General features: G+C 55.5%; 43 protein-coding genes (1 of these 43 running past the window's edge). 17 read left to right on the top strand and 26 right to left on the bottom strand.

The genetic code is table 11. The features are described 5' to 3' along the window. The 6 genes from VEH04_13405 to VEH04_13380 all read right to left on the bottom strand — a co-directional run. Positions 1-168, bottom strand: partial view of an autotransporter-associated beta strand repeat-containing protein gene (locus VEH04_13405; protein ID HYG23775.1) — the start only. The gene continues 5,301 nt to the left of window position 1, outside the view; 168 of the gene's 5,469 nt are visible here — the first part of the coding sequence; it begins with the start codon at positions 166-168; the stop codon falls past the left edge of the window. A 255-nt stretch (positions 169-423) separates the two neighbouring features. Then, positions 424-1,152 (bottom strand): GntR family transcriptional regulator, encoded by a 729-nt coding sequence (locus VEH04_13400; protein ID HYG23774.1) that lies wholly within the window; start codon positions 1,150-1,152, stop codon positions 424-426. 239 nt (positions 1,153-1,391) lie between these two features. Next, complete coding sequence (locus VEH04_13395; GenBank protein HYG23773.1) at positions 1,392-3,056, bottom strand: glycoside hydrolase family 32 protein; 1,665 nt, start codon at positions 3,054-3,056, stop codon at positions 1,392-1,394. A gap of 47 nt (positions 3,057-3,103) precedes the next feature. Next, positions 3,104-4,639, bottom strand: coding sequence for a glycoside hydrolase family 32 protein (locus tag VEH04_13390; GenBank protein HYG23772.1), 1,536 nt, complete (start codon positions 4,637-4,639; stop codon positions 3,104-3,106). Between the two features lie 184 nt (positions 4,640-4,823). Further along, positions 4,824-6,623: a glycosyl hydrolase family 32 gene (locus VEH04_13385; protein HYG23771.1), complete on the bottom strand. Its 1,800-nt coding sequence runs from the start codon at positions 6,621-6,623 to the stop codon at positions 4,824-4,826. A gap of 188 nt (positions 6,624-6,811) precedes the next feature. Next, positions 6,812-8,359 carry an alpha-L-fucosidase gene (locus tag VEH04_13380; protein HYG23770.1) on the bottom strand — a complete coding sequence of 516 codons (1,548 nt, stop codon included), beginning with the start codon at positions 8,357-8,359 and terminating at the stop codon, positions 6,812-6,814. Between the two features lie 565 nt (positions 8,360-8,924). Between VEH04_13380 and VEH04_13375 the strand changes: the two genes are divergently transcribed. The 12 genes from VEH04_13375 (at position 8,925) to VEH04_13320 (ending at position 23,166) form a co-directional block, all read left to right on the top strand. Further along, on the top strand, positions 8,925-10,229 hold the full coding sequence (locus VEH04_13375) for an MFS transporter (GenBank protein HYG23769.1): 1,305 nt from the start codon (positions 8,925-8,927) through the stop codon (positions 10,227-10,229). A 31-nt stretch (positions 10,230-10,260) separates the two neighbouring features. Beyond that, positions 10,261-12,405, top strand: coding sequence for a GH32 C-terminal domain-containing protein (locus VEH04_13370; GenBank protein ID HYG23768.1), 2,145 nt, complete (start codon positions 10,261-10,263; stop codon positions 12,403-12,405). A gap of 269 nt (positions 12,406-12,674) precedes the next feature. Further along, entirely contained in the window at positions 12,675-13,538 is an 864-nt protein-coding gene (locus tag VEH04_13365; protein ID HYG23767.1) for an aldolase/citrate lyase family protein, read from the top strand. Then, a complete protein-coding gene (locus tag VEH04_13360) occupies positions 13,510-15,090 on the top strand; it encodes an alpha-L-fucosidase (protein HYG23766.1) in 1,581 nt (526 codons plus the stop codon). The genes VEH04_13365 and VEH04_13360 overlap by 29 nt, the downstream gene beginning before the upstream one ends. A gap of 32 nt (positions 15,091-15,122) precedes the next feature. Beyond that, on the top strand, positions 15,123-15,578 hold the full coding sequence (locus VEH04_13355; GenBank protein HYG23765.1) for an RbsD/FucU family protein: 456 nt from the start codon (positions 15,123-15,125) through the stop codon (positions 15,576-15,578). Then, the gene (locus VEH04_13350; protein HYG23764.1) at positions 15,547-16,578 is read left to right on the top strand and encodes a galactitol-1-phosphate 5-dehydrogenase; all 1,032 of its coding nucleotides are present in this window, start codon (positions 15,547-15,549) and stop codon (positions 16,576-16,578) included. Before VEH04_13355 ends, VEH04_13350 begins: the two co-directional genes overlap by 32 nt. Continuing rightward, a complete protein-coding gene (locus tag VEH04_13345; GenBank protein ID HYG23763.1) occupies positions 16,575-17,558 on the top strand; it encodes a ThuA domain-containing protein in 984 nt (327 codons plus the stop codon). The genes VEH04_13350 and VEH04_13345 overlap by 4 nt, the downstream gene beginning before the upstream one ends. Continuing rightward, positions 17,555-18,469 (top strand): ThuA domain-containing protein, encoded by a 915-nt coding sequence (locus VEH04_13340; protein HYG23762.1) that lies wholly within the window; start codon positions 17,555-17,557, stop codon positions 18,467-18,469. Before VEH04_13345 ends, VEH04_13340 begins: the two co-directional genes overlap by 4 nt. Continuing rightward, positions 18,466-20,001, top strand: a complete 1,536-nt coding sequence (locus tag VEH04_13335) for an alpha-L-fucosidase (protein ID HYG23761.1) — start codon at positions 18,466-18,468, stop codon at positions 19,999-20,001. The genes VEH04_13340 and VEH04_13335 overlap by 4 nt, the downstream gene beginning before the upstream one ends. 19 nt (positions 20,002-20,020) lie before the next feature. Beyond that, positions 20,021-20,821 (top strand): glucose 1-dehydrogenase, encoded by an 801-nt coding sequence (locus VEH04_13330; protein HYG23760.1) that lies wholly within the window; start codon positions 20,021-20,023, stop codon positions 20,819-20,821. Positions 20,822-20,826: 5 nt separating this feature from the next. Beyond that, a complete protein-coding gene (locus VEH04_13325) occupies positions 20,827-21,870 on the top strand; it encodes an aldo/keto reductase (GenBank protein HYG23759.1) in 1,044 nt (347 codons plus the stop codon). 12 nt (positions 21,871-21,882) lie between these two features. After that, the gene (locus VEH04_13320; GenBank protein HYG23758.1) at positions 21,883-23,166 is read left to right on the top strand and encodes an MFS transporter; all 1,284 of its coding nucleotides are present in this window, start codon (positions 21,883-21,885) and stop codon (positions 23,164-23,166) included. 18 nt (positions 23,167-23,184) lie between these two features. Here the strand turns inward: VEH04_13320 and VEH04_13315 are convergent, their stop codons facing one another. The 17 genes from VEH04_13315 to VEH04_13235 form a co-directional block, all read right to left on the bottom strand. Further along, positions 23,185-24,078, bottom strand: a complete 894-nt coding sequence (locus tag VEH04_13315; GenBank protein HYG23757.1) for a carbohydrate kinase — start codon at positions 24,076-24,078, stop codon at positions 23,185-23,187. A 33-nt stretch (positions 24,079-24,111) separates the two neighbouring features. After that, entirely contained in the window at positions 24,112-25,020 is a 909-nt protein-coding gene (locus VEH04_13310) for an ABC transporter permease (GenBank protein HYG23756.1), read from the bottom strand. Between the two features lie 38 nt (positions 25,021-25,058). Further along, complete coding sequence (locus VEH04_13305; protein HYG23755.1) at positions 25,059-26,570, bottom strand: sugar ABC transporter ATP-binding protein; 1,512 nt, start codon at positions 26,568-26,570, stop codon at positions 25,059-25,061. Continuing rightward, positions 26,545-27,495 carry a sugar ABC transporter substrate-binding protein gene (locus VEH04_13300; protein ID HYG23754.1) on the bottom strand — a complete coding sequence of 317 codons (951 nt, stop codon included), beginning with the start codon at positions 27,493-27,495 and terminating at the stop codon, positions 26,545-26,547. Before VEH04_13300 ends, VEH04_13305 begins: the two co-directional genes overlap by 26 nt. Before the next feature lie 222 nt (positions 27,496-27,717). After that, positions 27,718-29,421 (bottom strand): glycosyl hydrolase family 32, encoded by a 1,704-nt coding sequence (locus VEH04_13295; protein HYG23753.1) that lies wholly within the window; start codon positions 29,419-29,421, stop codon positions 27,718-27,720. A 127-nt stretch (positions 29,422-29,548) separates the two neighbouring features. Next, positions 29,549-31,039: a hypothetical protein gene (locus VEH04_13290; GenBank protein HYG23752.1), complete on the bottom strand. Its 1,491-nt coding sequence runs from the start codon at positions 31,037-31,039 to the stop codon at positions 29,549-29,551. Between the two features lie 8 nt (positions 31,040-31,047). Then, positions 31,048-32,925: a LamG-like jellyroll fold domain-containing protein gene (locus VEH04_13285; protein HYG23751.1), complete on the bottom strand. Its 1,878-nt coding sequence runs from the start codon at positions 32,923-32,925 to the stop codon at positions 31,048-31,050. A gap of 51 nt (positions 32,926-32,976) precedes the next feature. Beyond that, positions 32,977-34,002, bottom strand: a complete 1,026-nt coding sequence (locus VEH04_13280) for an NAD(P)-dependent oxidoreductase (GenBank protein ID HYG23750.1) — start codon at positions 34,000-34,002, stop codon at positions 32,977-32,979. Then, positions 33,981-34,820 carry an aldolase/citrate lyase family protein gene (locus tag VEH04_13275; protein HYG23749.1) on the bottom strand — a complete coding sequence of 280 codons (840 nt, stop codon included), beginning with the start codon at positions 34,818-34,820 and terminating at the stop codon, positions 33,981-33,983. The genes VEH04_13280 and VEH04_13275 overlap by 22 nt, the downstream gene beginning before the upstream one ends. A gap of 147 nt (positions 34,821-34,967) precedes the next feature. Continuing rightward, positions 34,968-36,419: a glucuronate isomerase gene (locus VEH04_13270; protein HYG23748.1), complete on the bottom strand. Its 1,452-nt coding sequence runs from the start codon at positions 36,417-36,419 to the stop codon at positions 34,968-34,970. Between the two features lie 59 nt (positions 36,420-36,478). Then, positions 36,479-37,645 (bottom strand): glycerate kinase, encoded by a 1,167-nt coding sequence (locus VEH04_13265; protein ID HYG23747.1) that lies wholly within the window; start codon positions 37,643-37,645, stop codon positions 36,479-36,481. A gap of 16 nt (positions 37,646-37,661) precedes the next feature. Next, positions 37,662-38,438, bottom strand: coding sequence for an aldolase/citrate lyase family protein (locus VEH04_13260; GenBank protein ID HYG23746.1), 777 nt, complete (start codon positions 38,436-38,438; stop codon positions 37,662-37,664). A 9-nt stretch (positions 38,439-38,447) separates the two neighbouring features. Continuing rightward, positions 38,448-39,719, bottom strand: coding sequence for an MFS transporter (locus tag VEH04_13255; GenBank protein ID HYG23745.1), 1,272 nt, complete (start codon positions 39,717-39,719; stop codon positions 38,448-38,450). Between the two features lie 23 nt (positions 39,720-39,742). Beyond that, positions 39,743-40,630, bottom strand: a complete 888-nt coding sequence (garR, locus tag VEH04_13250) for a 2-hydroxy-3-oxopropionate reductase (protein ID HYG23744.1) — start codon at positions 40,628-40,630, stop codon at positions 39,743-39,745. 31 nt (positions 40,631-40,661) lie between these two features. Beyond that, positions 40,662-41,447, bottom strand: a complete 786-nt coding sequence (gene hyi, locus VEH04_13245) for a hydroxypyruvate isomerase (protein HYG23743.1) — start codon at positions 41,445-41,447, stop codon at positions 40,662-40,664. 144 nt (positions 41,448-41,591) lie between these two features. Beyond that, positions 41,592-43,790 carry an autotransporter-associated beta strand repeat-containing protein gene (locus tag VEH04_13240; protein HYG23742.1) on the bottom strand — a complete coding sequence of 733 codons (2,199 nt, stop codon included), beginning with the start codon at positions 43,788-43,790 and terminating at the stop codon, positions 41,592-41,594. Positions 43,791-43,883: 93 nt separating this feature from the next. Continuing rightward, positions 43,884-44,591 carry a prepilin-type N-terminal cleavage/methylation domain-containing protein gene (locus tag VEH04_13235; protein HYG23741.1) on the bottom strand — a complete coding sequence of 236 codons (708 nt, stop codon included), beginning with the start codon at positions 44,589-44,591 and terminating at the stop codon, positions 43,884-43,886. Positions 44,592-44,923: 332 nt separating this feature from the next. Between VEH04_13235 and VEH04_13230 the strand changes: the two genes are divergently transcribed. Next, positions 44,924-45,337, top strand: a complete 414-nt coding sequence (locus VEH04_13230; protein HYG23740.1) for a hypothetical protein — start codon at positions 44,924-44,926, stop codon at positions 45,335-45,337. Positions 45,338-45,673: 336 nt separating this feature from the next. On the opposite strand, the gene VEH04_13225 is transcribed toward VEH04_13230, so the two are convergent. Beyond that, a complete protein-coding gene (locus VEH04_13225; protein ID HYG23739.1) occupies positions 45,674-46,273 on the bottom strand; it encodes a sigma-70 family RNA polymerase sigma factor in 600 nt (199 codons plus the stop codon). Further along, positions 46,270-48,732, bottom strand: coding sequence for a copper-translocating P-type ATPase (locus VEH04_13220; protein ID HYG23738.1), 2,463 nt, complete (start codon positions 48,730-48,732; stop codon positions 46,270-46,272). Before VEH04_13220 ends, VEH04_13225 begins: the two co-directional genes overlap by 4 nt. Before the next feature lie 515 nt (positions 48,733-49,247). On the opposite strand from VEH04_13220, the gene VEH04_13215 reads away from it, so the two are divergent. Further along, positions 49,248-50,276, top strand: a complete 1,029-nt coding sequence (locus VEH04_13215; protein HYG23737.1) for a hypothetical protein — start codon at positions 49,248-49,250, stop codon at positions 50,274-50,276. A gap of 594 nt (positions 50,277-50,870) precedes the next feature. On the opposite strand, the gene VEH04_13210 is transcribed toward VEH04_13215, so the two are convergent. Continuing rightward, the gene (locus VEH04_13210; protein HYG23736.1) at positions 50,871-51,128 is read right to left on the bottom strand and encodes a hypothetical protein; all 258 of its coding nucleotides are present in this window, start codon (positions 51,126-51,128) and stop codon (positions 50,871-50,873) included. Between the two features lie 24 nt (positions 51,129-51,152). Between VEH04_13210 and VEH04_13205 the strand changes: the two genes are divergently transcribed. From VEH04_13205 to VEH04_13195, 3 genes are all read left to right on the top strand, one after another. Continuing rightward, entirely contained in the window at positions 51,153-52,490 is a 1,338-nt protein-coding gene (locus VEH04_13205; GenBank protein HYG23735.1) for an ATP-binding protein, read from the top strand. A gap of 791 nt (positions 52,491-53,281) precedes the next feature. Next, positions 53,282-54,799 carry a helicase-related protein gene (locus VEH04_13200; protein ID HYG23734.1) on the top strand — a complete coding sequence of 506 codons (1,518 nt, stop codon included), beginning with the start codon at positions 53,282-53,284 and terminating at the stop codon, positions 54,797-54,799. 1,013 nt (positions 54,800-55,812) lie between these two features. Continuing rightward, positions 55,813-57,159: a glycoside hydrolase family 43 protein gene (locus VEH04_13195; protein HYG23733.1), complete on the top strand. Its 1,347-nt coding sequence runs from the start codon at positions 55,813-55,815 to the stop codon at positions 57,157-57,159. Positions 57,160-57,671 lie beyond the last annotated feature (512 nt).

Raw genomic sequence — 57,671 nt, 5'->3', positions numbered from 1 at the left:
CGGCGCCGAGATTGTGCCGGGATTACTGTCGGAGCCATTCGTCGCGTCAACGTAATAGCTAGCCCCTTGAGCGGGCAAATCGAACCACATCAGAGAAACCCAAATCAGGGCCGACAACACGCGGTAACGCAGATCAGCGAATATTTGTTGAATTTCCGAGTGCTTCATTCTGTGGCTCTCATTGTTTTCACGGTATGACAGGTTGGTTCCGCGATCATCTCATTCACGCTGAGAACGATTCTCGACGATGCAGGCTACCCCAATAGCCAAACCAATATCTGATATATCGTTAATACCAGATGCCCTCAAAGGCAAGGCGAATGATCAAATGTCGGGGGCTTTGACCGGAATGGCCTCCCCGGCATCTTCAGTTTCGTACTATGAGTCTAGAAGGAAACGGGAGACTGAACGCCAGGAGGCGGGCTAGACCTTGGAAGTCTTTCGAACGGATTTTTTGCTGCCGTTCTTGGAGGGGGAAGCAGTGTCTTTGACCGGCTCAGTTACACGGCTCGATTCCAGCATCTTCATCTGTTGCGCAACGTTGAACTGCACATGCTCCCGCATGGCTCGCTCTGCGACATCGGGGTCGCGAGTGGCCAATGCCTTGACCAACTGGCCGTGCCAGTTTCGCGGAATCCCCAATGCGGCTGCATTGACCGTGTTGAAAACCATCAAGCGCCGAAACCATAGGTTCTGCAGTGCGTCCACCAACCCGCTATAGCCCGTCGCTCGCGCCACGCCTAAATGAAATTCAAGGTGTTCTTCGGCGGGAGTGGCACCCTCCGGATCGCCCTTCAGAATTTTATCCAATTCCACCGCCTGTCGTTCCAACGTCTCGAGCTGTTTGTCGGAAGCATTCTGGGCACATAAGCGCGCTGCCTGACATTCAATCGCTTCGCGCAAAACATGATCATTCCGGGCGGCATCCACACTCAAAGCCCGGACCCGATGACCGTACATGGGTTGACTCTCCACCAATCCGTCCTTTTCCAGCTGATGCAGGGCCTCGATGACTGGAATGGGACTGACGCCCAAGCGAAGGCTCAAGGTTCGTCTCACGAGCCGGGTGCCGGGGGGAGTGGTGCCGGACAGAATCTCGCGCCGCAAGGTTTGGTAAACCTGAGCCTTGAGAGTCTGGAAGCTATCTTGCATGTGCGGTATATCTATCGCACGCCGTTTTAAATACAAGAATAAAGGCCGGTCAAAACGATGACGCTTGACAAAAAAAGCGGAGAATCGCGAGGTGAAAAAGGAATATTAAAGTAACCAGATTCAAAACGAACTGTTTCTGGCCGACAGTCGCGTTTGTGCAGCGCGGCAGACGAATTCACGGCCTCAGTCGCAGCACCGGCGGTCACGCGATCCAGCGCGTCCGGGACAGCATCCAAAGTTCACCGATTCTTCGCCGTTTCATAGATCGACTTCATCTGCCAGGCGTCAAACGATTTGAGCATCGAATTCCGACCCTGGCTTCGCAGCGACACGCCGACACTGTCAGAACGCCCGGGATACACCCGGGCGGCAACGCACTGCTTACCATTGATGAAAACTTCGACGATGCTCTTGTCGACGAACACGCGGAGCTTTAGCGGCTCATCGCGTGCAATGGCAATCTGCGCGGTTTCGGGAGCGCGCGATGTGGCTGAGTCGAGTTCGGATGAATACGAAGTATCAAGGCTGACCGAGCTTTGGAACGAATCCCCAGTTCGAGCCCGGCTGATGACGTAACCACGATTCCGGAAAAACGCGATCCGCGTGTACTCTTCCTTGCCAGGTGATCTCAACACATTCAACTCAACCAACGGTGCATGACTGGGCTCGATCTCAAGAATGTATTCCGCGGCATTGCCGTGGATATTTGTGAGAACAATCTCCTGATTTGCCGGCAGAGAAACATTCTCCACGCGGCGATGACCGTAGCGAAGCGATTCAATGTCGCCGGCCGGCTCGACCTCCAAGACGTCCTTTGAGGCGAGCGTCAACCGTCGGGGCAGCGTCATCAGCTGATTCCAGCCCGGCGTGGATTTCGCGGGATTGACGTTGAAGATCGTGATCACGCCTCCTTTGCCGTCCGGAAACGCAGAGGGCGCGTGGACTCCGCCAGGTGTGGAGGGACCAAAATTGAATTTCGCATGAGACGTCGCAATAAACTTGTCTCGTTGCTTGTCGTAATCACCGATAAGATATTGGCCGCCGCTCATGTGACTGAAGAAAAGTAAGATATGACGGTCCCCAATCGGCCAGAAATAGGGACACGCTCCGTCATCGCCCACCATGGTGAAGCGATCATCCTCCACGAACTGGTGCAGGTATTCCCATTTTACAAGGTCTATGGAACGGAAAAGATATTGTGCTGGAAGCGGCTTTCGAGCGGGGCCAGTGGGCATGGTGCTGCCGGAAATCGAATAATACATCCCATCCTTTTTCCAAATGCAGGGATCATACACATTATACGGCTGCGCCGGCTCACCCGGCTTCCTCCGGGGTATCACTGCCGCTCCTGTGAGCTTCTCCCAGTTCAACAGCAATGGATCCGATGAGACAGCAACGATGTTGCCGACCGCTGTTCCGTGGTACATCGCAATCGCGCGATCCTCTTCAATCAAAATTGCCCCGGAAAAGGATTTCTCTTCCGGGTTCGGGTAAATGGCGTAAGGCAGATCACGCCAGTGAATGAGATCCTCGCTGACGGCGTGGCCCCAATGCTGGCGGGTGTCTTCGGGCGGATATGCCTGATAAAAGAGATGCCAGCGGCCCCGCCAAAATGAAAGCCCGTTCGGATCGTTCAAGCGAGCCTCGGGGTTCACGTAATGATAGAACGGACGATGCGGATCACTGGACAACTTTTCCCGTGATTCGGCAAACCGCCGCAACAGTGAGTTGGTTTTAAGTTGAGCCTTCTGCTCCTCAAGTGTTTGTCCGAAAGTAAACCTCGGCACACGAGAAGTGAGATTCGTGCTGGTTCCCTGTGCGAAGGCCGTGGTTGTTCCAGCGGCGAATAAAAACGCGGCTGCGGTCCGGATGCACAGAAGCAGGAATCTTTTATGTTTTGTCATGGGCGGATTTTGACGGGTTCTTAAACCAGCATTCGCTGGCCTGTATTTCAGCGCTTCGCGGAAGCGACCTTAGCATTCTCGTCCCAAATGGACTTGATTTGATGGGCGGTAAGAGATTTCAACTGAGCCCCGCCCTTTTCAGCGGACAGACTGAAATCTCTTTGTGCTGCATCAAAGAAGACAGCTTTTGAAAATGAGACCTGATTCTCATCTGCAAACACTTCAATAGAGGCACGGTCCAGCAGAACCCGCAAACGAAGAGTTTTTCCAGCGAGCCGAAGCGGAATCTTGGAGGTTCCAATTTCCAAAAGATGGCGAGCCCTTGAGTATCGGATCAATTCACCACGCACGTTAAAAATAATCTCGGCGGCTTCGTCCAGTTCGATCTCCATGCGAATATCCAACGTGTCCCCAGTCAAATCCGCCAGGGGATTCTCACCGGGTTTAAGCATCAGGTTGCGCCAGGACCTTTTCTCCCCATAAAGCTTCTCAATCGCCTTGATCGGTTCCCGGCAGATCCGCGGACCTTCAGCAAACTGTTTAAGCGTGATCTCGCATGGAAAGGTCATCTGTCCGTGCCAGACAAGCCGCATAGGCATGAGATCCGCCCCTTTTGGATAATGAAGAAAACCCATTTGAATCGGCGGGGTTTTGCCATCCCGTGTTTTCTTCCAGGTTTGAGGCGCATAGGCGAACTTGGCGGCGCCATAATCAGCCCGCAGCTTTTCAGACTCGGGCTTGAACTCGGTGCCGTCAAAGGACCCGAGCTTGTAATTGTAGCCAGCGTCCATCAGCACCCACTTTTTCTCCCCCCGCCGACCACCCCGGACAGGCAGTTCGAAAAAATCAGCGCATTCATTGAAATCACCGATTCGGCTGAGAAAGGTCCAATCAAGAAGGTTGGTCGATCCGAAGAACACAAAGCCGGTCTTGCCGTCGCCGTTGAAGGGTTCTTCGTGCCGGATCATCCGCCATTGCTTTGTTTGTGGATGCCAGAAGACTGTCGGATCTCGATCGTTGCTCGCGATGCGCGGCAATACTGGATTCTGCGGATGTCGTGTCCATGTCACACCGCCATTGGTGCTGTACAGAATACAGCTTCCGGTCTTGTAATCAGTGTAATAAACCACCAGCGTTTTTTGCCTGCCGGTTTGCAGTCCCAGAGTGTTGTCCCAATCCACAATGCCGCTGCCGCTGCCAGGTTTGTTGTCGTGGATCGGATCGAGAACGGAAGGCTTCTCACTCCAATGCAACAAGTCCGAGCTGGTGGCGTAACCCCACCGTTTGTTGCGATTCTTCCGCCGCTCCCACTTGTCCGACATGTAGAACAGATGGTACGTGCCGTTGTCATAAATAAGCCCCGTGGCATCGCCCACGAATCCCTGAATGGGGGTGTAATGAAATTGCGGCCGCAGCGGTTGATTATAATGCTGATTCGCGGCGGCCTCTTCCGGAGAGATATCAAACGATGGATGGGGAGCGTTCTTTTCCACCTTTGGCGCGACCGCAGTTTGTCCCGAAACGAGAGAAGATATCGCAAGGTATGCCGTCAGAACCATCGCCGATGCACAGAATGTCTTCATAAATTAGCTGGTTGTTTGCTTCAACTTTTCAAATCTGCTGCAGAAAACATTGCCGCCATCTGGAAGTTACGTGCCGACCTGCTCCGGTTTCGACGAACACCCGGCATCGCGGCCTTTTCAACGGTTCGGGCAGCTCCGCAGAAGAGCCCCCTCTGCGGAGCGTGCAATGCTCAACGTTGGTGAATCATTTTCCAACCGTGTCAACCGGCCCCGGGAAATCAGGCCCGCCAGCAGCCACGTAGCCATGGCTCGCGCCGGTTGCATCGGGCGTCACCCAGAATGAATACAGTTCGCCCTGCTGCAGAGTAAAACGGAAGCGCACCTTCTTACCGCTGAGCCTGGACAGATCATCCGCGCCTTTCCAAGCTACCTGCAATTTGGTCCGGTCGCCCTTAAGAGTAGTGCAATTCCGGGCGGAGAACGGCGCAATAACTTTCCCTGCTTCATCGAGGACCTCCACCTTCAGTTCACCCTTGGGCGCATTCACATTCACAAACATATGCTTACCCTTGAATGTCACCGGGCGCGTGGTCAACGTTCCTTCTTTCGTGTCGGCGTTCATTGACGCAAAACCGTCGCGGCGCAGGAACGCCACACCATTTGCACCGCCTGCGTAGGTGGCTGGGACGCCATTCGTTCCTTCCGCAGACCAGCCGCTGTAGTAGAAATACAATTTATCGCCGACGACCGTGCAGATGCCAACGCCGGAATGCAGATAGCTCCGGTCCCAATCACCTGGCTTTCGGGTCGAAGCCAGGAAGGGCGTCCGATCCGGTCGATCCCAATGAAATCCATCACGGCTGTACGCGGCGTACAGATCAATGATCTTGCCAATATCATGCTTGTTCCAAGCCCGGGAAGTCATAGGGCCTTTCAGCAATCCCCACACACCAATCATGATGCTTTCATAAGGCATCGCATCGAGATTGTATAAATGCACGGGGTCGCCGTACAACTTTGCATAGTGCTCGGTCAACTCAGCGACGGGGCGATTCGAGGAGACCGCCTCCGCCGCGATCATTTCAGGTGTGGGTCGGTAGGATGCCACCAGGGGATCAGGCAGATCGAGAACATCGGGATGCGCCCAGGGGGATTCCTTTTCCTTATCCCAATTCATGCCAGTAAAAAAGTCGTCGCACTCAACATAGTTGCGGGAGCGGCCATCGCGATACAATCGAACACTGAACACCCATTTCTTGCGAAATGGATTATAAAAAAATGTGGTGTTGTCACCGCATTCCGGCAGATGTCCTTTGAAGTCCCAGTGGATACCATCCCCCGACGCATAAGCCGACGTCTTTCGAATGTGGTTTTCGAAGACTGTTAATTTGAAGCGCTGGGATGGGTCCTTGGTATAAGGATCGCGAACGATGCTGGTGCCGTGACGCACCAACCGGCCTCTCGAAGGCAGCACACGATTGTTACCAGGTTCAATATCTGTTTCGGGACGTGTCCACTTCAATCCATCCTTGCTGGTGGCAATCATGGTGCCATCGCGCCATCCCGCCTGGTACCACATCTTGAATTCGCGCGCTTCGGGATCGTAACAGACGCCGTCACTGATCATCGCAGCCAAAGGCAACTTTCCGTTATTCAACTCAGTTGGAGTTTCAGCCTTGAGAATCGGATTCCCTTCATAGCGTTCTGGATAATGCCATTCGCGCTTGAGGGTACTGCTCTCAATCAAAAAATCGTCCACAAACAACTGGCGCCCGACATCAATTGGCACAACTGCGGGGCGATTTGACAGGTAAGGCACCGGCCGAACCTTTCGGCCCGGTATGGGTGTGGTCGGCGGCCATTGTTCGGGTAATTGAATCCCATTGTATAGAACCTCGCCCACGCGCGGCTCGGCTGCCGGGACAGTCCCGGTGAGGATTCCCACAGATACGAGCGCCAGCAGCCGCAGTTTCAGATTGCCAACGAGCCGTGAACCAGCATCACGATCTCGCACTTTGGCTTCAAGTCCGATGGTATTTAACATTCCGTTTCGCATGAATTTATCAGAAGGGAGTTTCAATGGATTCTTGATATATCGGATATTTACAAAGCAGGACGAGCATGCCAAGCCAAAAGTTACGGCGATACGCCCGCTCTTTTAAATGCGGCAACGGCAACCGCGTTTGGCGGATGTCAATTTCACAGCAGAGCTCCATGGAAGCCAGCCAGTCACTACGGTGAAGATTTCTTATCCTTCGACGGCAGTGGAGGTTCAACCGGCAAGCTTTCGGCGAATTCATCCCAGGCTTTAGATTCAACCTTGAAGGCGTATGCCTGTTGTGCGGGACGATTTGATTCGGACTGCAGCTTCTTCGGGATATCTATGATAAGCGTGTCGTCCTGCTGCCGCCAAACCAAGTCTTGGTCATAACCAAGCAGGCGAATCGCCGTGCCGGCTTTGGCTTTGACCATCCGCGATTTCAGTTTTTCCCCCGGCCAGACCAAGCTAAGAATGTACACGAATTTTTTGTCCTTCGTCCGCGTGAACCTCAAATCGCTGCCTTCGTGATAACGAAGGTAAGGACGCGTGGCAAAGATGCTTTCACCATTCACCTCGAGCCAGTCTCCGACGTAGTTCAAACGGTCAATCATTTGCTGGGGCCACCTGCCATTGGCGTCGGGACCAAAGCCGACCTGGAAATTCCCACCCTTGGCCACAATATCGATCAGGCTCTCCAAAACCCATTCCTTGGGCTTGTAATTATCATTCAGGCGGTACGAGGCGCCGCTCCCGCACGGATAAATCACCTGCCACGGCATTTTCATTTCGTTGGGGTCGGCCGGAATCTCCCCCTCTGGTGTGCTGTAATCGCCATACATTTCAGTGCCACGATTGCGCAGCAGTGTGTTCGGTTGAAGATCACGGGAAAGCTTGGCAATGCTGAACGCCTTCTCCTTTGCCTCGCCCCAACTGATGTCAAAGCACAGCGTGTCGATCGGACCATACCATGTCAGGAGCTCAGTAACCTGATCACGCTCCTTCTGGATGAAGGCGGCCCAGCGTGCGGGATCTGAAACCTTGGTGAAATTCGTGTCGTACCAGTAATTGCGATGATCCCACGCAAAATCCCAGTCGTGCCAGTCGATGTGGGAATAATAAAGACTCACCCCGAGTCCGTGAGCGCGCCCGGCTTTAACCAACTCCCCTACAACGTCCCGCTTGAAGGGTGTTTCCGCCACGCTGAAATGATTCGTGACGTCCTCGAAAGAACCATCCGCCAGCCTGCGAAATCCTTTTTGCAGAGTCTTCGTCGGCCACAGACAGAAGCCATCGTGATGCTTGGTGGTGAAAGAAAAATATTTCATGCCGCCCTGCTGCATGATCCGCATCCATTCGTCCGCATCGAACCCTTGCGGATTGAAATCCTGATACGACGTATAATATTTCTTCTGCCATTCCTTGTCGTCCGAATGGAACTTGGGAATTATCCACGATTCGCCGCTCCAAGGTTTGTCGCCAGCATAAAGAGTGTATAAACCCCAATGGATTCGCAGTCCCCATTTCCAATCCATCCAGCGCTCCAAGGCAGCTTCGCCCGCGTGAACATAATCATCATCGACTCTGCGATAGCCGGAATATTTTTCCTGCAATCCCGTTTCCTCGGCTTGGCTGATCCGTTTTTGGCCGAGCAGCGGAGCCGTATCCACCGCTCCCACACCAAACCCGCAGCTCATCGTCAACAGGGCCATAAGAATCAAACTTCGTTGGCATTCGATCATAAAACGTATCGGTCTTTATTTTTTGGAATCGGCCTTTCGCAAGGCTCAAAGTGGTTCCCGGCTTCACTTCAATCCTTCGCACTCTCCGCGAAATCGGGGTAAAGGATGCAAGTTCAATCAACGCGGGTGTGCATGGTCGCGGGGGAGTAGGCGCAACATTGATTCAACTTCATATTAAAAGATCTAGCGTGCGCCGCGGGCGCATGTCTGACGAAACCGAATGTCTCATATTCAATGCTACGGCCGAACCGCCGCGCCGGACGAAGTCCAGCATTCCGAATGCATAGGGATGTCCCATTTGATATATCGTATATGTTTTCTGCACAACTGAAATTTTCCTTACGGTCGAGGCTTGCTGATGATTGGAACAGGCTGCGTGCGATTCGAGATTTTGGAAGGAAGAACTTGCGCCGTGAAACTCGTTATCTTTGCACAACCTGCAAAAGCCGAATGAAATTATCCTTGCGCAGCCGCATCCAGGAATCTTACAACTTGATATATCAGATATGTGCTTTGCCTGCATGAACTTGTTTCGGACTGAATTCCGGTCAACTTTCGTCGCTCTGTGTTGAGCCTGCGTCACTCAACAGATCCGTCGAAGAGCTCGGACCTGCCACAAAGCCGGACTCGCTACAAGGTAGTCGGCTTGACGATTCTTCTTGGCGTCGTCACTTATCTGGACCGCGTGGCCATTTCGAGAATGGCGCCCGAAATCATGGCGGACCTGAATCTCTCAAAGGTTCAGATGGGTTACGTGTTCAGCTCGTTCGCCCTGGCTTACGCGCTATTCGAAATCCCGAGCGCCTGGTGGGCTGACCGCAAAGGCACCCGCACCATGTTGACGCGGATTGTGGTCTGGTGGTCGGCATTCACCATCGCAACCGGAGCTGCATTTAATTATGCGTCCCTGCTACTCGTACGATTCCTGTTCGGAGCTGGAGAGGCTGGAGCCTGGCCGGGCGTAGCGCGTTCATTCGCCCGCTGGATTCCACGACGGGAACGCGGAACCATCCAGGGAATTTTTTTTGCCGGTGCGCACTTGAGCGGTGGATTGACTCCCCTGCTGGTGACCGCATTGCTTGTATTCATGCCTTGGCGAATGGTGTTCGTCGTTTTCGGCCTGCTGGGATTTATCTGGGCTGTGGTTTGGTATCGCTGGTTTAGGGACGATCCCGCGGAGCACTCCGAGGTAAGCTCCGGAGAGTTGCAACTGATCACCTCCGAACGCCAGCCGACCGCTCCGCACGAACTGGGCTGGGTCTACTGGAAACGGCTTTTCCGAAATCGAAACACGTTGGCGCTTTGCCTAATGTATTTCCCCAACAGCTTTGTCTTTTACTTCTGCATCACTTGGCTTCCGACGTATCTCCAGGAACGCCATGGTTTCAACGCCAGTGCGTTGGGATTTTTCGCGGGTCTGCCTCTGCTCGTCAGTGTTTTTGGCGATCTGCTGGGCGGCGTGGTTACGGATCGGCTCACGGCGCGTTACGGATTGCGCGCCGGCCGTTGTCTCGTAGGATCGGCCGGGTATCTGGTTGCCGCGATTGCACTTTTGTTCGCAACAATAGCGCCGACGCCGGTTATGGCCGCGGTGCTCATTGCGCTTGCGGTTGGAGCCACGATGTTCACGCTCGCTGCCGCCTGGGGCACGTGCATCGACGTCGGGGGAGATAATGCGGGTGTGGTGAGCGCGGCGATGAACACCGCTGGCCAGGTGGGAAGTCTGCTCTGTCCGCTAATTGTCGCCTACTCAGTTCAAAAATTTGCGAACTGGAATATTTCGCTCTACCTCATGAGTTTTCTCTTTCTTGTTGGGGTGGGCTGTTGGGCATTGATCGATCCACGCCGTCCCATTTTCCAAAATGAATAACGTCCCCATAACCCGCACGATCTTATTATTTATGCATCGCCCTTTTTGGCTTTTCGCCCTGTGCTCAGCGTGCATTTGTTTTGGCGCACCGAACAATCTTCCGATCGCCGATTTTGAGAACGAATCCTTTGGCGAATGGACCGTTGAAGGCACCGCCTTCGGTTCTGGACCCACTGCCGGAGCGGTCTCTGGGCAAAAGGGGATAAAATCCTTCGGTGGCAGACGGCTGGCCAACTCTGGCGCGGCGGAAGACGCGGCGACCGGGTGCTTGCAATCGCCGGAATTCAAACTGGAGAGAGCTTACATTCGATTTCTGATCGGCGGCGCGGAACTCCCCGACCAGACTTCCTTCAACCTTCTCGTCGACGGCAAGACCGTACGCAGCGCCACTGGACTTAAGAGCAAGATCGGACGTTCGCAAATCCTGCGACATGACGACTGGAGCGTTGCCGAGTTCCAAGGGAAAATCGCGCGGCTCGAAATTGTTGACCGCTCCACTAACTCCGCCGCGCACATCTTGATCGACGACATCGTTCAAACGGATGCCCCTTTGAAAAGCCCTGCTTTCGATCTGACCATCAAGAAGCGCTATCTGTTGCTGCCGGTTAAAAACAAATCCCGCCAAGTTCCGTTGCAGATGATTCTGGACGGAAAAATGGTTCGCGAGTTTGAAATCGAGCTCGCTTCTGGATTGACACCGGATTGGTGGGCATTCTCCGATATGCGCGATTACCTGGGCAAAACGCTGACGATTCGAACGAGCGACAAGTTGCCCGCCGAATTCGCCGATCCGTTCTCCACCCTTTTGCGACAAAGCGACGTCCCGATCGAAGCGAACGATGTTTATCGCGAAGCCAATCGTCCCCAGTTTCATTTCACCGTCCGCCGCGGTTTCAACAACGACCCGAACGGTCTCGTCTTCTTCAACGGCGAGTATCACATGTTCTATCAGAACAATCCGTACGGCATTGACTGGAACAACATGCACTGGGGTCACGCGGTAAGCCGCGATCTGCTGCGGTGGACGGAACTGCCGCCGGCGCTCTATCCGCACGGAATCGCCGGTGGCGCGTATTCCGGCGGCGCACTGGTTGATTACGGCAACACTTTGGGTTTTGGCAAAGGCAAGGAGGACGTGTTGATCGCCTCGTACACTGGAATCGGCCGGGGCGAATGCATTGCTTATGGGACCGGTCGTGCACTCTCGCTCATCGATATTCCACAAAATCCGGTTCTCAAACACAGCGGCTGGGATCCCAACGTCATGCGTTACGAGCCGGAAAACAAATGGTTGATGCTTGTGTTCGAACGCAAACTGCCCTCTTTCGGCTACGCGTTTTACGAATCCACCAATCTCACCAACTGGCACAAACTCGACCTGATCGAGGGTTTCCAAGATTGCCCTGACTTTTTCGAACTGCCGGTGGAAGGCGAGACAAGCCGAAAATGGGTCCTCTACGGTTCCAAAAAGGAGGCCACCAATCGCTACGCTTCCAAATCTTCTTACATGATCGGTTCCTTCAATGGCTCGAAGTTCACTCCCGAAACGGAAATCATCGAGGGACATCTGGGTCCGCAGTTCTACGCCGGCCAAAGCTTCAAGGAAATGCCCGGACAACGGCGGGTCATGCTCGGCTGGCTCAACGGAGCAAACTATCCCGGAATGCCTTTCTCACAAGGGATGACCGTGCCGCTCGAACTCAAATTGCGGCGGACGGATCATGGCATTCGCATGACCTTCTCACCCGCCCGCGAGCTGGAGAAATTGCGTTCACGGAAGTCGCAGTCGGGTAAGGATTTGAGTATCGCGGCCGCCAACGAGCTCCTGAAAAAAGTAAACCCGGAATTGCTCGACTGCGAGCTCGCTGCCACAACGGACCCGTCCCAGCCGTTCACTCTCTCCGTTCACGGCATGGACATCCGCTATGACGCGGAAACCGGCGAGCTTTCCTGCAAGGATACAAAAGCGGTCGTCAGGCCTGTGGGGGGTGTCTTGCGTCTTCGTCTTCTGATCGATCGAGGCGTGCTGGAGCTTTTCGCGAATGATGGAGAAGTCGCCATGGCGTTCGCCGGCAACATCTTCTCAAAGGACAAGGGATTGACGATTCGTGGCGGGGCAGACGTAAAAGTGACTGCACTCCGGGCAACAGAAATGAATTCGATCTGGATCAAGTGAGCAGTTTTCGTTCAACAACGGTTGCAGCGGAACAGTCCCGGATGATCTGCTCATGCTGGACCGAATCGGCCTTTCCCGTTTCCATCCGGGATTTGCTCGATTGTCGTGAACAGCCCGAAATGCCCCGGCTGATTCCCGTGTTGAGTCCCGTCATACCGTCAATCTTCCACTCACGTTTTACGAATTGGCTCGTGCCGGACGGCTTGAACTCAAGATGGTGGTCGCAACCGAGATCGTAGGCCCTTTCACCATTCCACACTCCTGACACCATGGGACAAACGAAACGAAAGTTGGCGCTGGGAAATACCGCATTGGGAGGCTGGATCATGATCGGGCATCCGTCTGTGGCGGAGATCATGGCGGGTGAAGGTTTCGACTGGATCGCGGTTGACCTGGAACACACCAGCACAAGTCTGCACGATCTCCAGGCGATTGCGATGGCCCTGAAAGGCAGTGAGTGCGATCTGCTGGTGCGGCTGCATTCGTGCGACGCGGTCCAAGCCAAGCTGGTGCTCGATATTGGAGCTGATGGAATCATCGTGCCGGCGGTGAACACACCGGCGCAGGCAGCACAGGCGGCGGCAATCGCGCGATTTCCGCCGGAAGGCATTCGCGGGGCATCGTTGTGCCGAGCCACGGATTTTGGACGCAACTTCAAAGACTATTTTGAGCAACACAACCGAAAAGTGATCGTGGTGGTGATGCTCGAGAATCATGTGGGAGTAGCGCAGGCTGATGCGATTCTGTCCACGCCAGGAGTGGATGCGGCCTTTATCGGGCCGTACGATTTGTCGGCCTCGATGGGTTTGGCTGGCCAGTTGGAGCATGCGGATGTCCTGGCGGCGCAACAGAAGGTATTGGCTGCGTGCGTTCGGCATGGCGTCGCGCCGGGAATCCATGTGGTCTCAACCGATCCCGACGACCTGAAACAGTGCCTTGACCAGGGATTCCGGTTCGTGGCATGCGGCCTTGATACCCTGTTCATTCAACGCGGGTGCCGCAGAATGAAACAACCTTCGGGGATCTCCAACGGCAAAACCACATTGCATCCTCGAAGTGATGGTTCTCCCAATGGAGAAACTTCGCCAACGATCAACAATCTTTATGATACCTCCCGAAAAAACACAAAATGAACGGTCCGGGCCTTTGGACAAGCTGCAACTTCGCTGGGGCAAGGCATTGTTCACAACCTTCATCGGGCTCAATTGCCTGGTCACGATCCAACCGGTAGCCCATGGCGCTCCGGCTGATTCCGCGACCAAATACACCGCCGATTGGGAATCGCTGAACAGCCGTCCCACCCCCGCGTGGTTTACCGATGCGAAATTCGGCATCTTCATTCACTGGGGCGTCTATTCCGTCCCCGCTTGGTCAGTGACAGCCCAACACTCGGGCTCCTACTCCGAGTGGTACTGGTGGCGCATCATGGAAACCAACAAGAACGGAAGCGTTTCAGCCTATCGCAAATTCCATGACCTGAATTACGGTCCGGACTTCAGTTACATGGATTTCGCCCCGCATTTTCGCGCGGAATTGTTCGATCCTGAGTTCTGGGCGAAGACCTTTGCCGACTCAGGAGCGCGTTACGTGGTGCTCACGAGCAAACACCACGACGGCTTCGCCCTTTGGCCGAACGAGGATGCCAACCGCAGCTGGGGTCGTCCCTGGAACAGCGTGGACATTGGACCGAAACGCGATCTGCTGGGTGACCTGACCACCGCCGTGCGCCGGCAAGGTTTAAAAATGGGCATCTATTACTCGCTCTATGAATGGTTTAATCCGCTCTGGCTGAAGGATCAAAAACAGTACGCTACCGAACACATGCATCCGCAATTCAAGGACGTCGTCACGCGCTACTCACCATCCATCATCTTTTCCGACGGCGAATGGGACATTTCTTCCAGCGACTGGCGCAGCCCGGAATTGCTAGCCTGGCTGTTCAATGAATCACCCTCCCGTCACGATGTCGTGATCAACGATCGCTGGGGCAAGAAGGAACGCCATCAGAACGGCGGCTATTTCACCACCGAATACGGCGCCGGCCTGCCGGACGCCAGCCATCCCTGGGAAGAAAACCGCGGCATGGGGTATTCCTTCGGCTACAGCCGCACCGAGCAGTTGAAAGATTATCGCACCGGAAAGGAATTGATCTGGATGTTCACCGATCTTGTCAGCCGCGGCGGCAACCTGCTCCTGGACATCGGCCCTGATGCCGACGGCACCATCCCGGTCATCATGCAGGACCGCTTGGCCCAGATGGGCGAATGGCTCAAGGTCAATGGCGAAGCCATCTACGGAACAACGCCTTGGAAGAAAACCTGCCAATGGTCCGAAGGCACCCAGCCCGAGCCTGTCACCAAACGCGACCAGGCCAAGTACGACATCATGACTCTCGCTGCGATGAAGCCGGAAAACGGACAAGCACGCAAACAGGCATTCCTGACGGCGAAAGGCGACACGCTCTATGCCATCCTTCCGAACTGGCCGGGAAAGACATTCACGCTCAAGGATGTGAAGACGGGAAAAGGCACCGCCATACAAATGCTCGGGGTTCCGGGAAATCTCAATTTCTCCAGCCGCAAGGGCAATCTCATCATCAACATTCCGCAGCTGACCATTGATCAACTCCCATGCCAGCATGCCTGGACACTAAAAATCACTCACGTGGCTGCAACCAAAGAGTAACTGGCGCTTGGGACGCCCGACTCGCATCTGACATGCTTTATACCCCCCTGCTGCATCCAGAAGTTCTATCGGCACTCGCGCGGGCCGGCCATGGCTCGCGCGTGTTGATTGCCGACGGCAATTACCCGGTCACCAGCGAATCACCAACCGCCGCGCAGAAGGTGTTTCTCAACCTGCGCCGGGGGCTGGTCACGGTCACTGACGTTTTGGAAACGTTGAAGACCGCCATTCCGATTGAGTCGGCGATGGTCATGAGCCTGCCGGATGGAAAGTCAGCCGCGATTCACATCGAGTTTCAAAAGCTACTGCCCGATGGCGTCCGCTGGATTAAGAGAAAGCGGTTTCAGTTTTACGCCGAAGCCAAATCTGCAGCTACAACCCTCGTCATTGCGACGGGCGAGGAACGTCGTTTTGCCAATCTGTTGCTCACCATCGGAGTCATCCGGTCCGCGACGCATGAAAGCGCTGATTCTCCAAGACTACCTTAAGTTCAGTTTCGAAGATGTCCCCACTCCCGAGCTTCAACCGGACGAAGTGCTAGTCGAGGTCAAGGCCTGCGGCATCTGCGGCAGCGATGTGCATGGCATGGACGGCAGTACTGGACGGCGGCGTCCACCCATCATCATGGGGCACGAAGCGGCAGGCATCATCTCGGACACTGGCAGTGCGGTGAAGGAATGGAAAACCGGCGATCGCGTCACCTTCGATTCCACGATCTATTGCGGCAACTGTGAATTCTGCCGGCGCGGCGAGGTGAACCTGTGCAATCATCGCCGCGTCCTCGGCGTCTCTTGCGAGGACTATCGCCAGCCCGGCGCGTTCGCAGAGTTCCTGGCGGTTCCGCAACGCATCCTTTATAAACTGCCCAACGCCCTGCCCTTCGCACAGGCCGCCTTGATCGAACCGTTCTCCATCGCCTTTCATGCCGTTCGCCGGACACGTATTCAACTGAACGATTCCGCCGTTGTCATCGGTTGCGGCATCATCGGGCTGGCCTTGATTCAAACTTTGCGGATCGCCGGCTGCGGAAAAATAATTGTGACGGATGTGGCTCCGGAGAAGCTGGCCATGGCGAAAACCATGGGTGCCACGCACGTCATCCATTCAGCGCACGGCGACGCGCTGGAACAGATTCTGGCTTTGACCCACAACGCGGGCGCGGCGCTGGCCTTCGAAGCGGTGGGCATAAGTCCAACGGTGGACCTCGCGGTTCGCTGCGTGCGCAAAGGGGGACAAGTGACGCTGGTCGGCAATCTTGCTTCCAAGGTCGAGTTTCCGCTGCAATGGGCGGTCACACGTGAACTGACCCTCTACGGTTCGTGCGCTTCCGCCGGGGAATATCCCGCATGCCTTGACCTCATCGCCACTGGCGCATTGCAGCCTGCACCGCTTCTGAGCGCCAGCGCTCCGTTGTCGGAGGGAGCGTCCTGGTTCGAACGCCTGTATCGAAAGGAACCAGGACTGTTAAAAGTCATATTGCAGCCATGAAAGCCATTCTGATCCTTCTGGCTCTCGAGCTGATATTTGCCCGGCCGGTACAGGCTGAGAGCGTATCCGGTCCGAAAAAGGTTCTCTTCTTTTCTAAAGCCGCTTCGTGGGAAAAGAGAATCATTCACCGCACCGGGAACGAATTGAGTTTGATCGAGAGGGCGGCCCAGAAGCTCGGACAGGAAAATAATATTGAATTCACCTTCAGCAAAGATGGAACGATTTTCACGCCTGAGAATATCGCCGTCTTCGATGCCTTCTTTTTTTTCACGTCGGGCGATCTGACCTCGCAACACAGAAATGGTCGCGGCGACAATTTTCCTTTGATGACGCTGGACGGGAAAAAGGCGTTTCTTGACGCTATTCAAAATGGGAAGGGTTTCATCGGCTGCAACACCGCTGTCTATACCTTTATTGAACGGCTGAGCCCGGGTGAAAAAGACACCGGCACCAATGCCAGCCGTTATACTCGAATGATAGGCGCCGGTTACATTGGTCACAACGAAGTGCAGCCCGGCTATTTCACATACATGGACCACAGTTTCCCGGGAATGGAAAGCGTACCGTCAGATTATCGTCCGCTCGATCAATGGTATTCCTTTCGAGAGTTCATGCCCGATCTCCACGTCATCATGGCCTTGGATTCCCCGAAACTGGTTGGAAATCTTTACGGTCGTCAGAGCTATCCGATCATCTGGGCGCGAATGGAGGGGAAAGGCCGCGTGTTCTACACCACCATGGGTCACACCGCTGAAATGTGGCGCGATCCTGTATTCCTGCAAATGCTTCTTGGGGGCATTAAATGGGCCACTGGAACTGTGGATGCAGATGTGACACCCAACATGATGACAATCACTCCGCACGCGAACGAGATTCCCGACGGCGCGAAGAGGTTCATTGCCTCGAACCCGCCAAAGGTTCACTCGCAGTTTCCCAATTTCAAAGTGTGGCTGCCTGAATCGGAGACTCGCTCCCGATGAAAATCCTGCTTCTTTGCCTGGGGCTGGCTTCACCGGTGATCGGCTTCGCCGACGAACCGGCCTCACCGAAGCGTGTTCTGGTATTTTCAAAATCCGCCGGTTACGAACACGCCATCGTTTACCGCGATACCGCGTGGCCAAGCTTTCTCGAACGAGAGATGCTCAAAATCGGGATCCGGCACAACATTGACTTTATTTTCAGCAAGGATGGCTCGCTCTTCACGCCGGAGAATATCGCCACCTTCGACGCATTCCTCTTTTACACGAGTGGCGATCTCACTCATCAACCGCGCGATGGCCAGGGAGACAATTACCCGCTGATGACGCTCGAAGGTAAGAACGCGTTGCTGAAAGCCATCCAGGATGGGAAAGGTTTTATCGGTGTGCACAGCGCAGTTGCCACTTTTCCGCGCTCCAGCTCGACTTCGTTTCAGGACTCTCCCGCGATCGATCCGTATCACGAGATGCTGGGGGCTCAATTCATCGGACACAACCGCGAGCAGAATGGTCCGCTCATTCTTGTCGATCGAAAATTTCCCGGGATGGAAGCTGTTCCCCCGGATTTCGCGGCTTTCGATGAATGGCCGGCAATGAAGAACTTTGCGCAAGACCTCCACGTCATCGCGGTCTTGGATTGCCGCGAAATGACAGGAAATCTTTATCAACGGCCCAATTTCCCCGTCGTCTGGGCGCGCATGGAAAACAAAGGCAGGGTGTTCTTCACCGCCATGGGTCACGACGAAGAAATCTGGAAGAACTCAATTTTCCGACAGATGCTGGTTGGGGGTGTTCAATGGGCCACCGGACAAATCGACGCCGACGTCACCCCCAACATCAAGACTGCGACGCCTCATGCCAGCGAGATTCCGCTGACAGCCCTCAAAGTCATTCATTCCCCTGCCCTCAAGTGAAAAGCCATTTTTTAACCGTCTCGATTGCAATCCTGATCGGACTCTCAACTTCCGCGACTCTGTCCACGGCCGAACACGGCAGGCTGCCTGCGGACGACTGGCACCTGAAACGCGTCGAAGCCTTCATCGAAGACAGTCCGCAGCCGGATTACCACCACCCCTCCGACGCGGCCATCGAAGCCTTTCGCGACCTGAAGTTTGGCGTCCGAATTCATTGGGGCGTCTATGCGATGATCGGTGATGCGTCATGGCCCCTGCTGCACATGACAAATGAGGAACGCCAGAGTTATCAGCAGAAGTACAAAAGCTTCAATCCGGCGGGATTTAATGCGGACGAATGGATGCAGTTGTTCCAGACAAATGGCGTCCAGGTGTTCGCGTTCACGGCCAAGCATCACGACGGCTTCTCGATGTTCGACACGCAAACCCGGGTGAAACAGCGCGTCAACTGGACCGCTCCCGGCGGGCCGCGAATTGAAGACTGCGACCTCGCATACAGCATCATGGAAACCCCGTTCCGCCGTGACATCGTCAAGGAACTCTGCGACGCAGGGCAGCGTTTCGGACTTAAGATTGATCTCTATTATTCCCATCCGGATTGGTACGACGCCGACTTCAGGCCTTATGCCATGAATCCCCTGCGCACCGAATCAACCAACACGTATGGCGCCTTGCCGGATGAGTTCGACGCGAAATATACGAAGAACATCTTTGTTGCTCCTGATCCGACGCCTGAAGAACGCGAGCGCATGATGGCGCGGCATCGTGAACAATTGGTGGAATTGCTCACACGCTACGGGAGGATCGACATGCTCTGCCTGGACCAGTGGCTGGGATCGAATGTTTGGCCGGAACTTCGCGAGACGATCAAGCTCGTCCGGAAATTGCAACCCGACGTGATGTTGCGGGCGCGCGGCATCGGCAATTACGGCGATTACTACACTCCCGAAGGCTGGATTCCGGGTTCCAAGGAAAACACCACGATGCCTTGGATGGTGATCTACAAACTCGCCGGCACCTGGGTATATCAACCGAACCTCACCAAATACAAAGGCACTGACTGGGTGGTGGAAAATCTCGCGGACATCACCGCCAAGGGAGGCAATTTCATGGTCGGCATTGGTCCAGATGACCAGGGCCGGTTTCATCCCCAAGTCGTGCAAACCCTTCAGGAAACCGGGGCCTGGCTGAAGGTCAATGGCACTGCCATTTTTGAAAGCCGTCCCCGCAGCGGTGATCTTTGGCGTGAGGGAGAGCACATCCGGTTCACGCGGACCAAGGACAATCGTTTCATCCACGCCATCTCTCTTCGTTGGCCGGGCGAATTGCTAATATTGAAAACCGTGTCGGCCAAACCGGGTTCCCAGATCACCCTGCTCGGCGAATCGACACCCTTGAAGTGGCGCAATGATCCACGCCGGGGGCTGATGATCGCGCTTCCCGAGCGACTCCAGAATCCTGAGAACCGACCCTGCCGGTTTGCTTACGCATTTCAAATTGAAGGCCACGATCGAGTCGTGTCCGCAAATTGAACTCTTTTACTCAATCACAATGGAATCCAAGCTCTTCGATCTTACTGGCAAAGTGGCGCTGGTAACCGGCGCGAGCCGGGGCTTAGGACAATATCTTGGCCGCGCCCTCGCCCGGGCCGGCGCAGACCTGATCATCACCAGTCGTGAAGCGAATGCGTTGCACGCGTTTGGAAGCGAAATAGAAGCGCTCGGGCGAAAGGTTCTTCCGCTGGCTTTGGATGTACGAAACCTCGCCAGCATCCAAAAGATGACCGCTGATGCCATCGCCCACTTCGGCAAAATTGACATCCTGGTGAACAACGCCGGATGCAACGTGCGCAAGCCGGCCCTCCAAGTGACCTGGGATGATTGGAACCTTATTCTTGAAACCAATCTGCGCGGAACGTTTTTCGTTTCACAGGCCGTCGCAGCACACATGATTCCCAGGCATTACGGCCGCATCATCAACATCGGCTCGGTGACGTGCGTAGCCGGATACGCCGGGCTGGCACCGTACGGAGCGAGTCGCGGTGGCGTGAAGCAATTGACCATGAGCCTGGCCGACGACTGGGGTCCGCACGGGATCACCGTCAATTGCCTGGCCCCGGGGTGGTTCAAGACCGCACAGAACGCGGTCATGTATGAAGACGCTCAATGGGTGGAGTATCTTTGCGATCGCATCCCGCTCAAGCGACCTGGCCGGCCCAACGATTTGGATGGCGCGGTTGTCTTTCTTGCCTCCGATGCCAGCGAATATATCACCGCACAAACTCTCCTGGTCGATGGCGGTATTTCCGGGGGCGCAACCCGCGCATTAGCGCCAAAGCCAAAGCAACCTTGAACTTCATGGAAATGCGGAAATGCGGACATCACGGACTTGAACTTCCCGTTCTGGGCATGGGCGCCTGGTCCTATGGCGGCGGCGATTACTGGGGACCTCAGGATCAGAAAGATGTCGACACCGTCGTGCGTTGTGCGATCGATCATGGCTGCAACTTTTTCGACACGGCCGAAGCCTACAACAGTGGCACGAGCGAAACGTCCCTCGGCGCCGCCTTGCGCGGAATTCCCAGAGACCAGGTTTTGATCGGAACCAAGATCAGCCCATCCAACACGGAACCGCGAAAGCTGTTGGCACATTGCGAGGCCAGCCTGCGGCGCCTGCAGACCGATTACGTCGATCTTTACATGGTCCATTGGCCGATCACGCCGCACGCCATCCGTCATTTCACTGCACAGCCCATTCCCACGCCCAGCGTGACGGATGCCTTTGAAACGTTGATGCGCCTGCAGGCCGAGGGAAAGATTCGCCATATCGGGGTCAGCAATTTTGGCCGCGAGAAAATCGATGAGGCACTCGCCACCGGCGCAAAAATCGTGATCAACGAACTGCCTTACAGTCTTCTGACCCGCGCCATCGAACTGGAAATTTTGCCACACTGCCGCACGCACGGAATTGGTGTGCTGGGTTACATGTCCCTGATGCAGGGCGTGTTGGCGGACAAGTTCCGAACCATTGCAGACATCCCGGTTTCCCGTCGCCGCACGCGCCATTTTGACAGTCGTCGCAATCCCCAGTGCCGCCACGGGATGCCGGGAGTTGAAGCCGAACTCACTGAAGCCTTGCAGGCGATTCGTAGCATTGCCACCCGCGAGCACCTGACCGTTTCCGAACTGGCATTGAAATGGGCATTCGGCGGCGATGGAATCACCAGCTCACTTTGCGGATCGCGAACGATTGAGCAGTTCCAGGCAAATTATCACGCCGCGTCTGAACCTCTGTTGCCGGACGTGCGCCGGGAATTGAACGCGGTCACGGATCCTCTGCTCGCGAAGCTCGGACCAAGTTTTGATTATTACGAGCATCCGGACAACGACCGGACCCGTTGATTCCATCCTGTCATGTATTCACCTGAGAAGCCGCCCGCTGCCAGCGCACCGGTCACCAAGAAATGGAAATGGAAACTGTGTGGCATTCTGTTTCTGGCCACGATTCTGAATTACCTCGATCGCCAGACCATGGGGCTTTGCAAGGCGCCGATCATGGAGGAGTTCCAGATCAATAACGAGGAATTTGGCAATCTGCTCGCTGCGTTTCGCTGGACCTACGCCTCGATGCACATCGTCGCCGGTTTCGTCGCCGACCGCTTCTCGTTGCGAATGCTCTTCGCCCTGGCTGTCGGGATCTGGTCCTTCGCCGGCGCCGCTGCATTCTGGGTCGGAAGCGTCCTGGTTTTCAAATGGACGAGGGCGTTGCTGGGCGTCGGAGAAGCAGTCAACTGGCCTTTCTCAACTCGCATTGTGGCAAACATGCTCCCGCGCGAAGACCGCGGATTGGGCATGGGAATTTTCAACAGCGGCGCTGCGGTGGGCGCTCTGTTAGCTCCCTTTGTGATCACCCCGATCGCCGCCGCCGCGGGCTGGCGCTGGGCATTTTTCTCGGTCGGTGCAATCGGCTTCTTCTGGGTTGCACTCTGGCTGTGGTTCACCCGCGGCGGTCGAGCCAGGGCCTTTGCCAATGATCCCGCCACCATTCCCACCTCCCGCAGCCTCAAGGAAATCTGGAAACCCTTCCGCACCATCCTGTCTCAACCCACGTTCTGGGTCCTGATCCTGGTTTCCATCACCATCAATCCGTGCTGGTATTTCTGCTGCGACTGGGTGCCCGGCTACCTCAAGGAGCAAAGCGGTTTCTCATTCCTCCGGGCCGGTCTGCTTTCCACTTTCATCTTTCTCGGCGGCGACCTTGGGAATTATGTCGGCGGCGGCTGCGTTAAATTTCTCACGCATCGCGGCTGGTCTGTGCGCAAGGCGCGCGGATGCACCGTCCTTCTCGGCGCAGCGATGGCCTCCAGCATTGCCGTGGTGCCGCACGTGAACAACACCTACGTGGCCATCGCACTCCTCGCCCTGGCTGGACTGGGAATCAACACGATCGTGCCCAACCAGACCGCCTGCCAGACCGAAGTCAGCTTCCAGAACACCGCGCAACTGGCCGGATTGACCGGATTGGCGGCCAACATTGTCGCTGCCCTGGTAAATCCCCGCATCGGCCGCTACGTCGATGTCACCCAGCATTACGATCTTATCTTCTACCTCGTCGGTTTCTTTCCCTGGGTGGCTGCGGCTGCAATCCTGATTTTTGATTCGATGATCTCGCGGCGAAGTCGATTGTCCGCGGGTTAATCGGCAGTGAGCCTCAAGTCATGTCTCCCGTTTGATTGTATTCGTCAGCAGTCGTTCGGGCAAAAGTGGCGTGGCTCCGTCCTGAGAACACACAAAACTTGCCAGCTCATTTGCGCAACGATTCACCTCGTCCAAAACCAGACCCTGTAGCAATCCGATTGTCAGCGCTGCGGTAAAGGAGTCGCCGGCACCTACCGTGTCTTTGACCTCCCCGGGAAACCCCGGATGTTCAAACCAATGATCCATTGAGTACAGAAGACTTCCACGCTCTCCACGAGTGAGCGCGACGAGACGCAGATTGAATTGCCGCGCCAACTTTTTGAGCTGGTCTGCGGGACACCCTTTGATGTCAAACAGCCCGGCAATGATTGGAAGTTCGGCGTCATTCAGTTTAACAACGTTGGAAAGCTTCAACGATTGCTCGATGATTTCACGGGAGAAAAAATGTTGCCGAAGGTTGACGTCAAAAATGCGAAGAGTGGAAGCGCGCGTCGTTGAGACCAGCTTCTGAATTGCATTCCGCGATTCCTCGTGCCGTTGCGCCAGACTGCCAAAACAAATCGCGTCTGCATCCCTCACGATCTGCAATGCCGGGTCCGTTAACTCAATGTGATCCCAGGCAACCCCTTCGTGGATCGTAAATCGCGGTTGGGAATCACAAAGTTCCACCGTCACGGTTCCGGTGGGATTAACCGGATCGATCTGCACTGCTTCCGCCGACAACTCCAGCGCCTTCAATTCAGCAGTCAATTCGTGGCCCAGTGGATCATTTCCCACGCGGCTGATCAGCTTCCCTTCCGCGCCAAGTGCCGAAGCGTGATAGACAAAGTTACCGGGCGCGCCCCCTCTCATTTTCCCTGAGGGCAGAAAATCCCACAGCAATTCCCCGATTCCAACGATCTTATATTTCATGACGCTTTGATCGATTCCAGAACCGAGGTCGATTCATTTGCGACGGCGCACATCGAGGTAAACCGCGGCGAGAATCACCAATCCCTTGACGATGTATTGCAGCGAGAAATGCACGCCAGCCTGGTTCAAACCCTTGTCGAGAATTCCGATGATGATGGCGCCGATCAGTGTGCCGGACATCCGCCCAATTCCACCGGTGAAGCTCGTGCCACCGACCACCACCGCAGCAATGGCATTCAATTCGAAGCCCTGTCCGGAACCCGGCTCTGCCGAGTAAAGTTGCGAGGCGTGAATCACTCCAGCAAGGCCCGCGTAAACCGAGCAGATCATGTAAACCACAATAACGTTCCGCACGATTGGAATGCCGGTGAAGCGGGCCGCCTCGGGATTCCCGCCGATGGCATAAAGATGCTGTCCAAATCGCGTGCGATGGAGGAGAACAGCGCTCACCGTGAATGCGACAAGCATCAGGAGAATGGGCACTGGCACCACGCCAAACAACCGGTCATTTCCCAGGGCTAGGAACAGCCTTTCACTATCCGCCACGGGCAATGGGCGGCTCTCGTTGAACCGCAACGCAGCGCCGCGCGCAATCAGCATGGTCGCCAGCGTGATGATGAATGCGGGCATTCGCGTCCGCGCGGAACAGACGCCATTGATCGCGCCAAACACCGCCGCCACGCCAAAGCCCGCGAGCAAACCGACAAACACCCCGCCGTGCGGCAGAACGGAAACCGCGACCGTTCCAATCAATGCCACCACCGCACCCACGGAAAGATCAATGCCGCCAATCAAGATCACCAGCGTCATGCCAAATGCCAGAATCGCGTTGACTGAAATCTGCTGCGCGAGATCCAGCAGGTTTTCCGTCGCCAGAAATTGCGGCACCCAAACGCGGAACAATCCCAGCAACAGGGCGATCGCCACCAGCAGCGGAATCATTTGTCGGTACGATGTCCAATGCGACTTCATGAATCTCATCAATTCCGGGTCAACTCACCCATGACCTCTTCAGCGGTAATCTCCCGGGACGGCACCTCGCGGATGATTCGTCCGTCACGAAACAGCGCCAGGCGATGCGACAAGTTCATAACTTCGGGCAGGTCGGAAGAAATGAGGAGCACCGCCATGCCCTGCTCCACCACCCGATGAATGATGCCGAACATCTCCTCGCGCGCGCCGACATCCACGCCGCGGGTGGGTTCATCGAGAATTAGAATTTTTGGCGGACATTCCATCCACTTCCCAACCACAACCTTCTGCTGGTTTCCGCCGGAGAGGCTGCCGATCGACTGTTCGTGGTCGGAAACTCTGATGCCGAAGTTTTTGATCGCCCGCGCAACGATCTGGTTTCGCCGTGTCGCACTGGGACGGCAACCTTTGATCCAGTTCTGAGTCCACGGCAGCGCCAGATTGTAAGCCACCGAACCGGTCATTACTAGGCCCTGCTGCTTGCGATTCTCCGGCACGAGCGCAAATCCAGCTTTGAGAGCATCGGGAACACAACGAATATTGACGCGTCTGCCTTCAACCAGAATTTCGCCTGAATCTAATGGGTCGATTCCGAACAGGGCGCGCGCGAGTTCAGTTCTCCCCGCTCCAACCAATCCGGCGAAGCCCAGGATTTCGCCATAACGCAACTCAAAGGTCACATCTTTGAGGCGCGAATTGCTCAGGTTGCGCACCGTCAGAGCAACGGCGCCGGGTTTCCACTCGGGCCGGGGGTAGTGATCCTTTAGATCCCGGCCGACCATGAACCGAATCAGTTCCCGCTGATTCATCTCAGATGCAGACTGCGTTCCGACCGATCGGCCGTCCCTCAAAACCGTGATGCGATGTGCGAGCCGTTGAATCTCTTCGAGTCGATGTGAGATGTAGATGATGCCGACGCCCTGCCCGGACAACTTGCGAAGCTTCACAAACAACGCTTCTGTTTCGGCTTCTGATATGGAAGCTGTCGGTTCATCGAGAACCAGAATCCGCGCTTTAACAGAGAGCGCACGGGCAATCTCCACCATCTGCTGTCGCGCCACGCTCAGATCTGACACCGGTGTGCGCACCGACCCTATCTCCGGCAAATCCAATTCATTGATCAGCGCTTCAGCGTCGGCGAATAGCTGTCGTCGATTCAACCAACCCATTCGCGTCGGTTCGCGTCCGAGAAAAATGTTTTCCGCCACGGAGAGATTCGAAGCCAGCGAAAGTTCCTGATGAATCATCCTGATGCCGGCGCGGTCGGCATCGGCGACGTCGTGAATGACCGCCCGTCGGCCATCCACCTGAATCTCACCTGAGTCAGGTTGGTGTATTCCGCCGAGAATCTTGATCAGCGTCGATTTGCCAGCGCCGTTCTCGCCGAGCAACGCGTGGATTTCGCCGGCGCGGAGATCAAAGTCGACGCCGGACAACGCGGTCACTCCGCCAAATCGCTTGACGATGCCTCGAAGACTGAGGAGCGGAGCCCCTTCAAGGTTGGATGAACTCGGCGGCATTCTCTTTTGTGACCAGCTTTACCTGGATTTTGACATCCTTCTCCACCGGTTTCCCCGCGAGATGGGCATAGGCTTTTTCTGCCGCGACCCGCCCTATCTCCTTTGGAAACTGAGCAGAGGTGGAATGAAGTTTTCCTGCCAGGATCGCCGCGGCCCCTTCCCGCGAACCGTCCACCGTAACTACGGTTACCTGCCCTAGCTTCCCAACCGACTCAATCGCGGAAATGCAGCCAAGCGCGCTGGGATCGTTGATTGGAAACGCTGCATCCAGATCAGGAAAGCGCCCCAGGAAGTCGCGCATTACTGGCCGGCCTGTTTCAATGGTGCCTTTAATCTCCTGTGATCCGAGAATCTTCATGCCTGGATGCTTTGCCATTTCAGCCTTGAACCCTTCCACTCGATCAATGCAGGCCTTGTTAACTGATTGCGCCAGAATGACGATTCTGGCGTTTGGCTTCAAGCGGGCCAGCGCTTCGCAGGCAAGCCGGCCGGCTTCGACATTGTCGCTGGCGACTTGGCACAAAACCAGATCGGGATCGCTGACGGGCGCATCTACAATGATAACGGGAACGTTTTTCCTTTTCGCTTCGATGAGGCTGCCCTTGATGCCCTCCCAGTTCACGGGGTTGATAAAGATCGCGGCTGGCTGCTGCTGAATCAGGTCAGAAAGGTCGTTCTTTTGTTTGAGACTGTTCGCCTGCGCATCCAGCGTAATCAGTCGATCGCCATTCGCCTCAATGCTTTGCTTCAAACCTTCATTTAGATCGACGAAAAACGGATTGTTCATCGTTTGAAAGGAGATCCCAAAAATGCGGCCTTCACTCTGGCTGCTCTGCGGAGGTTCAGCTTTCTGACCGCAGCCGGCGAGGAATCCGCCAATAAACGCGGCAGCAACGAGAACAAGATTGTACGGATAGGTTTTCATGCGGTTTTGGGTTCACGAGGGTCGAGGGTGTGGGACATGAGAGATTGAATCGCGTGCCGAAATCGTTTTTTCACCGGCGCGGCCGACCCTGTGGCCACCGTGAATCCCGGCCCGAACTGCAGGAATGCCGCGGCGCACCGTTACGTAAATGAAACCGACGCGGCCGCGGCTGAGGTGACCAATCAAGCAGGTTCATCGGTGTGTCCAGCTGGTGGGTAATCGCTATTGTTTTCCGTTATCGATCGGCCCCTTGAACTCCGGACCGCCGGCGGCCACATAACCAAAGCTCGCACCCCCGGCATCCGGTGTGACCCAGAACGCATAGAGCTCGCCCGAGCGAAGCTGAAAGCGAAACCTCACTTTCGTGCCCGCCACTTTCGAAAGATCGCTGGCTCCTTTCCAGGCAACCCGTTGACGCGTTGTATCGCCAGAAACGGCGATGCAATTATCCATTGAGAATGGCGCAATCACCCTGCCCTGTTCATCCAAAGCCTCAACCCGCAACTCGCCACCCGGCGCCTTTAGATTCACAAAAAGATGTTTTCCCTGAAACGTCACGGGCCGCGTGGTGAGAAAGCCCGCCTCTTCGCCGGCATCCATCGAAGCAAATCCGTCTCGGCGCAGAAACGCCAAGCCAATGGCCCCTCCGGAATACACATCCGGACCCTTTGGACCGATGCCCGACCAGCCACCATAAAAGAAATAGAGTTTATCGCCGACGATCGCGCAGATTCCGGATGTTGTATGCAGATACCCGCGATCCCAATCGCCCTCCTTGCGCGTGGAGGAGAGGAAAGGAGTTCGATCAGGCCGATCCCAATGAAAGCCGTCTCGACTGTAACCAAATTCCAGATCGTTGATCTTAACCATTTTGTGCTTGTTCCAGCCTTTGGAACTGGTCGGACCTTTGAGGATTGAAAACACGCCCAGCATCACGCTCTCGTAACCGACTGCATCCAGGTTATAGAGCTGCGGTGGATCGCCATATAAACTGCGGTAGTATGTGGTTAGTTCGGCGACAGTTTTGTTTGTCAGCGCTTCCTGCTGAATTTCTGCGGCACTCGGCATCAGAGCCAACAGGCCAGGGTCAGGCTTATCCAGTTCATCCACGCTGACCCACGGACTATGATCGCTGGTTTGCGTGTGGGCCGGCTTTGTAATGTCGTCGGTTTCCCAATAATCCCGGGCGCGGCCCATGCGGTAGAGTCTAATGCTATAAACCCATTTTTTCCGAAACGGATTGTAGAAGAAGGTCGTGTTGTCGCCATCGCCGACGCGCGTCAAACCCTTGTCGGTCCAATGGATCCCGTCGCCCGAAGTGAAAATTCTGCCGCCGTAGGTTTCCTTGGGCCGCTCATAAATGTACATCTTGAAGCGTTGCTCAGGGTTGGTTTCAAAGAGGTCCAGCCAGATCGCCGTCCCGTCGCGATTTCCATGGCCTTCCTTGGGCAACACACGATTGCTGCCGGGAACCACATCGAGATTCGGCCGATCCCACTTGAATCCGTCCTTGCTCGTCGCGTAAGCCGTGCCATCAAACCACCCAGCGTGATACCACATTTTAAAAAGTTGATCTGTGGGATCAAACCAGACGCCATCGTTGAACAGCGTTGCCACCGGCCCCTTCTTTTCAAGCTCGGTTTCGGGTTTGAGAATCGGGTTGTCTTCGAAACGTTGAGCGCGATGAAACGTGCGGTTGAGATCCGTCTTCTCGATTAGAAAATCGTCCACGAACAATTGGCGTCCCACATCAATGGGAATCACCGCCGGTGGCGCCATTAGGTACGGCACAGGTCTGACCGAACGATCGCGTATCGGTGTCTTTGGCGGCCATTCCTTGGGCAGTTGAATTCCGTTGTAGAGCAATTCTCCGCCGGCGGCGGGAGCGCGCTGGCCTTCCGCAGCTGCCGCACACGTCACAACCATCGCCGAAGCAAGTGCAGCAATTCTTCCGACGGCTTTCGGTTCGCTCCTAAAGAGGGATTGAACTGCCCTGACGGCGGCACGGAAACTTCGGCTCCGGTTTCGCCTATTCGCGCTCATTGCAGGCATGTTAATCATGTTCAATCACGAGGATTCCCCACGGGTTGAGAGCTGGAATCGATAACTTCACAAAGTCACCTTCGCGGACGACGGTCACCGGAGTTTCGAGGCACAGGCTCGAAAACTCGCCACGTTCCTGGGCGATCCGGTGTACCGCCGGATCATAAGCGGTTGGCAACCGAAGCCGGGCAGTCAGATTCCCACCGGTGGAAAAATACTCAACCCGCAGCCGGAGCGTGAACGGTTTGGCCACTGACGCCCATTCGATCAGGTGAATGACGATCGGCTGAGCGGCCTGGCCAGGCTGCGCGCGAACAAATGCGTAGGCTTCACCACTGCCTGTTCCAATTTTAACCGGCGTGCTTGCGCCGAAACGCGTTTCCTTCATTCCCGTGCCAGCAGTAGTCACCGCTTCGTATCCATCCAAAAACCGGGCGTTGCCGCGAATGAACCCGGACAGATCCGCGTAGTCTTCGGCCCTGCCAAAATAGCGTGGTGCGTTGTTGGGCATGTAAACATCCCAAGGCAGCAGCATCCAGGCCCCGGCGGCATAAAGGGTCGCCAGAGCGCGGCGGTTGTTCGCAACCGAAGTGTCGCGATACGAAAAAACCATGGGCATGCCGCCACTCGCGGCCAACTTCTTTTGCAACGAGACGGGATGCACCTGGTCGCCTTCAATTTCAGCATTGATGAAATCAAATGCGGGCGCGGTCCAATCCAGCTTATCCCGGAACCCAATGAGATTGTTGTGGGAGAAGGGCACCCGGCGTCCCGCGTAGGCGTCCAATTCACCATGCATTTCGCGATGGAACTGAAGAATGGATTCCTGCTGGAACTGCTCGTACGAAGCATCTCTGCCGTGCTGCTCCTGATACGCGGTAAATGCTTTCGAGCAATAGGCGCAGTAGCAGAACGGAGGTGCCGTGCGTGTAGACATCTGCGGATCATCCTGCTGCATGAGATCGACTCCGGCGTCCACGTAACGCCGCGCCTGATACTGCCAGGCCGCCCGAAATTCGGGTGAATTGGCGCAGCCCACGAACCGTTCAGGATGGAACCACGGATGGGTTTTCAATTTCCCATCCTGACCTGTAACCCGCCCAAGTTTCATCGACCCGTTTGCGTCCTCTTCCGCATCTTCGAGAGCACCCCCGACGGTCAGCCCCATCGCCCTGGCTTTTTGAACGAATTCTCGGTCCAGTCCGTAAGTCCACTCCAGCCGCGTAATGTGAAAGTCCCGGGCCATTTGGAAGGTGTCGTAAGGATCGGCCCTCTTTCCGCGGTGAGGATGCGGCCTGAGGTTGCGAACCGTGACATCGCCGTACTTCGGGGCACCGGGCACCGCCGGTCTGGCTTTCGCGACTTCCCATACGCGCAAGGGGAATGGTGCTGCGTTGAGACTGAATCCCACCAGCGCGGTGACACAGATCAATAAAGCAGACCCGCCCAGCCTCGTTACCGGTCCTGACAGCATCCTTGGTTCGCGGCTAAGGATCGGCATTGGGTTTTTTACCGGATTTCAGCTGCGGCTTCCCGACAAAACTGAACAGCTTCAGCGGTCAGCAGCGCGCGATGATAGAGGCGCAGCTTTCCGATTTCACCCTTGAACCCGGGTCCAATCTGCAATGTGCCACTATCCTCAATCTGGCGGAAATCCCGATGCAGGGAACCCCAGCCAAAATCGCGTTCGGTTCCGCCATCGCAAAACTGCCCGTCCACCACAAATGAAATCACTTTGCTTCCACCATCCACAATCGCGACGATCTGATGCCATTGCCCGGCTTTCAGCAACCCGGCATCACATTCCCAAGCGGTTTGGATGCGCCGGTCGCACAACGTTATTTTTACCGTCCCACGGTCCGTTGTAACCAGCGTGATGCCCTGGGAATTTGTCCCGCGACTGTCCAACAGAATCTGTCCCGCCGCCACGGAATCGAACTTGACGGATAACGCCACTGAAATTGAACCGCGCTTGGAGAACCGCGGTTCACTCGGTTCGCGGTGCTGCTCCCGCTTGTCAAAACTCGGCCAGGCCGGAATTGTCGCCGTCTGCCCGGTGCAGTTCTCGAGCTCAAGCACCTGACGATCTGCACTCCTCGAAAGCGGCTTCAACTCACCCCAGACTCCGGCAAGGATCCTCGGGTTGATGATGTGAACGCGCGCTGCTGTCTTTTGCGTTTCGGTGACGTATATCTGGCCGTCGTCTTCAATAAAATCCGGATAGCTGATCCCTTCGGTCGAATCCTCGTCATAGAGGAGAATCTCGGGCTCCGACCAGTGGATCATCCCGTCATTTTCAATGCCGCCCAGAACCCACGCCGGATTACGGTTGGCGTTTCCCGGGCTGTTGTAATTCGCGAGACCGTTGTTGTGAAACCAGTAGAGAAATTTCCCGTTGCCAAACTTTTTCACAAAGTTCGCCGCACGCGGATGCTTCACCAATCGCTTGCCGGGGCCATAATTCATGAACGCGGGCGGCGTCCATGTATGTCCGCCGTCGCGGCTATAGGCATGACAGGGATGGCCTGCCACGGTGCGATAGGTGCAGAACAGGGAACCGTCACTCAGGCCCACCAGATTGTGCTCGTCACCGATTTTTCCGGCGGCGGGTCGCAGGCCGACGTCACCGTCTGGAAGTGTGATCCAATGGAGCTTCTCGGGATCCAACTCGGTGTTCAGGTTCGTGCTGCAAATAAATGCGCCTTCAGACTCGGCCATGAACCCTTCGCCGAAACTGCCGACTTTTGCGAAACCAATGTACGCATTCCCCTGGTGGAGGATCGGTTTGCCAACGCCCCACCAATACTGGATTCGCCCTCCATAGGGATTGCGCCGGTCAATATCGAAGTTACGAATCGGAACACGATAACGGTTGAGACTCCACGTGCGCCCGTTGTCATCGGAAAACCGAAACATCATCGCACCCAGGGTATCCACCCGCGAGGCATGCTTTTCAGAACCCGGCTCGGTGATCATATTGGTGAGACCGTCCACGTTATAGGTGTAGAAGATGTAGATGCGGCCGGTGGAGCTGATGAACGGCAGCGCCCATGACGCAACGGGCCCGCTGTCCGGTTCAAGATTCTTGAAGTCAGTCCACGTCCTGCCTTTGTCTTCACTGCGACAAACGGTGATCGTCTGGCCAGCATCGCCTTCACGGGTCGCGCACGTCGTGATGGAACAAATCCACGAGCCATCCTTTGCGATCACCACGAACGGTTGATCGCTGTAGCCCCAGTCCCGAATCATCATGCCTGTTCGAATATTCCGGGCGTCCAGATCCGCAGGCGCGGCACGGTTCGCCGCGGGAATGGCAGCAACCGCACCTAGGACTGGAAGCAGCCACAGGCTAAGGATTATTGCCGGAACAACTCTTTTCATGGTCATCACGATCCTGTAAATAGTTATCACATTCAAAAGGGAGCCTTAACGTCGAAGTCACGGCGGTAACTCAGGCAGATCTACACGCGTCAACTGATCCAACTGGCCCGCGAAAAAATGTTGCGCATTCGTCAGGCAGGCAGCGGCCATGCGCTGATTTGCCTCCTGTGTGTTGGAACCGATATGCGGCGTGAGGACAACGTTGTCCAGCTGACGCAGATCCTTCCCCGGTGACGGCTGATAGGGCTCACACTCAAACACATCAAGAGCAGCGCCCCCAATGCGGCCTTCGGCGAGCGCGTCGTAAAGCGCGGCTTCGTCCAGCACCCCGCCCCGCGCGGTGTTGATCAGACATGCCGCTGGCTTCATCAAGGCCAGTGTCGGCGCATTGATGAACTGCCGCGTCGAGACATTGGACGGGAGATGAATCGTCACGTAATCGCATTCAGCCATGAGTTCCTCAATCCGCTCTACATACCGCTCGAGGCCGTACCTCTGGCGAATTTCCGCCAGGCTGCATTTCTCGACCTGCTCCAACCGGGCAACGCCCGTCGAGTTTGCCGCCCAAACTTTCATTCCAAAGCCATAGTGCGCTATGCGGGCAACGCGGCGGCCAATCCGTCCAAAACCCACAATGCCAAGCCGTTTGCCGCTCAACTCACTGCCGGCGGCACACTGAAAATTCCCAGCGCGCAACGCTGCTTCGGCCTGGGGAATCCTCCGGGCAAGACATCCCATGAGCCACAAGACGTGCTCCGCCACACTTATGTCTAACGTTCCCGGCGTGTTGCAAACGGCGATCCCGGCTTGTCGTGCAAGGGCTTTGTTCACGCCATCATGACCAACTCCAAACCTTATGATCAGCGAGCCTTGCTTTTGTCCGCCGATTTGTAGCGCAGAATACAACGGTCCAGTGTAGCGCCCCACGCCTACAATCACGGCCCGTGCATTTTCGTTTTGAACAACTGACGCGAGACTCGCTTCGTCGTCGGGAGACCGGACCGTTCTGAAGGAACTGCATCGCCGGAAAGTTTCCTCTCCCTTTCGGTATTCATTCTCCGTTACGACAAGAGTTTCAAGCATGGAACTGCAGAGGATGAAAAAGAACGATTACCCTGACCGTTGGACGCAGGGTGAATTGCGCTGACCGAAGCCCCTCCCAGCATCTTGCGGCAACCCTGTTGGATGAAAAGTGTATCGAGACTGCACGCGACAAACCGGAATCCCTCGTCAACGCACTGTTTCAGGTCGTCAGGATTGGTTGAGACCACATGGATTCCCGGCGCGACGCCATGCCGAACACACGCAGCCAATACCTTCTGTTGCGCCGCCAGGACATCCGGATGCTCCAACTGGCCGGCCAAACCCATCGAGGCCGACAAATCGTACGGCCCGATAAAGGCCGCATCCACTCCTGGCGTGGACAGAATCGCATCAGCCTGCGCTACTCCCACATGATTCTCCAGCATCACCACCACGATCACTTTTCGGTTGTGTTGCTCAAAATAGTCTTTGAAGTTGCGTCCAAAATCCGTGGCTCGGCACAACGACGTCCCTCGAATGCCCTCCGGCGGAAATCGCGCAATGGCTGCCGCCTGTGCTGCCTGCGCCGGTGTGTTCACCGCCGGCACAATGATTCCATCAGCCCCAATATCGAGCACCAGCTTGGCTTGAACCGCGTCACACGAATGCAGCCGCACCAGCAGATCGCACTCACTGCCTTTCAGGGCCATCGCAATCGCCTGGAGATCGTGCAGACTTGTGCTGGTGTGTTCCAGGTCGACCGCGATCCAGTCAAAACCTTCCCCCGCCATGATCTCTGCCACCGATGGATGCCCGATCATGATCCAGCCTCCCAACGCCGCCTTCCCGAGTGCTAACTTTTGTTTTGTTTGTCCCATAGGTTTTGTCACCGACGCGTCAAGATACAGTCCACTTTGGACTGCGATACTGTACCCGTGGCCCACACTTGCATACTTGATATATCGAGAATACCTTCTGCATTCTTTGTGTCAAGATTGATGTGTCTGTTCGATCGGAAAGATGTGTCAGGCGCCAGCAAAATTGCGGTAGTTCTCCCGTAGAAGCCGCGCAACGTCCTGCCGAATGGAATGCTCATGAAGACTCAAACCCGTTTCCAACAACTTGAGATATTCCTCCGTCAGCACCTTGCCAATGATCCGGCGATTGTGTTCCCACTTGTAAACCAGCTGATCAAGAATGCGGGCGTCCGAATGCTGAGCCACAAACGTGGTGCCCAGCATTTCAATGCGCATCCGCGTGATGGCTTCAATCTGGCTGGGGTTGTTGAGAAACCACCAGCAGCCAAAAATCATCAGGTTTCCAAACTTCCGAGCCGCCACACAAAGTTCATGTTGATTCTCCTGTGAGAGCATGGTGACGAGAAACTTGTTCTCGGGGAAATCACGACAGACATTTGCGACGCTCTGGACGTCGCCCCGTCCACCGCCATCGCCACCGTCCCTAAGCGCTGGATTCACTCCGCGGTTCACACCAATCATCAAAGCCCATGACAGCCCTCGTTCGCGCAGCGCCGGCAAAAGGCAGTCACGTGTAAGGCGATCTGCAGCCGGGTTGTTCGCGTTTGGATACGCCCAATCGGGCGGAAGACTCATGGCCAAATAGGCCGACTTCATTCGATCAAGCCAGGACCCGAGCCATCGCTTGACTTCGTCAACGGTCTGACCACCGAGATCCACGCGCACCCGGTAACCCCAGGAGACCAGCTTTTGTGCCACCCATGGCCAGTCGGTTAGCAATTGATCACAACGCAAAACCGGCTTGAAGCGCGAATCGCCGCCCACGTCCGGATCCCGCTCCCACATCGCGCGTTCCACGTCATCAAACACCGGATTCGTCATCGTGATCTGATCGACATTTGCCAGCTGCATGACTTTGTCGATGTAAGCATCCGGCTTTTGAGCTGCGAACCATTTGCGAAACCGATTCAGATCCTTTTCGTTCGGATCCAGGCCCAGCCGGGACAAGGTCGTGAGGACCCCGCGACAGGCTTCGCTCAGCGGAGTGCGCTCTACGAAAAGATTCTTCCAGATATGATTGGCCTGTTCCGGCTTGGTCATTGACCAGAACTGCTCGTAGCTCAGTTGTGACGGCGGCACGACGCGGAAAACCTCAGCGACGAGATAGTGATAAGTCAGCAATTCATCGATTCCGAAAAGCAGCAGTCCTCCCGGTTTGGAGCTGTAAGCGAATCGAGGACTGTAACAGTGCGTGTGCAGATCCGTGGCGGGTTGCTTCGCCAAAAGCCGGGCGACCGTGGCTCCGATCTGATCCCGCTTCAGTACGTTCGATATCGTCCCAGCGTCTGAACGGTCCGCGGCGGGGGCAACGCGGATTCCGCCGGGCAAGTTGAAACCCACAGCTGCCAGTGCGGCGACACTCAGCGCAGTGCGGCGGGACAAATGATGATCGAACAAGGAGGGCGCCATAGTCTCATCTATCATTCGAGGTTTGTTCATAAATGCTGTTCTCCTTCGGTTCAAAGCTCACCGGCGAATGAGTGCGTGCGTGCATGAGCTCAAAAAGCTCCAGCGGAATCCCGGGGTGTCGCAGGACGCGTCAACCATTCCGCATCCCGAAGCCATTCCTGGCCAGCCCGTTTTGCTGCGCGCTCAAGCCAGAACGCTGCTCTGGCTTTAGCCCGGACATCCGTGGTCAAGTCGGTGAGGGCATAAGTTTTCGCGAACGCATGGGAACGGCGGCTGAAGGTGACACTTCCTGCGAGTCCGATGCAGGGAACCTGCAGTTCGCGGCAACGCGCCGCAATCTGGCCGACGCCCTTTCCCATGAGGGTGGAATCATCGATCGATCCTTCGCCGGTCACCACTATGTCGGCCCAACTCAGGCGCTCCTCTAACCCCGCACGCTTGGCAAAGAGTTCAAACCCCGGCTCGAGCTTCGCGCCTAGAAAAGCGGCTAATCCGAATCCAAGACCGCCAGCCGCACCTGAACCGGCCACGCGTGCGAGCCCCAATCCGCAATCCTTTTTCACCACCTGAGCCAGCCGCGTCAGGCATCTCTCAGAGTGATCAATATCTTCGGCACGCAAACCTTTCTGAGGTCCATAAACACGAGTCGCGCCCTTCCTTCCGAGCAGCGGGTTTTGAACATCGACGGCAATCGAAAGGTCCTTCGGCCAGCAGATCCGATGCGGCGGTTTAATCCCGGCGAGCGCTTCCAACCTTATCCACTGTTCGAGTGGTTGATTGTTCGAATCGATGAACTTCCATCCCACGCTCCTAGCGAGGCCGAATCCACCGTCGTTCGTCGCACTTCCACCGATGCCGATGATTGCTTTTTTAGCACCCATCTCTGTTGCAGCTTTGACAACAGCGCCCAAACCGAAGGTATCGAGCTCGAACGGATGAAAGCGCCCAGCCGGCAATCCTGCCATTCCGACCACTTCAGCGGATTCAATTACCGCCGTTTTGGTCTTTGGCTCCCACCACCATTGCGCCACGCAGGGACGCGAAGCGGCATCAACGGTCTTTATGGTTTGAACCGTGGCTTTCAGCAATGAACCGAGAAGTTCACCAAAGCCATCTCCGCCGTCGCTCATCGGAAGCATCCGGACAGAAGCATCGGGAAATGCCGACAGCCAACCGGCAGCCATAACTTCAGCAGCGGCTCTGGCGGTCAGTGTCCCCTTAAACTTGTCGGGAGCTATCAGAACCTTCAGCGACATGTTTTTCCTGCGTGACTCATGGCGTTCGTTTGAACCTTGCCAACCCTTCGCGAGCGGCCTGCATAAGGAGAAGAATCTCGTTGGACCAAAGATTCAGGGTCATGCCTTTGGCGATCCACGGGTCCAAAGCCTCGGTGTTGGTCATGACGTGAAGGCCGGAATACTTTCCCTGCTGTTTCGCAGCTGCGATCACCTGATCCACTGCATTGATGAATTCAGGATTTCCCAACTGTCCGGGAATTCCCAGGCTTTGCGACAAGTCACTCGGACCAACAAAAGCCGCGTCAATGCCTTCGACGGCCAGAATCTCACCGGCGTTCTGCACGGCTTTCCGCGACTCGATCTGAACCATCAGCACCGTTTCCTGATTGGTATTCGCCATGTATTCACCAGCGTTCTCAACTTTCTCGTAACCGCTGTGCGGCCGAAACAACGAGACTCCTCGATCGCCCAGTGGAGCATACTTGGCGTACCTCACGAGCAATTCAGCCTGCTCCACTGTTTCGGCGTTCGGCAGCAGCAATCCTGCAGCACCCATTTCCATGTACTTAAGGATCACCCCGCGCCGAACTTCAGGGATGCGCACAATCGCGGGAATTCTAATTTCGCGAGCCAGCGCAAGGACGTTCGCAACCTTGCTGTAATCGAAAGACCCATGCTCGCAATCGATGACGAACCAATCGAAGCCGCAGAGCTTGACGATCTTGGCAATCTGCGGGTTGTCGAACGCAGTAACCATCGTTCCGACCAGGCTTTCGCCTGCCTTTAATCGTTGCTTCAGGTTGTTATTCATCGGACCTCTTCAGGTGGCCTGTGCCGCGGGAGGCGCGGACGCCGAAGTTTTGGGTGCGTCGTCGTCGTCGAGTGAAATAGTCTCCACTTTTCCGACTACGAACCACATGGAAAGCGACGCGAAAACGAACATGCAACCGGCGACTAACAGGGCGTACTGAAAGCTTCCTGTCCACGTCAGCAGCAATCCGGTAATGATTGGAGCCAGGATGCCGCCGAGAGCGCCGGCCGTGTTCATGATTCCACCCACTGAGGCAGACGCTTTGTTTGGCGCCACTTCCGCGCAAACGGCCCAGAGAACGACGCTCGCGCCGGATTCGAATGCCAGGCACGCCGCCAGAATCCAGACCGCCAGAATCGCGCTATCCACATAACCGGCGCAAACGATCGAAGCCGCCAGGAACTGGAGCACCACGATGCAACCCTTTCGTGATTGCGTCACCGTCAAGCCGCGCTTGATCAGCCAGTCAGAAATTTTTCCCGCCACCGGTTGAAACATGAACGCAGCGATCCAAGGCAACGCCGAATACCAACCGCTCTTGACAAGCGTAAAACCGCGTTCCATTACGAGATACGCAGGCAGCCATGTCACAAAAAGATAAAAGGAGTAATCCTGGAAAAACTTGCACATGACCACGCCGAGAACGTTTCGATGACGCAGCAGCTTCGTCCAGGGAATCTTCTTCGACGCGCTGGCACTCGCGGATTCCTCCTTCCTGGACTCGCTATAGGTCAAATACCAGAGTGCCACCCAGCCGAGACTGCCAATTCCCGTTATGAGAAAGGCATAACGCCAGTTGAAGATCTGAATCAGGTAAGCCATTACGACCGGCGCTGCTGCAAAGCCCAACCGAAAACCGGAAAGGTAAATTCCGACCGCAGTTCCGCGTTCTTCAGATACGAACGTCGCCCGGACCACTTTTGTGTTCACCGGATTAATTGCCGCTTCGCCCACGCCGACCCCGATTCGGAAAAGCAACACATGCCAGAACTGCGTAGCGAGTCCGGTCAACGCCGAAAAAGCGGACCAGATAAAAGCGGACCAGCCCAAAGTGGCTTTGGGGCCAAATTTATCCGCCAGGATTCCAGCAGGAATGTTCAATGCCAGGTACGCCCAAAAAAAGGAGGAGAGAATGATGCCCATCATGGCTGGATCAATCTTTAGATCCGTCATGATGAACGGAGCCGCCGTCGAAATGCTGCCTCGATCCAAAGCGTTAATGAAGGTCCCGGTGAACAGAAGGAATACAACCCACCAACGATTCTTGATTAGTTTTTTCAAATTAAAAACGTGGCGCCGGGGATCTATCTCGCAACTTGAACCTTCGCCATTTTCTCGTAATAGCGGATCAATGCTCCGTGATCGGAATCTCCCATCTCGTCAACTTTGAGAGTCTGCATCAGTTCCATGACGGAAGCCGTCAGAGGAAGCGGGACCCCGATTTCGTGCGCGGTTTCCAGGGCGTTTGCGAGGTCCTTGATGTGAAGGTTTATTTTGAAACCGGGTTTGAAGTTTCGGTCCATTACGAGCGGCGCTTTGGCATCCAGGACAGCGCTGCCCGCCAGCCCACCTCGCACAGCCTGGAACACAAGCTCCGGAGAGACACCCGCCTTGGTGGCGAGCACCAACGCTTCTGACATAGCCGCGATGTTCAGAGCGACAATGATCTGGTTGGCCAGCTTTGTCACATTTCCGGCGCCGATATCTCCGGTCAACACCACTGAAGCCGCCATGGCATTAAAGATCGGCCGGCATTTCTCAAAAACCTCCGGCTTGCCGCCAGCCATCACAGACAGTGTTCCCGCGATAGCTTTCGGTTCGCCACCACTGACCGGCGCGTCAAGCATCTCCACCTGCTTTTCGGCAAGGCGGTCCGCCAGCTCGCGGCTGGCGAGTGGAGCAATCGAACTCATGTCGGCTAGAATCATTCCCGGACGAGCGCCTTCAATCACGCCGTCCTTTCCCAGCACCACTTCAATCACCTGCGGTGAGTTGGGAAGCATGGTGAGCACAACGTCGACCTCTTGAGCTACTTCCTTCGGAGTTGCCACCTCCCGGGCACCGGCAGCAACCAGTTCCTCCACGTTGCCACGAGCCACATGTCCGCAAACCACGAGTTCATAGCCTGCTTTCAGCAGATTTTTGCTCATGGGTTTGCCCATGATTCCGAGCCCAATGAAGCCAATTTTCATAGTTGTATTCGAACGATTATTCGCGATCCGCTCACGACTTATGCCCAGCCTCATTCATCCAGCCGAATGAATCTCCGCTCGGGCCTTTCGGCACGTACTCAAGCCCGATATAGCCGTCGTAGCTGAGCGTTTCGAGTTCCTTGAACAGAAAGGGAAAATTAATTTCGCCCGTGCCAGGCTGATTCCGTCCGGGATTGTCGGCTACTTGTATGTGTCCGATCCGCGAGATGTTCCGGCGCAGCGTTGCGGTAATTTCGCCCTCCTCCCGCTGCGCATGATAAATGTCATACTGCATCAGCACATTGGGTTGCTTCACCTGATCGATCAGCTTCAGCACTTGCTCTGTGCGGTGCAGGAAAAAATCCGGAATGTCATAGTGATTGATGGCCTCAACCAACAACGTCAATCCGTCCGATCTCAGTGCTTCGGCGGCATACTGAACATTGCTGGCAAGTGTTTCCCAATGCTGCTCCTCGGTGAACCCTGAAGTTCTCTTGCCGGCAAGACAATTGAGCCGGGCTACTCCGAGAGCTTTGGCGTAGCTGATGGCCTTTTCTACTCCGGCGCGAAACTCGTCCTTCCGTCCGGGATGAGCGGCAATGCCGCGGTCCCCTGCCGTCCAATCGCCGCACGGCAGATTGAACAGCACCTGTTGCAGGCCGTTCTCACGCAGCTGAGCTTTCAAATCTTTAGCTTCGTAGGAATAGGGCAGAAGATATTCGACATACGTGAAGCCCGCCCTTCGCGCCAGGGCAAAGCGCTCCATGAATGGCGCTTCAGTGAAAAGCATGGTCAGGTTTGCTGCAAACTTTGGCATTGTTTTATTGGTTGGGGGCGTTTCCTCACGTATTCGCACAAGCTTCGATGGGCCCAACGAACTGGAACACATCCAGCAGACCGGCCGAAGGAATTGACCTTCGGCCGTGCGCTGAAACTGATTCAACCCGCTACCCTGGTTCGTTCAAGGATACACAAGGCGGAAGAACACGCTCCCTTGGGAACGATCAATGTTATGAATCAACTCATTGCTGTTTTCCGATCCCGGAATGGTGTGCCAATCCGGGCTGATCCCGATTGAGAGGGAATTCGTCTGGACCTGCAGCAACCAGCCGGTGTGACTCTCCGGCCACGCGAGGGTGACTGAATTGCCGGTGACTGTGGCCGTGATGTTCGTCGGAGTGGGATCAGGGTTCGGCCCGGTGACGGACGAGGTCAACACCTGAATTGTGCCGTCGATTGCCAGTTTGTCAGTCCAAGTATAATTGGCTCCGTTATGATCGGTGGCCGGCAGGCTCACTGACGCGAAGGTCCCGGTGCTGGGACCACTGAACAGTTGGAAGCTCTGGCCCGCCAGCAATCCCGCGCCCGCATTGGTGACAATGATTTCTCCACCAAACGTGATGTTCGCCGCCTGAAGCCGGCCGCTGTTGGGCGTCGCACTTCGATCCAGCGAAACCATGGTCGTGCCGGCCAGCGTGACGGCGTTCGTCACGGTAAGCGTCCCGGTGGGATTTCCAAGGGAAAGGGTTGAACCGTTCCGCACGTCAAGGCTCCCTAGAATTGTTCCCGAGCCCTGAAGGGTTTGCGGCATCAGCGCACCCAACACCAGAGTTCCGCCAGATAGACCGGAAACGTCGAGAACGCTGCCCATCAGAGCGAAACTCGGCGTGTTATCGCTTAAGGCATCGTCGCTGTCGACGACCAGGGTCCCGCTTTCGACCACAGTTCCGCCGGTATATGCATTGGTTCCCGACAAGGTCAGGACCCCCGGTCCGCTCTTCACCAGATTGCTTCCTCCATTGAATTGCGACAGGTTCTTGAGCGTCCCTGCCAGGAATTCCACAATATCCAGCGGAGCGGTGTCCGTCCCAATGTAATTCCCGTTCATATCAAGCACGGCAGGATCGGCGCTGTTGGTACTGTTTAAAATCAAGGTGGCGACATTCGCAGTATCGACCAGCGTATACTTTCCTATCCCCCCGTTCAACACAGTGAGGCTGCCACCGCCGATATGCAGCGTGGCTGGCGCTATTCCCGACAAGCCGATCGCCACGGATGTAAATTGATTCACCGCCGTGACGTTTACCGCCCCGCCGCCTATGCTGAAAAGATTCACGTTATTGGTGTTATCACCCGCCCACCCCAACAAGGCACTATCCATGTTGAATATCCCACGATCGAAATAAAAACGGTTGTCGATCACTCCTTTTCGTCCAGTGTGAATACCAAGTGTATTGAGGGCTGATTGCCGGAACAGTCTGACGTTCAAGTCTGCATGGTGCCCTCTGAGATCAATCAAGTTCGTCACGTCATTCGTCGACTCACTGTTGGACTGCTGCATTTGAATATCCATCTTTCCGGTGCCAGCGCGGTTGCGGAAAATGGCAACACCGTTGGTGTCACCGTCCTGAAACTTGATCGTCCCCATGCCAGCCGTTCCAACCGCCATCCGGATCGTCCCCTGAAGCCTGTTGGTGCCGACACCCAACAGGATGGTTTCCATCCCAGCGGGATCGAATCCGAGATCGAACTCGGTGGTGGAAATCGTGCTGTTCGTGGCTAGAATGATTGTTCCCGGCATTCCGTCCCCGCTTTTATCGCCGATGACGAAACGTCCGCTGTTGGTCACATAGAAGCTGTTCAGACCGGAAAGATCCAAAGTTGCGATGTTGCCCGGACCACTTGAACTTCTTCCGATTCGAACCACCTCGTCACTTCTTTGATTTGAAGGCGTGATTCTCAATTCTCCTTCGCCGGACACCCTGAAGTGCGTAGTAGCCAGTTCTTCGAGATCTCCGGGACCTAGAAGAAAAAAAGTGGTTTGAAGGGACTGGCCAGCCGGGATCGTGACAACATTAGCAACCGCTTCGTTCGTCGAGTTGATTACAAGATTAGTAACGACATACGAGGCCGGCATGCCGTTAGCGTCTGCAAGCACGATATTGGTGAAACCAATTCTCGGAAGTGTGGCCGTGTCATTAACCCCATCATTTGGAACACCCAGCGGTGACCAATTGTTTGCGTCGCCCCAATACCCGTTGGCCGCCGAGCCGGTCCATTGGAAATCGACCGCGAACGCACGCGTGGTTAGGATAAGGAGCGCAGCCGTTGCGAGAAACGCCCTGGGAATCCTTGCCTGTGGATCAATATGTTTTTTCATGGGTTGTTTTGTTTGAGTCACCGGGGGGTGGCGACATTCTGTCGGAGACATTAAACCGGCCTGGGGGTAAGACAGTCTGGAGCGCAGAGCCCGTCAGTCCTGCAGCATATAGACTTGATTGAATGGCATTTTTGTAATCCGGCTCGCGTAATTATCGGTGCCCACAGCATCGAGATAGCTCGTGAAGGCGGTCTGCAAGCCGGGGATGTTGACCTGCTGAACACTGCCATCCGCCTGAGAAAAATTGCCTGATCTCACGTGGGTCTTGTTGTCCCAAGCAATCTGATTGACGGACGCAGTGTCCCCGTCACCCACAGGCGTTTTGGAGATGTAATGCTTTCTGGGCGATGCCGGCCAAAAATTCTTGTCGATCCATAAAATCGATTGCGGGTATTTAGGTTTCGCATCTAACGACACCGCGTAGCTGGTATTGGTTTTATCGAACTCTGCCCAGCTCCGGACGGGAACGGCCGCTTTGTCAGCAGGGCATGCCGTGATGAAAGGCGTGGGCAGTTGGTTTGAAACCGTGTTGAACAACGAGACGATTAATACGTTTCCATAGTTGTTGGGCTTTTGAACCCCTCCATCCATGATTGAAGCGTCCCAGGGAAACTTGTCCTTCGCATCCATGGCGAAGATCGTGAATGCCAGCGTGAACTGCCTCAGATTATTGGCGCACGAAGTTCTTTGAGCTTTTTGTTTCGCCTTCGCCAAAGCCGGCAAAAGCATGGCCGCCAAAATGGCAATAATAGCGATCACCACCAGCAGTTCAATCAGCGTGAATGCCGCCCCTCTCTTCATTTTTCTCTCATGCGACACTCGTCCAAAGTCACGCACGTAGTTGATGCTCATTTTCCGGTTCATAATTCGAATAGTGTCTTGACGTTGCACTCGGTGACGGGCGTTCAGTCCAGAGTCAGCCGCAGTGTGTTTCCGCACTGATGCACATGCGAAAAACGGGAGAGAACTTTGTCGGAATGCACTTCGAGGTTCCACATGTTAAAAGTGAGGCGCTCATTCGTGATATATCAAACATACCTATAGCCATCAGGCGCAGGCAAGGGAAAACTTAAAAAACTTCACGCCGGCAGTTTTGCCTTTTTTCGGAAGCAAACTTTTCGCAAATAAGGACAATGAAAATTCAGTTATTCCTGATCGCTGTCGCTATCCTTTGCGGCTGCAGAAGTTCCGAATTTCCCATTGCCGCAAGCACAATCGGCGATGACACCCCGATGGCCGAAAACGAGGGAATCGGACCGAAACGGATATTTGCGGCGCCTTACGGAGTGGTCTGGGATTCCGCATTGCGGATGGTTAAGCAAAAGGGACTCGTCATCAAAAGCCTCAACGAAGCAAACGGCTTCATTGAGGCGGAATCAGCCGGAAAATCGGGAGGCGAACTCGTGGGAATCTGGCTTCATGAAACCGGAGAGGAGGCCACCGAAGTTGAGGTCTACTTCCGAGTTGAAGGAAACAATAGAGAACTCATGAAAACTCAATCCGAAACTATTCTGAACAGTATCGCACAAGCGCTGGGATTGCCATAAAGGCAATCGGCTGACTCAACGCCGAAACGCGGACGATCACTTGTTTCCCGTCTTCTCAGTTGCCGCAAATTTGTCAGCGCTGGGAACAGCGAAACGCGACACCCATTAACTTGCGCCCGTTTGAGGTGAAGAATGCAGTCGAAGAAGTGAAGCGAGCGGGCGTCGCGGTGCGACACAGCGGTGAGTTAACGAATCAGGCAATGCCATGGGTTGGACTGGCAACGGCCAAGGCGTGTCCGAAATTGTGGATTGGTTTCCCGCAAACAAAGCCGCAGTCGCGTCCGCCGGCAGTGTGATGAACGACAAAAGGAACGCAGTTCGAGCCTGCCCTGTTTCTCATTCTTTGTGAGGCGGGCAGTCGCAGTTCAGACACGCTCCTGTTGAGCACTCGCCACAGAAATGCTCCAGGCCTTCACGCAATTTCTTTCGTGCTCGATGGAGTGTGACGCTTGCGTTGTTCGGCGATATTCCGGCTGACTTTGCGGCTTCCGCCACTTGCTCATTACCCAGTTCGATTCGGCGAACCAATTCTGCCTCGCGAGGGTTAAGATCATCGATCAGGGTATCAACACACCGGCAGGCGAGCTTCTCCAGCTCATTGTCCTGGAGCGTTGCCGCATTGGCGGCCCATGAATCATCCCGGAGCTTTCTCGATTGCTGGCTCCGGACATGATCTACGATGGCATTCCGAAGGACCTGATAGAACCATGCAATGACCTTTTCTTCGTCCCGCAGTTCGTTGGCGCTTCGCAGAGCTTTCATCAACGCGTTTTGCAATACATCCCCGGAGTCCGCTTCACTGCCGAGCCGCGAAATAAGAAAGGCCCGAAACTCCGCTTGGCGCGCGAGTATCGGGTCGATTGTAGTTGCAGGCCGTTCCACGGCCCCAACATACCCCCGCAATCTGGGCGTCGCAATCGCTTGCGCGGAGATCATAAGGCGATTCTCCGAAGGCGGAGAGCATTCGCGATAACGCTGACGGAGCTCAAGCTCATGGCCGCACCGGCAAGGATCGGGCTGAGGAGCAGACCAAAGACAGGATAGAGAACCCCTGCCGCGATTGGCACTCCCAGCGTGTTGTAAGCGAACGCAAAGAACAGATTTTGGCGGATGTTCCGCATTGTCCCACGAGACAGGCGAACGGCCTTCGCGAGGCCTCGCAGATCACCTTTGAGAAGGGTCAATCCAGCGCTTTCCATCGCGACGTCGGTTCCCGCGCCCATCGCAATCCCGACCCGAGCTGCGGCGAGAGCGGGAGCGTCGTTTATACCGTCCCCCGCCATTGCAACCTGAGCGCCATTCGCCTGCAACTCCTGGACGAGGTGGATCTTATCCGCCGGGCTCACCTCAGCTCTGACGTGTTCAATACCGAGCTGCTTTCCAACCGCCTCCGCGGTATGCCGGTTGTCGCCCGTTGCCATGATGACTTTGATCCCAAGAGATCGAAGCTCCTGAAGGGCTTCGCGTGTTGTGGCTTTGATCGGGTCGGCAACCGCCAGAAGTCCCGCCAAACGTCCGTCGATCGCGCAGAACAGGACGGTATTTCCATTTTCCTGCAATGCTTGAGCTCGGGCGCGAGCCGCGTCAGGAATTGAGACGCCATCGGACTGGAGAAACGCCACCTTACCGATCAGCACGGACGAACTATTTACCCGCGCGACCACTCCGCCGCCAGTTATTGAGTGAAACTCGTCTGCATCCAACAGTTCGATGTTTCGCGCTTTCGCGCCGCGGACTACTGCCGAAGCGAGCGGATGCTCTGAGCCTATCTCTACAGACGCTGCAAACTGCACCAGTCTCCTTTCGTCGGTTCCACTCCAGGTAACAATCTCAACGAGCTCCGGCTGACCTTCTGTGAGCGTGCCTGTCTTGTCGATGACAACGTGGTCAACTTTTCCCAGCGACTCAAGCGCCTCGGCATCCTTAACCAGAACACCCACCTGCGCGCCCCGGCCAACCCCGACCATGATCGACATCGGCGTCGCCAGTCCGAGGGCGCAAGGGCATGCGATGATGAGCACGGCTACCGCGTTGACGATCGCATATGCAAGACGCGGTTCTGGCCCAAAGAAATACCACAAGACGAACGTAAGAGCCGCAATGGCCACAACTGCTGGAACGAACACCGCTGCCACCTTGTCAGCGAGCCCCTGCACCGGGGCGCGACTCCGTTGAGCCGATGCAACCATTTGCACAATACGCGCGAGCAATGAATCTGCTCCAACCTTGTCGGCGCGCATGATGAAGCTGCCGGTTGAATTCACCGTGCCGCCTTTGACGGGGTCACCGATCGATTTCTCAACAGGAATCGATTCCCCTGTGAGCATTGACTCGTTAACAGAAGACCGCCCTTCCTCAACGAATCCATCAACTGGAATCTTTGCGCCTGGACGAACGCGAAGGCGGTCGCCGGCCGTAATCTTCGAAAGCGGCACTTCTTCGTCGCCGTGCTCGGTTATTTGAATGGCTGTCGCAGGCGCTAAATTCAACAGCGCCTTGATTGCACCGGACGTGCGGGCTCGAGCCCTAAGCTCAAGCACCTGGCCGAGAAGGACGAAAACGACAATCACGGCCGCAGCCTCAAAGTACAGGTCAATCATCCCGTGGTGACGCATCGCAGGAGGAAAGATCGCTGGAAAAAAATGAGCAACCACGCTGTAGGCCCAGGCGGCAACGACCCCGAGCGCAATCAACGTAAACATGTTCCAGTGCCGATTGCGGAGAGAGCGAACGCCGCGCGTCAACAATGGCCATCCGACCCAGAGAACGACGGGTGTGGAGAGCGCAAACTGCACCCACCGGCTCCAAGGAGCGTTCGCGACATCAGCGAGCGAGGGGATTAGATGCAGCATGCCGAGAATGAAAACCGGCACGGTTAATACCGCACCAACCCTCAACCTCCATGTCATGTCGCGGAGTTCGTGGTTTTTCTCGTCCGGCGAACTCCCCGTTACGGTTTTTGGTTCCAGCGCCATCCCGCATTTCGGGCAGTCGCCGGGGTGATCCTGCGCGATCTCAGGATGCATCGGGCAAGTCCAGACTGTGTGAGTGGGTTCCCGAAAAGCCGGATTGCGCTCCAGAGCCATGCCGCATTTTGGGCAATCCCCGGGCGAGTCGCTTACGACGCCTTCGCACATGGGGCAGAAATATTCAGCTGCGGCTGGTGGCTGAACGCTGTGTTGATGCGGATGCTTGTGTTTATCGTCCGAGTCGCAGCACGATCCAGGGCTACCAGTGGGCGTTGGTGATGCCGCGTTTGTCCCTTTGCTCTTGCAGCACGAAGTCTTCGCAAATTGCTCCTCGCTGGTTTCGCTGTAACCGTGCTGGTGGTGGGAGTGCGTTTTTGCGGGCGCACTGCCTCGCGAATGGTCGTTCGCATGAATATCGTGTTTCATACCGGGTAGACGGAACATATCACCGGATCTTACATATAGATTTTCCGCCGTCGCGGACACCCGCTCAGGCTCGAACGCTTCCCATGGCTGGGCTCGTCGCATCGTGGCGGCAAAAGCCGGGTGGTAAGATTTTCGAGAGGGCTGCGTCTACGTGGCATATGCGAACGCAGATCATCACACTCTTTCGACAACGGCGGCAACCGGTGAATTGTGCACAATGAGCGTTCATCCCCATGGACCCGAGCCTAAATCCAAGGCCGAGCGCGGCGGGCCTGAAATTGCTTTCCACCTGAAGCCCGATCGGAGCGGATTCCACCGCCTGTATGTTCAAGTCCGAATCGATGGGCGGGAATTGTTCGCGCCCTTCGGCATCAAATTTTTCTATTGTAAGAGGCTGGCTGAAAAATAAGTGGGGTGCTGCGGCGAGGGATTTCAGACAGGCTCTAAACAGCTGCACAACATTGCGAGCTCGCCAGGCTTGAAACCCCGGCGAGTTATTGGCGTCTTGAGAGATAATGAAAACCCGCCAGGCGCTTGCTACTTGTTTACTCATTGCAACGATTGCGCATATTCCACGCGCTGCCGCGGCCGATTCGACGCACCCGGCCGACAATCTGCCGCCGCACATTACCCGGCTTACGGGATTTGGAGAGCGCGCGGACTGGTCGCATGACGGGAAGCGCATTCTCTTTCTCTCCAAAACGTTTGGCGACGCCATGGAAATTGACATTGAGTCACGATCGATCCGCAACCTCACCGCGCATTATCCGCATCACGGCTACACCCGCGCCCTGTATCTGGCCAATGGAGATGTTCTGCTCTCAGGACCGGATGCGTTTGATCCGTCGCGCCCGAATGAAGCGCGGGTGCAATGCTTCCTGTACGTGCTCGACAAGAACTTCGACAAGCCCGCAGTCCGGCTGGAAACGAAGTGCAGCGAAGGGCCGGCAGTTTCCCGCCAGCGCATGCACATTGCGTGGACTCATGTCGCCGCGCAGTATCCCGGGAATATGTTAAATGGCAGTTCCAGGATGCAGGAGGCGGACCTTGTTTATGAAGGGGGAAAGCCGAAGTTGACGAACCACCGCCTGATTGTGAACAGCGGGGACCTGCCGTTTCGTTGCACGCTGGAAACGCAGAACTTTCGTCCGTCCGACGAGAAGGAACTGATCTTCAGCGCTTACGGATATCAGGGAACTGAGGTTTGCGGAATCGATCTGCAATCCAAGGCAGTCGTGAACTACTCCAACGCAACAAATCAATATGACGAGCCCGAGGGCATTTTTCCCGACGGCAGGGCGATTCTTGTGGAATGCGACAAACACAACCTGCGCGGCTCCCGTTTCGCCGACATCTTCAAGCTGACGCTGGATGGCAGTGGAACCTATGAGCAGGTCACGTTCTTCACGAAGTATCCGGGCTATCGAGCGTCCAATCCTGTAGTGAGCGATGATGGGCGGTTCATGGCATTTCAGCTTGCCAAGTCGACGGAAGCCGCTGGCGTTGGCCACGGCATCTTCGTCATGGACTTGCGTGGTTTGTGATGTCTGCAATTCAGCAACTCTCCGCCGCAGGAGACGGAGTGAAGACGCTTAACAGGAGCACGCAGAGGTCGCAGAGAAATGGTAGAGGCGGCTGTTTCCGAATCCGTGTTCATCTGCCCGGCTATCCCCCCTTAACCCGGCTTCCGCTATTCGATTACGTCCCCTGGTCTCGCCAAAGCAAGCTGTTGCAAACGCGTGTCTTACGACGTTTTGGATCTCGAATTTGAATCTATGGAGCGATTTTCGACGGGCTTTTCTTGTCCATACGAAGGCGCCTCTTCTCGGAAAACGCAATGGGGTCGCGTCTAAATGTTTTACATTCTCACCTGCACTTGGCTGCTCTCGGACATCAATTCTGATTTGTCAACTCTTTAGACGCGACCCCATTGCATTTGCGTAACGGACGACCTCGTGCCCATGCAATTTTTCAGCGGTTCAGCAATTGCAGCACAAGATGTGGTTCCGTTTACTCAGTTGCCAAAGTTGTTCAAATAGTTTGAGGCCAGGAACACCAACAAAACGCAATGGGGTCGCGTCTAAATGTTTTACATTCTCACCTGCACTTGGCTGCTCTCCGACATCAATTCTGATTTGTCAACTCTTTAGACGCGACCCCATTCCCCCATTGCTTTCACAACCATTTTGCAGGGCAAGCTCCAATCCTTGGATGCGAAATGGCATCCGATCGTGCAGCGCCTCGCCGTAAGAGACTCCTGGAGTCGAACCGAGTTCGAATCGCTGGCGCGCGAGCATCAGTTCATGCCCCTGAGCGTTTTCGACGCCGTCAACGAATGGGCCGATCAACAACTTGGCGACTTCCTTCTTGAAGGGGAGGATTCCGTTACCGTCCATCGTTCCCTGCTAAATACCTGAACTATGAGCGAACCGATTAAGCGCCGTGAACGTGACGCAGTTCTCCAATCACTCCAAGCGGGCCTCGTGCCCAAGCTCGGTCTGCACCTGATCCAAGTCGGACGCAAGCAGGAGGTGGCGGCGCTGCTCTCGGACTTGGAGCGAGTGGAACAGGGCGGTTCAGCATTTCGTATAGTTGTCGGGCGATTTGGCAGCGGGAAAAGTTTCTTCGTGAACCTGGTTCGCACGCTTGCGTTGCAACGTCGGCTGGTTGTTGCTCAGGCCGATTTTACGATGGAACGCCGCATTCAAGCTACGCAGGGCCAGTCCCGCGCTCTTTGGTCGGAATTGATGCGCAACCTTGCCACGAAAGGCAAACCGGACGGTGGTGCGCTTCGTAATCTCATTGAAGGTTGGATTTCGCAGGTTCACCATGCCGTGACGCAGAAGGGTGGAACACCAGAGGATGTAAAAAAGCAAATTCTTGCCGACCTGCGCAGTCTACAAGATTATGTCGGCGGCTTTGAGTTTGCAGAGGTCCTGTCCCGTTACTACGAGGGACACGTAGACCACAATGATGAATTGCAGGCCGCCGCATTGCGATGGCTGAGGGGTGAATTCAGCACCAAGACCGAAGCACGCGAATTACTCGACGTGCGGCGAATTATTGATGACGAGAATTTTTACGACAGCCTGAAACTGATGGCGGCATTTTGCCGGTTGGCCGGATACGCCGGGCTGCTTGTTGGTCTCGACGAGATGGTGGTTCTTTCCCATCGTCTGCCAAACTCTCGTGCCCGCCAATCAAACTACGAGGCGATTCTAACAATCCTGAATGATTGTCTTCAGGGCAGCGTCGGCGGATTGGGATTCCTTCTGGCTGGGACGGATGAATGCCTGGAAGATAAACGCCGCGGCCTGTTCAGCTACGAAGCGCTCCGCACCCGACTTTCCGAAAACCGCTTCGCCGGTGACGGCGTCGTGGATTTCTCCGGGCCGGTCGTCCGTCTGGCCAATCTGACCCCGGAGGACCTTTTTGTTCTTCTGCGCAACATCCGGCATGTCCACGCCAGTGGTAATCCACAGAAATATCTCGTGCCGGACGACACGCTGGTTGCGGTGCTGCAAAAGGCAAACGAAACGATGGGGGCTGAATTCTACAAGACGCCGCGCGATGTTGTTCGCTCTTTCGTCGGGCTGTCGAGCGTGCTGGAGCAGAATCCCGACAAGAAGTGGCAGGACTTTCTAAACTCCGGCTTCATGCAGAAGCCCGCCGGGCCTGCCTCGGTCGAGGAAGAAGTGGCGCGCGGTGTCGTCCCCGAAGACGAACCAGACGGAGACTTAACCTCCTTCAAACTCTAATGAGTCAGGCCGCTTTCGCCCTCCTGCATCCCGGCGTCCAACGCGCCATCTGGGAGATGGGCTGGAAGCAGCTTCGTCCCATTCAAACCGAAGCCATCCAAACACTGCTCGGTGGTAGCAGTCATCTGCTCATCTGCGCGGCCACCGCAGGCGGCAAGACCGAAGCGGCCTTTCTCCCGATCATTTCGACACTCGCCGCAGGGCCGCATGATTCTGTTCGCGCCATCTACGTCGGACCGCTCAAGGCCCTAATCAATGACCAATTTGGTCGGCTTGATCACTTGTGTGAGCGCATGGAAGTCCCGGTTCATCGCTGGCACGGCGATGTTTCCGCATCCCACAAACAAGCTCTCCGTCGCAACCCCGGCGGCATTCTCCTCATTACGCCGGAGTCACTCGAATCAAATTTCATCAACTACGGGGCCCAAGTGCCACGCCTCTATCGTGAATTGGAATTTGTCGTCGTGGACGAAGTTCATTCGTTTCTCGGCAACGTCCGAGGCGTTCATCTTCTCAGCTTACTCTCGCGATTGTGCGCCGCGACTGGGCGGCAGCCACGCCTGATCGGCCTTTCCGCGACGCTCGGTGATCCTGAGATGGGTAAACAGTTTCTCGCGCCAGATGCACCGGGAACTGTCACGCTCGTTCAAGATTCCGGCGCGGGGCGGGAGGTGCGATTTGCACTTAAAGCGGTGCTGAAGCGACCCGATGCGCGAAAGGCCGGCAACTGTGCGCCGCGACTCACGCCGGCGGAGATCCTGGAGTTTGTTCGGCACAAAACTGCCGAACAATTGCTCGCCGCCGGTGAATCGCCGCGAACTGAAAATAACACACCAAAACCAGCCGACGAATCTGATTCACCGGATGATCTTGATGATGTTGCGGACGATGTCGTTCGCAATTTTGCCACTTCCACCAATCTTGTCTTCGTCAATTCTCGACGAACTGCCGAGGAACTCGCGGTCCGGGTGCATGATCGAGTGGCCAAACAGAAATGGCCTCATGACCCGTTCATGATTCACCACGGGTCAGTCGCCAAAGAACTCCGCGAGGAAACCGAAACCGCGCTAAAAAGTGGCGTCCCGACAACGGCGATTTGCTCCAGCACCCTCGAAATGGGAATTGATATCGGTTCAGTGCGAGCCGTTGGTCAAATTGATCCGCCTTGGAGTGTTGCATCATTTGTCCAAAGACTCGGCCGTTCGGGTCGCCGTGAGGGCGAGTCCTCAATCATGCGACTATATGCGCGTGAGGAATCACCTCACGCGGGCAGTCGGCTAACCGACCTGCTCTTTCCCGATCTGCTCCGCAGTATTGCTCTGACACGGCTGATGCAGCAAAAGTGGCTTGAACCGACGGAAACGCAGAAGATGCACCTGAGCACACTTGTGCATCAAGTGTTCAGCCATTTGAAGCAAACGGGAGGAATGTCGGCCTCGAATCTCCATGAATCCCTTGCGGTGAGAGGCCCGTTTCGTTCCGTTTCAGCAACCGACTTTGTATTGTTGCTCCGGACCCTGGCGACGAAGCAACTCATCGAACAGATTCCAACCAGTGAGATCATTCTCACCCCCGCCGCTGAACGCATTACTTCCGCCCACGATTTTTACGCGGCATTCAAGAGCACTGAGATGTTCACCGTGCGGCACGACAAATCTGAGATTGGCGAACTGCCGCTTGATGCTCTGCCGCCCGCAGGCCAACTCGTTGTCCTGGCGGGCAAGCGTTGGCTGGTGGAAGAAATCGATACAGCCACCAAGACAGTGTGGGTTACACCTGCCAAAGGCGGGAAGATTCCCGTCTTCCTCGGCAATGGAGGCGATCTACATACTCGCGTCGTTCAGGAAATTAAGACCGTTCTTCTGGCGGGCGATGAACCCGCTTATCTCGACATTGCCGCCCGTGAACTCTTGCGGACCGCCCGCCATGTCGCGGCGACGGTCGGCCTGAACGCGTCAGATGTGCTGCTCGCCCCAAGAGGAGTGCGCTGGTTTCCCTGGGTTGGAACACGATGTCTGCGCACCCTCGCTATTATGGCTGAATTGAATGGTGTAAACTGCGAAACGGATCGCCTGTCACTCTGGCTGCCGGTTCCCGGTATCAGCGAATTTCGAGATTTCGTGAAGAAGCTCGCGAACAGCAGGATAACAGCACAGCAACTAGGCTCTCGGGTGACGCCTCGTAACTTCGAAAAGTTCGACGAATTCCTGCCTGATGAATTGTTAACGAAAGCCTGTGCCGTAGAACGTCTAGCAATCGAAGAATCTCAGTTGGCTTTGAAAAGCATTTCAGCCGCGATCGATGCGTAATTTGTTCTTTTCCTGGGCTGAGTCTGAAAATACTGCTGGTCTGCGGTGGTAGATTTTAAGTGCTATGCTCTCACTGGTGGAATTAAACGTTGACCGGCTACAAACCGCCTCAGGATAAATCCTTGCGCAGTTGGTCGCCTTGCTCGTCTGTGGTGCCGAGTGGTTCTATGAGGAAATATGCCAAGGAGAAGCCACTTTGCCTTCCCTTGAAAGGATCGCATTCGCTCCGACTTTCCGAAGTGCGTTCGTTCGGCCATGTACGTCGAACTCGTCAGCCCTCGATACAGCTAACTCCCGTGCTGCTTGAACCAAGTGCATCTTCGCAGTATCGGCATCGGTTTACAGTCGGACGTCACCTGAACTGTTCGCTTCTCGTTGTGCCTTTCGTTTGTTCAGGCGTTGAACCACATATTCCAAAAAACGCGCAATGGGGTCGCATCTAAAACGTTGACAATTGCTTCTGAAGCTTCGCAACGAACCTCTGGCGCTCCGGACCAAAAAACGCAATGGGGTCGCGTCTAAATGTTTTACATTCTCACCTGCACTTGGCTGCTCTCGGACATCAATTCTCATTTGTCCACTCTTTAGACGCGACCCCATTGCATTTAGGAGAGACCGCTGAGGATTAGAAGTTCGGACGGTGTCACACGCCTGCGCGGCGCCGCGCGCGCGTTCTACGGTCTCGATTCGCGCCAATATAAACAACAATATGACGTTTAGCCTATTCGTCCTCGTTCCTGTTTTGCGCATGATCGCGGTTGGCACCGAGATGTCCGCAGGTTGCACACAGTTGCCCGCTCGTCCGGCAGGGTGAAATGCTTGGTTTCGGCAATATGAAGAAGAACAGTCCGTCCCGCATCCTGCAATCCGCCGGGAAGCGTTCATTTTGTTCCCTGTTATCCCGCGTTTTTGTTTCGGATCAGACGGAACGATCCAGCCTTCATTCGATACAACCAAGGGATTCCGATGATTCGCGCCTGACAGAACCCGATTAACCAGCGATGCAGAGGCTCATGATTACGAGAATTTGGAAACCAACCGCGGCAATGCTGGTCGCTTCCAGCGCCATGTTCGGAACGACATGCCGGGGCGACAACCCAATCGTGCAAACGTCCTTTACCGCCGATCCTGCGCCCCTGGTGCACGACGGCGTGGTTTATCTGTACACCGGCCATGACGAAGACGACGCCACGGGATTCAAGATGTTCGATTGGAAATGTTTCACTTCAACCGACATGGTGAATTGGACGGATCGGGGGGCGGTGATTTCCACCGAGACATTCAGTTGGGCCGTGAAGAACAGCGCCTGGGCGTCGCAATGCATCTTCCGGAACGGGAAATTCTATTTCTTCAGCACCGCAGCCCAGAAGCGGAATGGCACCATGTCGATTGGCGTGGCGGTTTCAGACAGTCCCACAGGGCCGTTTGTGGATGCGATCGGAAAGCCGTTGATCTCGAACAGCCGAGAAGACATTGACCCAACGGTGTTCATCGATGATGACGGCCAGGCCTACCTGTATTGGGGCAATCCAAATCTCTATTACGTGAAGCTCAATGAGGACATGATTTCGTATTCCGGCGAAGTGGTGAAGTCATCCGTGAAGCCAAGGAACTACCAGGAAGGCCCGTGGTTCTACAAGCGAAACGGCCATTATTACATGGCTTACGCCTCCACCTGCTGCCCGGAAGGCATCGGCTATTCCATGAGCGATAGTCCAACGGGACCGTGGCCATTCACGGGACAAATCATGGATCCCAACAGGTTGTCCGACGGGAATCATCCGGGCATCATCGAGTTCAAAGGCAAGTCCTACATTTTCGGATTTCATTACAAGCTCAACTGGGAGATTGCGCCTGTGAAGCGCGAACGGCGTTCGGTCTGCGTCGCCGAAATGACTTACAATTCTGACGGGACGATTCCGAAGCTTCCGTGGTGGAACGACGAAGGCGTTGCGCAGGTCGGCGCTTTCAATCCTTACGCGCAAGTTGAAGCCGCGACGATCTGCTATTCGCGAGGAATCAAGACAACCCCGCGGTTGGGCAAGGCGGGTGTTTACGTGAACGCAACCGAGAACGGCGCATACATCAAGATCAAAGGCGTCGACTTTGGCGACCGGGGCGCGACTAATTTTCTCGCGAGCGTGGCGACTGTGGAAGAGGGCGCAACTATTGTTCTCCGTCTCGACAGTGAAACGGGCACTCCAATCGGCACGCTCAAGGTCAACTCCACGGGCGCCCTGGACAAATGGGAGACTCAATCCTGCAGAATCACGCGCGCCAGAGGTGTGCACGATCTGTATCTGAAATTCTTCGGCGATGACAAGCCGCTGATGAACCTCGACGAATGGAAATTTGAATAGCCGCGCATCTCTAAAAGGTGAGAGGGTTGCAGTGAACCTTTTCTGCGATCACCGTCCGGCGCCAGCTGCACGGAAGGTTGCATCACGGAATGCCGGTAAAGTCTGGCGCGTTAAACGCAACGGAACAGAATGACCAGCACCTCCGGACACCTCGCCTGCGCGCAGAGACTCTGCGCCCCGTGTCACATCTGATTTTTGTACATTTCACAGCTTAAGCAACCTACCGTGTGTCTCCTGTCACCAAGGCATCTCGTTTGATCGCAGACAGATGCTCCGAAAACGATCCCGCTTTTGATCGTTAGGCGCGTTTTCCTGAGCCGTTTTCAGCTCGCAAGGAATCGACGCTTCTCGCAGCGCCCACATGCGACCCCTTTGCATTCCATTAGCCTTCAGCGTTTCAGCTTTGCCCCAATTCTACCCGGTGATGGCAACTCTTTCGTAAGCGGTAAGGCGTGGGCGTTGCACTATAGGGACAACTTTCGCCGAGAACAAAGCAAGATATGTGGTGTGAT

The sequence above is a fragment of the Verrucomicrobiia bacterium genome (assembly GCA_035629175.1).
GTDB lineage: Bacteria > Verrucomicrobiota > Verrucomicrobiia > Limisphaerales > DASXHY01 > DASXHY01.
This window is presented reverse-complemented; position numbering and strand designations above follow the sequence as displayed.

Excerpts from the sequence above, each read along its gene's own strand:
- VEH04_13370 (HYG23768.1), top strand. The coding sequence starts at position 10,261 with ATGCATCGCCCTTTTTGGCTTTTCGCCCTGTGCTCAGCGTGCATTTGT.
- VEH04_13235 (HYG23741.1), bottom strand. The coding sequence starts at position 44,591 with ATGAAGAGAGGGGCGGCATTCACGCTGATTGAACTGCTGGTGGTGATC.
- VEH04_13340 (HYG23762.1), top strand. The coding sequence starts at position 17,555 with ATGAAAATCCTGCTTCTTTGCCTGGGGCTGGCTTCACCGGTGATCGGC.
- VEH04_13220 (HYG23738.1), bottom strand. The coding sequence starts at position 48,732 with ATGAAACACGATATTCATGCGAACGACCATTCGCGAGGCAGTGCGCCC.
- VEH04_13280 (HYG23750.1), bottom strand. The coding sequence starts at position 34,002 with ATGCTTGAAACTCTTGTCGTAACGGAGAATGAATACCGAAAGGGAGAG.
- VEH04_13205 (HYG23735.1), top strand. The coding sequence starts at position 51,153 with ATGAGCGAACCGATTAAGCGCCGTGAACGTGACGCAGTTCTCCAATCA.
- VEH04_13195 (HYG23733.1), top strand. The coding sequence starts at position 55,813 with ATGATTACGAGAATTTGGAAACCAACCGCGGCAATGCTGGTCGCTTCC.
- VEH04_13265 (HYG23747.1), bottom strand. The coding sequence starts at position 37,645 with ATGTCGCTGAAGGTTCTGATAGCTCCCGACAAGTTTAAGGGGACACTG.
- VEH04_13310 (HYG23756.1), bottom strand. The coding sequence starts at position 25,020 with ATGATTCCGCTGCTGGTGGCGATCGCCCTGTTGCTGGGATTGTTCCGC.
- VEH04_13320 (HYG23758.1), top strand. The coding sequence starts at position 21,883 with ATGTATTCACCTGAGAAGCCGCCCGCTGCCAGCGCACCGGTCACCAAG.
- VEH04_13380 (HYG23770.1), bottom strand. The coding sequence starts at position 8,359 with ATGATCGAATGCCAACGAAGTTTGATTCTTATGGCCCTGTTGACGATG.
- VEH04_13315 (HYG23757.1), bottom strand. The coding sequence starts at position 24,078 with ATGAAATATAAGATCGTTGGAATCGGGGAATTGCTGTGGGATTTTCTG.
- VEH04_13270 (HYG23748.1), bottom strand. The coding sequence starts at position 36,419 with ATGAACAAACCTCGAATGATAGATGAGACTATGGCGCCCTCCTTGTTC.
- garR (HYG23744.1), bottom strand. The coding sequence starts at position 40,630 with ATGAAAATTGGCTTCATTGGGCTCGGAATCATGGGCAAACCCATGAGC.
- VEH04_13360 (HYG23766.1), top strand. The coding sequence starts at position 13,510 with ATGATACCTCCCGAAAAAACACAAAATGAACGGTCCGGGCCTTTGGAC.
- VEH04_13390 (HYG23772.1), bottom strand. The coding sequence starts at position 4,639 with ATGAAGACATTCTGTGCATCGGCGATGGTTCTGACGGCATACCTTGCG.
- VEH04_13345 (HYG23763.1), top strand. The coding sequence starts at position 16,575 with ATGAAAGCCATTCTGATCCTTCTGGCTCTCGAGCTGATATTTGCCCGG.
- VEH04_13295 (HYG23753.1), bottom strand. The coding sequence starts at position 29,421 with ATGGTTGTGACGTGTGCGGCAGCTGCGGAAGGCCAGCGCGCTCCCGCC.
- VEH04_13400 (HYG23774.1), bottom strand. The coding sequence starts at position 1,152 with ATGCAAGATAGCTTCCAGACTCTCAAGGCTCAGGTTTACCAAACCTTG.
- VEH04_13210 (HYG23736.1), bottom strand. The coding sequence starts at position 51,128 with ATGGACGGTAACGGAATCCTCCCCTTCAAGAAGGAAGTCGCCAAGTTG.
- VEH04_13350 (HYG23764.1), top strand. The coding sequence starts at position 15,547 with ATGAAAGCGCTGATTCTCCAAGACTACCTTAAGTTCAGTTTCGAAGAT.
- hyi (HYG23743.1), bottom strand. The coding sequence starts at position 41,447 with ATGCCAAAGTTTGCAGCAAACCTGACCATGCTTTTCACTGAAGCGCCA.
- VEH04_13365 (HYG23767.1), top strand. The coding sequence starts at position 12,675 with ATGGGACAAACGAAACGAAAGTTGGCGCTGGGAAATACCGCATTGGGA.
- VEH04_13240 (HYG23742.1), bottom strand. The coding sequence starts at position 43,790 with ATGAAAAAACATATTGATCCACAGGCAAGGATTCCCAGGGCGTTTCTC.
- VEH04_13300 (HYG23754.1), bottom strand. The coding sequence starts at position 27,495 with ATGAAAACCTATCCGTACAATCTTGTTCTCGTTGCTGCCGCGTTTATT.
- VEH04_13385 (HYG23771.1), bottom strand. The coding sequence starts at position 6,623 with ATGTTAAATACCATCGGACTTGAAGCCAAAGTGCGAGATCGTGATGCT.
- VEH04_13355 (HYG23765.1), top strand. The coding sequence starts at position 15,123 with ATGCTTTATACCCCCCTGCTGCATCCAGAAGTTCTATCGGCACTCGCG.
- VEH04_13275 (HYG23749.1), bottom strand. The coding sequence starts at position 34,820 with ATGGGACAAACAAAACAAAAGTTAGCACTCGGGAAGGCGGCGTTGGGA.
- VEH04_13285 (HYG23751.1), bottom strand. The coding sequence starts at position 32,925 with ATGACCATGAAAAGAGTTGTTCCGGCAATAATCCTTAGCCTGTGGCTG.
- VEH04_13330 (HYG23760.1), top strand. The coding sequence starts at position 20,021 with ATGGAATCCAAGCTCTTCGATCTTACTGGCAAAGTGGCGCTGGTAACC.
- VEH04_13395 (HYG23773.1), bottom strand. The coding sequence starts at position 3,056 with ATGACAAAACATAAAAGATTCCTGCTTCTGTGCATCCGGACCGCAGCC.
- VEH04_13290 (HYG23752.1), bottom strand. The coding sequence starts at position 31,039 with ATGCCGATCCTTAGCCGCGAACCAAGGATGCTGTCAGGACCGGTAACG.
- VEH04_13215 (HYG23737.1), top strand. The coding sequence starts at position 49,248 with ATGAAAACCCGCCAGGCGCTTGCTACTTGTTTACTCATTGCAACGATT.
- VEH04_13305 (HYG23755.1), bottom strand. The coding sequence starts at position 26,570 with ATGCCGCCGAGTTCATCCAACCTTGAAGGGGCTCCGCTCCTCAGTCTT.
- VEH04_13325 (HYG23759.1), top strand. The coding sequence starts at position 20,827 with ATGGAAATGCGGAAATGCGGACATCACGGACTTGAACTTCCCGTTCTG.
- VEH04_13260 (HYG23746.1), bottom strand. The coding sequence starts at position 38,438 with ATGAATAACAACCTGAAGCAACGATTAAAGGCAGGCGAAAGCCTGGTC.
- VEH04_13230 (HYG23740.1), top strand. The coding sequence starts at position 44,924 with ATGAAAATTCAGTTATTCCTGATCGCTGTCGCTATCCTTTGCGGCTGC.
- VEH04_13225 (HYG23739.1), bottom strand. The coding sequence starts at position 46,273 with ATGATCTCCGCGCAAGCGATTGCGACGCCCAGATTGCGGGGGTATGTT.